Source organism: Salinimicrobium profundisediminis, from assembly GCF_026241755.1.
GTDB lineage: Bacteria > Bacteroidota > Bacteroidia > Flavobacteriales > Flavobacteriaceae > Salinimicrobium > Salinimicrobium profundisediminis.
On sequence record NZ_JAPJDA010000001.1, the window covers coordinates 115,344 to 173,014 of the forward strand.

General features: G+C 41.4%; 32 protein-coding genes and 1 pseudogene (1 of these 33 only partly in view). 10 read left to right on the forward strand and 23 right to left on the reverse strand.

Annotation, left to right across the window (positions count from 1 at the left end; all coding sequences use genetic code 11):
• From OQ279_RS00485 to OQ279_RS00510, 6 genes are all read left to right on the forward strand, one after another.
• Nucleotides 1–546, forward strand: partial view of a SusC/RagA family TonB-linked outer membrane protein gene (locus OQ279_RS00485; protein WP_266067786.1) — the 3' portion only. 2,574 nt of this gene lie to the left of the window's left edge; 546 of the gene's 3,120 nt are visible here — the last part of the coding sequence; its start codon lies off the left edge, out of view; its stop codon occupies nt 544–546.
• Between the two features lie 7 nt (nt 547–553).
• Entirely contained in the window at nt 554–2,095 is a 1,542-nt protein-coding gene (locus tag OQ279_RS00490) for a RagB/SusD family nutrient uptake outer membrane protein (protein WP_266067787.1), read from the forward strand.
• A gap of 23 nt (nt 2,096–2,118) precedes the next feature.
• On the forward strand, nt 2,119–3,189 hold the full coding sequence (locus OQ279_RS00495; protein ID WP_266067788.1) for a hypothetical protein: 1,071 nt from the start codon (nt 2,119–2,121) through the stop codon (nt 3,187–3,189).
• A 107-nt stretch (nt 3,190–3,296) separates the two neighbouring features.
• Entirely contained in the window at nt 3,297–5,780 is a 2,484-nt protein-coding gene (locus tag OQ279_RS00500; protein WP_266067789.1) for a glycan-binding surface protein, read from the forward strand.
• Between the two features lie 69 nt (nt 5,781–5,849).
• Nucleotides 5,850–7,055: a glycoside hydrolase family 27 protein gene (locus OQ279_RS00505; protein WP_266067790.1), complete on the forward strand. Its 1,206-nt coding sequence runs from the start codon at nt 5,850–5,852 to the stop codon at nt 7,053–7,055.
• A gap of 92 nt (nt 7,056–7,147) precedes the next feature.
• A complete protein-coding gene (locus OQ279_RS00510) occupies nt 7,148–9,931 on the forward strand; it encodes a DUF8487 domain-containing protein (protein ID WP_266067791.1) in 2,784 nt (927 codons plus the stop codon).
• Between the two features lie 22 nt (nt 9,932–9,953).
• On the opposite strand, the pseudogene OQ279_RS00520 reads toward OQ279_RS00510, so the two are convergent.
• A pseudogene (locus OQ279_RS00520) lies at nt 9,954–11,986 on the reverse strand (retaining alpha-galactosidase).
• Nucleotides 11,987–12,010: 24 nt separating this feature from the next.
• A complete protein-coding gene (locus tag OQ279_RS00525) occupies nt 12,011–13,390 on the reverse strand; it encodes an AGE family epimerase/isomerase (protein ID WP_266067793.1) in 1,380 nt (459 codons plus the stop codon).
• A gap of 140 nt (nt 13,391–13,530) precedes the next feature.
• Here OQ279_RS00525 and OQ279_RS00530 point away from each other — a divergent pair, with 140 nt between their 5' ends.
• From OQ279_RS00530 to OQ279_RS00545, 4 genes are all read left to right on the forward strand, one after another.
• On the forward strand, nt 13,531–16,017 hold the full coding sequence (locus tag OQ279_RS00530) for a glycoside hydrolase family 9 protein (protein ID WP_266067794.1): 2,487 nt from the start codon (nt 13,531–13,533) through the stop codon (nt 16,015–16,017).
• 78 nt (nt 16,018–16,095) lie between these two features.
• Nucleotides 16,096–18,078 (forward strand): glycoside hydrolase, encoded by a 1,983-nt coding sequence (locus tag OQ279_RS00535; RefSeq protein WP_266067795.1) that lies wholly within the window; start codon nt 16,096–16,098, stop codon nt 18,076–18,078.
• 388 nt (nt 18,079–18,466) lie between these two features.
• Nucleotides 18,467–19,948 (forward strand): vanadium-dependent haloperoxidase, encoded by a 1,482-nt coding sequence (locus tag OQ279_RS00540; protein ID WP_266067796.1) that lies wholly within the window; start codon nt 18,467–18,469, stop codon nt 19,946–19,948.
• Nucleotides 19,949–20,259: 311 nt separating this feature from the next.
• On the forward strand, nt 20,260–22,803 hold the full coding sequence (locus OQ279_RS00545; protein ID WP_266067797.1) for a cellulase N-terminal Ig-like domain-containing protein: 2,544 nt from the start codon (nt 20,260–20,262) through the stop codon (nt 22,801–22,803).
• A 144-nt stretch (nt 22,804–22,947) separates the two neighbouring features.
• Here the strand turns inward: OQ279_RS00545 and OQ279_RS00550 are convergent, their stop codons facing one another.
• The 21 genes from OQ279_RS00550 to OQ279_RS00650 all read right to left on the reverse strand — a co-directional run bounded on the left by OQ279_RS00550 (nt 22,948) and on the right by OQ279_RS00650 (nt 57,660).
• Nucleotides 22,948–23,898, reverse strand: a complete 951-nt coding sequence (locus tag OQ279_RS00550) for an alpha/beta hydrolase (protein WP_266067798.1) — start codon at nt 23,896–23,898, stop codon at nt 22,948–22,950.
• Between the two features lie 129 nt (nt 23,899–24,027).
• Nucleotides 24,028–25,647 carry a sodium:solute symporter gene (locus tag OQ279_RS00555; protein ID WP_266067799.1) on the reverse strand — a complete coding sequence of 540 codons (1,620 nt, stop codon included), beginning with the start codon at nt 25,645–25,647 and terminating at the stop codon, nt 24,028–24,030.
• Nucleotide 25,648: 1 nt separating this feature from the next.
• Nucleotides 25,649–26,824, reverse strand: coding sequence for an aldose epimerase family protein (locus OQ279_RS00560; RefSeq protein WP_266067800.1), 1,176 nt, complete (start codon nt 26,822–26,824; stop codon nt 25,649–25,651).
• A gap of 17 nt (nt 26,825–26,841) precedes the next feature.
• Nucleotides 26,842–28,350: an L-arabinose isomerase gene (gene araA, locus OQ279_RS00565; protein ID WP_266067801.1), complete on the reverse strand. Its 1,509-nt coding sequence runs from the start codon at nt 28,348–28,350 to the stop codon at nt 26,842–26,844.
• Nucleotides 28,351–28,431: 81 nt separating this feature from the next.
• Entirely contained in the window at nt 28,432–29,136 is a 705-nt protein-coding gene (locus tag OQ279_RS00570) for an L-ribulose-5-phosphate 4-epimerase (RefSeq protein WP_266067802.1), read from the reverse strand.
• Nucleotides 29,133–30,818, reverse strand: a complete 1,686-nt coding sequence (locus OQ279_RS00575; protein WP_266067803.1) for a ribulokinase — start codon at nt 30,816–30,818, stop codon at nt 29,133–29,135. Before OQ279_RS00575 ends, OQ279_RS00570 begins: the two co-directional genes overlap by 4 nt.
• Before the next feature lie 165 nt (nt 30,819–30,983).
• Nucleotides 30,984–33,386, reverse strand: a complete 2,403-nt coding sequence (locus OQ279_RS00580; RefSeq protein ID WP_266067804.1) for a glycoside hydrolase family 127 protein — start codon at nt 33,384–33,386, stop codon at nt 30,984–30,986.
• A gap of 25 nt (nt 33,387–33,411) precedes the next feature.
• On the reverse strand, nt 33,412–34,956 hold the full coding sequence (locus tag OQ279_RS00585) for an alpha-N-arabinofuranosidase (RefSeq protein WP_266067805.1): 1,545 nt from the start codon (nt 34,954–34,956) through the stop codon (nt 33,412–33,414).
• Between the two features lie 170 nt (nt 34,957–35,126).
• The gene (locus tag OQ279_RS00590; protein WP_266067806.1) at nt 35,127–37,490 is read right to left on the reverse strand and encodes a glycoside hydrolase family 31 protein; all 2,364 of its coding nucleotides are present in this window, start codon (nt 37,488–37,490) and stop codon (nt 35,127–35,129) included.
• Nucleotides 37,491–37,610: 120 nt separating this feature from the next.
• Nucleotides 37,611–39,317 (reverse strand): glycoside hydrolase family 43 protein, encoded by a 1,707-nt coding sequence (locus tag OQ279_RS00595; protein WP_266067807.1) that lies wholly within the window; start codon nt 39,315–39,317, stop codon nt 37,611–37,613.
• Between the two features lie 44 nt (nt 39,318–39,361).
• Nucleotides 39,362–40,723: a glycoside hydrolase family 43 protein gene (locus OQ279_RS00600; RefSeq protein ID WP_266067808.1), complete on the reverse strand. Its 1,362-nt coding sequence runs from the start codon at nt 40,721–40,723 to the stop codon at nt 39,362–39,364.
• 45 nt (nt 40,724–40,768) lie between these two features.
• Nucleotides 40,769–42,733, reverse strand: a complete 1,965-nt coding sequence (locus tag OQ279_RS00605; RefSeq protein ID WP_266067809.1) for a glycoside hydrolase family 97 protein — start codon at nt 42,731–42,733, stop codon at nt 40,769–40,771.
• 83 nt (nt 42,734–42,816) lie between these two features.
• On the reverse strand, nt 42,817–43,776 hold the full coding sequence (locus tag OQ279_RS00610) for a glycoside hydrolase family 43 protein (protein ID WP_266067810.1): 960 nt from the start codon (nt 43,774–43,776) through the stop codon (nt 42,817–42,819).
• Between the two features lie 71 nt (nt 43,777–43,847).
• Nucleotides 43,848–45,014 carry an alpha/beta hydrolase gene (locus OQ279_RS00615; protein ID WP_266067811.1) on the reverse strand — a complete coding sequence of 389 codons (1,167 nt, stop codon included), beginning with the start codon at nt 45,012–45,014 and terminating at the stop codon, nt 43,848–43,850.
• 36 nt (nt 45,015–45,050) lie between these two features.
• Nucleotides 45,051–47,747, reverse strand: coding sequence for an alpha/beta hydrolase-fold protein (locus tag OQ279_RS00620; protein WP_266067812.1), 2,697 nt, complete (start codon nt 47,745–47,747; stop codon nt 45,051–45,053).
• A gap of 11 nt (nt 47,748–47,758) precedes the next feature.
• Complete coding sequence (locus OQ279_RS00625; RefSeq protein WP_266067813.1) at nt 47,759–50,260, reverse strand: glycoside hydrolase family 95 protein; 2,502 nt, start codon at nt 50,258–50,260, stop codon at nt 47,759–47,761.
• A 5-nt stretch (nt 50,261–50,265) separates the two neighbouring features.
• On the reverse strand, nt 50,266–51,534 hold the full coding sequence (locus OQ279_RS00630) for a family 43 glycosylhydrolase (RefSeq protein WP_266067814.1): 1,269 nt from the start codon (nt 51,532–51,534) through the stop codon (nt 50,266–50,268).
• A gap of 91 nt (nt 51,535–51,625) precedes the next feature.
• On the reverse strand, nt 51,626–53,188 hold the full coding sequence (locus OQ279_RS00635) for a glycoside hydrolase family 43 protein (RefSeq protein ID WP_266067815.1): 1,563 nt from the start codon (nt 53,186–53,188) through the stop codon (nt 51,626–51,628).
• 5 nt (nt 53,189–53,193) lie between these two features.
• Entirely contained in the window at nt 53,194–54,519 is a 1,326-nt protein-coding gene (locus OQ279_RS00640; protein WP_266067816.1) for a glucuronyl esterase domain-containing protein, read from the reverse strand.
• Between the two features lie 31 nt (nt 54,520–54,550).
• Nucleotides 54,551–56,485, reverse strand: a complete 1,935-nt coding sequence (locus OQ279_RS00645) for a glycoside hydrolase family 97 protein (protein ID WP_266067817.1) — start codon at nt 56,483–56,485, stop codon at nt 54,551–54,553.
• A 23-nt stretch (nt 56,486–56,508) separates the two neighbouring features.
• Nucleotides 56,509–57,660: an endo-1,4-beta-xylanase gene (locus tag OQ279_RS00650; protein WP_266067818.1), complete on the reverse strand. Its 1,152-nt coding sequence runs from the start codon at nt 57,658–57,660 to the stop codon at nt 56,509–56,511.
• Nucleotides 57,661–57,671 lie beyond the last annotated feature (11 nt).

Consider the following 57,671-nt stretch of genomic DNA (forward strand, 5'->3'; position numbering starts at 1 on the left):
ATTAATAGTGAAGACCGAACTGTTATTGGTAACCCTCATCCCGATTTCACTTTTGGTTTCCAGAACAACTTCAGCTATAAGAATTTTGAATTAGGAGTTTTCCTTCAGGGATCCTATGGTAATGACGTCTTTAGTGGTGTAAAACGAACCCTTACAGCAGGAAGCAGTTACTATGTTAACCAGGATCCAATCGTTCTTGATTACTGGTCAGTAGCAAACCCAGATGGGCAGCAACCTCGTCTTGTAAGGGGTAGTGAATCAAACCCAAACATCATCATGTCTGACAGGTATATTGAAGATGGTTCTTATATAAGAATTCAAAATGTAACTTTAGGTTACACACTTGAAAGAGAGACTGCTAAAAAGTTTGGTATGGATAACCTGAAGGTGTACGGAAGTATCCAGAACCTTTACACTTTTGACAATTACTACGGCTACGATCCGGAAGTTGGAACATATAACCAAAATACTCTCTTGATGGGAGTTGATAACGGTCGTTATCCTTCCCCAAGAACATTTACGCTTGGAATAAATGTTGAATTATAATATTGATATGATGAAGAAATTATTTAGAACCAAAAAAGTACTCGTGCTGGCAGGACTCACTACAGCACTGATTCTGAGCTCCTGTTCCGACGATTTTCTGGACAGGACCCCAGAAGATGCCTATAACGTTGATGATTTTTATCAAACCGAAGCTGAAGTAGAAGCTGCAGCCAATCACCTCTATTCCCGACCCTGGTTTTCATTTATAAGTAATGTTTCATGGGGCATAGGAGAGTTGGCCTCGGGTAACGCCCGTACCTGGGATGCCCGAAATTCAGAATTTCAAACTTTCGCTATTACCGGAGAACATGGAACATTGACACAGGCATGGGAAAGTCTCTATGCAGTTATTGCTCAATCTAACTCGGTGATCAATACGCTTCCTGAAAAGGTAAGCCCAGAGGTTCCTGAAAATGTTGTCAATAACTCTATTGCAGAAGCCAAAATGATTCGTGCTACAGCATATTTTTATCTCGTTCGCATCTTTGGAACAGTGCCTATTCTTGAAGATAACACCAAATATGTACTTGAACCCGTAGTTCCAAGAAATCGTGTAGAGGATATTTATGAATTTATAAAGCGTGACCTTGAATTTGCTGTGGAAAATCTACATGATAGAACCCAGACTTCACAGTACCAAACCGGGAGAGTAGACAGCAACTCAGCCAAGGCTATGTTAGCTAAAATTCATCTTTATCAGGAGAATTGGTCTATGGCTTATCAACTTGCAAACGAAGTGATCAACTCGGGCGCCTTCAGCCTTATGGAAGATTACAATGATCTATTCCTCGTACAGAATGATAATAATGTAGAATCTGTGTTTGCTTTACAATGGACAGATTCTGGAGTGTATTCAGAAGGAAATTCCCTTCAGTCTTTTTATGGTTCTTCAGGCATCTCTGGATTTGCCGATGGCTGGTCTGCTTTAGGTCCTTCCATAAGCCTGCAAGACGCCTACGAAGATAATGACGCGCGCTATTATGGTACTATCATGGCTCCCGGTGCAGTATATCCAAATATCAATGGCGGTTACACAGTTCCCGACAACATCGACTTTCAGGGAACTAATGTAGGAATCAAAAAGTATGTGGTGGGCAAAGTTGGTGGAGGAATGATGAGTTATCCCAACAACACTTATATCATTCGTTATGCTGAGGTACTCCTAATTAAAGCTGAAGCAGCAATAATGGGTGGAGGTCCTGTCGATGAAGGTCTCAAAGCCCTTAATAAGGTACGGGAAAGAGCAGAACTTGAAGCTCTTGAGTCTTACACTCGTGAAGATGTTTTCCAGGAAAGAAGAATTGAGCTTGCTCTTGAGGGAGAATTTTGGTACGACGTAATTAGAAGAGGACCAGAGTTTTCAATTCCATTCCTTGCAGCACAGGAAAAAGGGACTTTTGATGATTCTACTACTCCTCCTACTATTTTTTCAGAGAAGTTCACTCCAACCATGGATGACCTGTTATTTCCTTACCCCAGTAACGAAATTCAAAACAACCCGGCATTATTAGAACCGCCGGTACCCTTTGACTTTGGTGATGAAAACTAATTCTAAAGCTTAAAACAAAAACTATGAAATTTAGTAGTAACACAAAATTCCCCCTTCTTTTACTTCTCCTGGTAATATGCTCTTTTACTTCCTGTGAAAGCGACTTTGACGTCGAGGAGATAAAGGGTGGAAGTGAACCTCCGGTGATCACAAGTGTAAGTGAAGCTAGAGAAGATAATCCTGTTACACAGGGAGTACTTGAGAACACCTATATCATTAGAGGTAAGAATTTTTCTTCCCTTACCGAAATATGGTTTAATGGCGTAAGAGCCAGCTTTAACCCTGCACTAACCCAGGATGATCTTACATTCACTTCTGTACCAAGAAATGCTCCTTATGTAGGGCAGGAAAATACCCTGAGACTTGTAAATCTTCACGGGGAGACCACTTATGATTTCTCGCTTCTCACTATTGAAGATTTTACTGAAGCTACCACCACTGAGGGTATAAAAACCGTAACACTCATTGGAGGTGATTTTTCTGAAACCAGTAAAGTTACTTTTGTTTCGGGTACTGCCGAAGATGGAAACCTTGTAGAAAGTGAAGCAGAAATCCTTTCTGTTTCTGAAACCCAGGTAACAGTTAAAGTACCAGACGGAATAGAACAGGCATACATTTACCTGGAAACTGCCAGAGGAGCAGTAGCACAATCAGAGTCTTATGGCTTTAGTTACTCCATTTTCATTGATGCGCTTAACCCCGATTGGGAAATGAGCCAATGGGGCGGAACTTTTGATGTAGAGAATACCGATCCGGCACTTGGGCAGTACTCTATTGCCAGTTATCGTGAAGGATGGTCTGGTTTAACCTTTTTATCTACAACGAACATCCCTTACTCCGATTATCAGGCGCTCACTGTTTCTTTGTATGGAACAGTAGAAGGCCAACTGGTGAATATCGCTCTAAATGATTTTGCAGCTTCTGTGCAGGTAAAATTGATCAAGGGACAATGGACTAAATATGTTATTCCTCTTAGAGACTGGTATCCAACAGGTGGTGCTCCTGCACTTATTACCAGAATTGATTTCCAGGAAGCAACTAACACAGCCCTGCCACAGTACATCTTTTATGTAGATGACTTTGGATTTCTGTAAACCTAAATAAAAAGGAATAGACAATGGGACCGGAAGGAGGTTTAGCGAGCTACTTTCCAATCTTCAAAAACCAAAATTCCGGTTCCATTTAATCAAACCATAATCAGATGAAAAAAGTAAAAATAAACTCTCTTTTAATTTTACTGGCAGTAGTGGGCTTCGTTTCCTGTGAGAAGGAAGATGACCTCTATCCACAGTTGGGGGATGATCCTCGCAACCTCAGTGAAATTATTTCCTCCACTCCTAACCTATCTTCTTTCTACGGAGCTATGGGGGAAGTGGAAACGAATATTGATTCTATTCTTAGACAAACTACAACTTATACCGTATTTGCTCCACAAGACGCCGCTTTCTCCAGTGTAGACTCTGAAGTTACTCAAAACCTCGTGCTAAATCATATGATAAGCACACTAACGGCTGACTTTAGCCATAACCTATCTACAGGATATGCACCCACAATGGCTACAGGTCCCGAAGGTGAATTTCTTGATCTCTTTATAAACACAGAAGGAGGAATTTCTCTCAATGGCATGGCTACAGTCCAGCCCGGCACATCAGATGTTGGTGCTACCAACGGAGTGCTGCATGTAATTGATGGAGTTTTAGTTCCTCCTACAGTAGCCGATCACGCAGAAGCAAATCCAAATTTTTCAATGTTGGCAGCTGCCATAGAAAGAGCAGGATTAACCGAAACGCTCTCCATTAGAGACACCGAAAATGAATCCTATCCTATCACCTTTTTCGCTCCCACAAATGCAGCCTTTGAAAACTTGATTAGCCGGCTCAACGGAGCTTTTGGATGGGCCACTTTAGAAGATGTACCGGTTGAAACGCTTCAGGAAATCCTGATGTATCATGTGGTACCAGGGGACAATACACTTTCTGCACTGGTTCCGGGTTCTGAATTTATCGCTATGGATGGAAACAGCTTTGCTGTAGACGATAATTCAATAATTTCTGATGCCAGTTATGATACCGCGAATATTGTCCTTACAGATGTACAGGCCGTAAACGGAGTAATGCACGGAATCGATAAGGTTTTGTTACCTGAAAATGTTTTCCAAAGCATTTTGGGTGCAACCCTGGATATCAAAGCCCGGGCTGAAGACAAAGGTTACTCTTCCTTCCTTGCTGCTGCAGAAAAAGCAGGATTATCCACAATGCTGGCAGAAGATGAGCTAACGGCATTTATACCTAACAACGATGCTTTTACTGCGCTTTTTGCTGTCATTGAAAATTTTGAAAGCCTGGAAGATTTTGACACTCCGGAAGAAATAGCACTTCTAAAAGGTCTTTTAGAATATCATTTACATTCCGGTGTTATCATGTCCAGTCAACTTAAAGACGGACTGAGTATTTCTACTCTACATAAAGATAATTTCACCGTAGATCTTTCAGGAGATAATCCACGATTACAACCCACCTATGAGGATGCTATTCCATCAACCATAGTGATGATTAATATTGGAGCTACCAATGGAGTTATTCATGAGATCAATAGGTTACTTGTACCAAACGAACTGGTGAAGGCACTTGGCTTCCCTTCAGATGAAGGCGGGGTATGTCCTGTTGGTGATCCTGAGCTGGTATTCTTTGACTGGGATGACAAAGGTATTTACTGGGGTAACGTAGCAGCCGAAAATGATGCTTCTATAAGCCTTGATGGCAGCAGTTATGGCAGGGCTAATTTCCAGACAGGCGGAACAGGATGGCAGGATCTTTTCTGGAGAAATGGCGGTACCCTTAATGGAGGCGCTATTGTTGGAGATGATCTTCAGGGTTACTCTCTAAAGTTCGAAATTAATGTTATTGAACCTATCAACGACGGAATGTTTAGAATCAGGTTCAAGGATTCAGACGGGGTGGATGCCATCTATAACTGGCAGCCCTGGGAAGAAACAGGTGAACCTTTTAGTACAGATGGATGGGAGACTATTGAGATTCCGCTTTCCGTGCTGGGGGTACCAGATTTTAGTCTCATAGATGCTGAATTCGGAATGGCTTTCGAAGGTGCAGATGTACTGCTAAACTTTGCCATAGACAATGTTCGTTTTGACACTCCGGGAGGATGCGGAAGCGGACCAGACCCTGTTGCAGATACCGATGCTGTTTTCTTTGACTGGGATAATAAAGGTAAATACTGGGGAGCTGTTGAGCCCGAAGATAATCCTGCTGTTTCTTTAGACGGAAGCAAGTACGGAAGAATCAACCAGCAAACAGGATCAGACGCATGGTTTGAGCTGTTCTGGAGAAACGATGACACTTTCTACGGAGCAGATATGGTTGGTTCCAATGTGGATGATTATGTATTGAAATTCGACCTAGCCACCTTTGAACCTATCAATGACGGTATGTTCAAAATTAGGTTTAATGCCTCTACGGGAGTAGACGCATTTTACAACTGGCAGCCGTGGGAAGAAACAGGAGAAGCTTTTGATACTCAAGGAAACTGGGTAACGGTAACGATTCCTGTTTCAGCGTTAGGACAACCAGATTTTGGTCTTGTAGATGCCGAATTTGGAATGGCTTTCCAGGGTGCCGATATCCTTCTCAATTTCGCCATTGATAATGTAAGATTTGAAAAAAAATAAATAAAATGAATTAGCCTTAAAATATTCCCTGTTCGATCTTCGGCAGGGAATATTTTTAAATTATAAAGCATGAAAAATAACATCATATTACTCCTATTTCTCACGATTAGCCTGAATACATTTGCACAAAAATTTGACGGGCTCGCAGAAACGCCTCCTATGGGCTGGAACAGCTGGAACACATTTGCCACAGATATCAATGAACAACTTGTAAAAGATATTGCCGATAAATTTGTGGAGTTGGGTCTAAAGGATGCCGGTTATGAATACATCGTTCTAGATGATGGTTGGATGACCAGGGAAAGGGATGAAAATGGAGACCTCGTTCCAGACCCAGAAAAATTTCCAAATGGTATGAAAGCCGTGGCAGATTATGTACACTCCAAAGGGCTTAAGTTCGGTTTGTATGGTGATGCCGGCACTAAAACCTGTGCCGGATATCCTGGAAATCGAGGATATGAATATCAGGATGCCAAAAAATATGCTGAATGGGGTGTGGACTTTTTAAAGTATGACTGGTGCAGCACCGGGAAGCAAAATGCTGAAGCTTCCTACACAACCATGCGTGATGCTCTTTATAAAGCAGGAAGGCCGGTAGTGCTTAGCATTTGTGAATGGGGAGATAATGAGCCATGGAAATGGGCTCAGGATATTGGCCACCTTTGGCGGGTTACAGGAGATATTATTAACTGCTGGGATTGTGAAGTAGGTCATGGCACCTGGTCTTCATGGGGTATATGGCCCATCATAAATATGCGCAGCAATATCCGGAAGGCAGCAGGTCCCGGGCAATGGAATGACTATGACATGATGGAAGTAGGAAATGGATTTACTGATGCCGAAAACCGATCTCATTTTGCAATGTGGAGTATGCTCACTTCTCCTTTAGTTATGGGGAACGATCTTAGAACAGCTTCAAAAGAAACTGTGAAGACGCTTGCCAATAAAGAAGTAATTGCAGTAAATCAGGATAAATTGGGGATACCAGCTTTACGCTTCACCAATGAAGGAGACTTTGAAATTTGGGTAAAACCCCTTGCAGACGATGAATGGGCCATGGTGATTGTAAATATGGCAGATGCACCCAGAACTATTGATTTCGACTGGAATAAACATCAAATAGGTGACGATTTACATAACAGGCAGCTGGATATAAAAAACAAAAAGTATAAGATTCGAGACCTTTACAACCACAATGATATTGGTGATACCAGTAAAAATTTAAAAGCCACAATAGACTCTCATGATGTTCTCATGGTACGACTAAGAAAATAAGTCCATCAAAAAGAGGTGTCAAAAAAGGTATTTTTGACACCTCTTTTATTTTATCCCTGTTCAATTGCACAGCTCATCTTTAGTTAACACCAATGAAATTCTTATATCTCATTTCTTTTCTGATTCTATTATCCTGTGACGAAAAACAAAAGGATTACAGGGCTCTGCAAAATTTAGAAGGAGAATGGCAGTTTGCACTGGATAGTGCAAACCTTGGGATTGATGAAAAATGGTATTTAACCAATTTTGATAATTCAGTTCAATTACCGGGGACAACAGATTCAAATGAGAAAGGAATACGCAACAAAGACACTACAACAGCACATTTAAACAGGCTTTACAGATATGAAGGGGCTGCCTGGTATAGAAAAAAGATCACTGTACCTGAAGAATTTCAAGGCAAACATATCAACTTATTCCTTGAACGAACCAAAACCTCAAAAATATGGATCGACAGTACACTGTTGGGAGGTTCGCAGCTGTTACAATCCCCGCAGGTCTTTGACGCTTCACAGTACCTGTCTCCGGGAGAACATTATATAACAATAAGGGTAGATAACTCCCTTGATCTTACGCCGTACGGGAATGTACATATCTATTCAGATGACAGTCAGACCAACTGGAACGGGATTTTAGGAGATATTTACCTCGAAGCCTCATCAAAAACCCGTCTTTCCAATATTCGGGTATATCCTGATGTTGCAGATCAAAAAATCAAAATACTTCTGGAGGTAGACAATCCGATGCTACATGAAGAGCTGGAAGTGGTACTTAAAATCGAAAAGAAATTCCGTGGAAAAACAAAGGAGTTACCAGCCCGAAAAATTACAGTTAAACCGGAGCCAAGAATAGAATTGGAGTACGTCTTTGAGGAACCGGCAGATCTGTGGGATGAGTACGAACAACCCCTCTATCACTTAACCGCTATAGTCTCTGGCGGCGAAGAAAAGGATGCTCTAAAAGTTCCTTTTGGTATGCGGGAGTTCAAAACTCAAGGCACCCAATTTGTTATCAATGGGCGAACTACCTTCCTGCGAGGAAAACATGATGCCGCTGTGTTTCCGTTAACTGGTTATGCACCAATGAACGTTGAGGATTGGAAAAGGGTGTACAGGATTGCAAAAAAGTACGGGATCAATCATTACCGGTTCCATTCCTACACGCCCCCCAAAGCTGCTTTTACTGCAGCCGATGAGGAAGGAATTTATTTACAGGTAGAACTACCATTTTGGGGAGGTTTAGAATCCGATTCAGTTGCCGAAATGCAGAGAAAAGAAGGACTCGCATTGCTTAAGGCCTACGCTAATCATCCCTCATTTGTACTTTTTCCCCCGGGAAACGAGATTTGGAGCGGCCATGAGAATGTTGAAAAGAACATGCTGGACTTAAAAAAACATGATGATCGACCATTATATACTATGGGTTCTAATAACAATATAGGTTATGTGGCACCACGTGATTACTCTGAATTCTACGTAGGTTCCAGAACCCCTTCAAATGGTGACACCATTCTCACACATACCAGACTCACCCATGCCTTTGCCGATTCAAATGATGGAGGTATTCTCAATACCCAAAAACCTTTGACGCAGGTTGATTATTCTTATGCTGTTAATCAGCTGGACATTCCGCTTATAAGCCATGAAATAGGGCAGTATCAAATCTATCCCGATTATGATGAAATAAATAAATATACCGGAGTTTTAAAGGCGTGGAACCTTGAAAAATTTCGGGAAAGTCTGAAAGAATCCGGAATGGAGGGTATGGACAGTATTTTTCAGAAAGCTTCCGGCGCCTGGTCTGCCATTTGTTACAAAGCTGAAATGGAAGCAGCCCTGAAGACTGAAGGCATGGCCGGCTTCCAATTACTTGACCTGCAGGATTTCCCTGGTCAGGGCACAGCTATGGTAGGCATCCTGGATTCTTTTATGGACAGCAAGGGAGTAATAACGCCAGAAACCTGGAGACAGTCCTGTAATGATGTAGTTGTTTTACTGAAATTCCCAAAGTTCACCTGGACCAGTGGTGAAATTTTTCAAGCTGAAGCAGTCGTTGTAAATTATTCTAATACCATTATCAACAGCGACCTGGACTGGAAGTTAAAAAGATCAAATGGAACACCTCTTGAAAAAGGAACATTTAAGAATCTAAAAATGGTAAATGGGGGACTCTTTTCCGTAGGGGTTATAGAGGTAGATCTTTCTTCAATAGATAAATCTGAGAGACTGGATCTTGAGGTGGAAATCGCTAATACCACATATACTAATTCTTACCCGCTATGGGTATACCCTTCAGCTAATCAGATAGATGTTCCAGAAGAAATCATTGTTTCAGAAAAATTGGATCTGCAGACCATTGATGTATTAAAAAATGGTGGTAAAGTGCTATTATTTCCCAAGACGGAAGATGTAAAGGAACAAAGTGTTTCGGGACATTTCCCACCAGAATTTTGGAATTACGGTATGTTTAAAAGTATTAGCGAACGCATAGGTAAACCTGTCTCTCCAGGCACTCTTGGAATTTTAACTAAACCTGAGCATCCGCTATTCAACTCTTTCCCAACAGATTTTCACACGAACTGGCAGTGGTTTTCTATATTGAAAGCCAGTAACTCATTGATCCTCGATAGCACAGAGAACAATTACTCACCCATCGCACAGGTCATTGATAATCTTGAAAGAAACTACAAACTCGGTTTGATCTTTGAATTTAAAGTAGGGAAAGGGAAACTGCTGGTATGTATGTCGCAGCTCAACAAGTTGAAGGGAATCCCTGAAGCTGATCAACTTTACACCTCTATTCTTCGATATATGAGTAGCGATATTTTTAATCCTGCTTATAAGATCAATACTGAAAAATTGGTTGAAATATTGTAGAAATAGATAATTAATAAGTTTTCTACTCTTGTTCTACAGGATAGATCTTTGCAGCCCAGCCACCTCCGGGTGCCATGTGAATTTTGAAATGTTCCCCAGTAGAAAGCTTTGATACTTCCCGAACATAATCTGTGGCTTCCCTGTCTGCATTTATGCCGTCTTTGAAAATTACCGCCTCATAATCTCCCTCTGGTAAAACGACAGATCAAGCTCAAGATCACGTGCATCCCAGTTGGTGATTGCACCAATATACCATATATCTCCTTTCCTTCGACCTATTGCTGCATACTCCCCCACTCTACCATCTAATGCAACAGTTTCATCGAATGTAGTGGGCACAGAAGCAATAAACTCCATGCTTTCAGATTCCTTTTTGTAGTTGGTGGGATTATCGGCAAGCATATTAAACGGGGCTTCATAAAGTACATATAGTGCGAGCTGGTGCACCCGTGTACCCTGGCTCATTGGTGCAGAATGCACAGCCCTAAAGTTTGCCTTATTAGCATTTTTCATAGCTCCGGGAGTATAGTCCATAGGACCTGCTAACATTCTTATAAATGGGATCCTCGTATCATAAAGTGGAAAATCAGTTTCAGACCATTTTGCATTCTCCAGCCCCCGCACACCTTCAAAGTTTACCACATTAGGATAGGTACGTTGCAGCCCGGTAGGTTTGTAAGAACCGTGAAAATCCAACATCAACTTATGATCTGCAGCCTTTTCAGCAAGATTGTAATAAAAATCTACCATTTTTTGATCATCCCTGTTCATGAAATCTACTTTGAGTCCCTTCACTCCCATTTCAGAATAAGTAGCCAGGGCTTTATCCATATTCTGCGCAAGCGGCAGATATCCCGACCATAGCCAGACACCTACATCTTTATTTCCGGCATATTCAATAATTTCTTTAAGATCTATCTCAGGAATTGTGTTGAGAATTTCTCCTTTTGGTGCCCATCCTTCATCCAGAAGGATATTCTCAATGTTTTGTTCAGCAGCAAAATCGGTGTAGTATTTATAAGTTTCCGTATTTATTCCGGCACGAAAATCCACTCCTGAAATATTCCAGTCATTCCACCAGTCCCATGCTACTTTTCCGGGTTCAATCCAGGAAGTATCATCTATTCGTGGCGCAGCAGCAAGCTTGTAGATCATATCATTATTGAGAAGTTCTTTATCTTCATCACTTATGATCACAACACGCCACGGAAATTTTCTTTTGCCTGAAGTTTTAGCAATATAGTCTGCCCGTTTCGTTACAAAAGATTGTAAACCATTATGTCCTCCCTGTTCTTCTTCTAAGGGATAACCGGCAAATTCTCCTGTTAAAGAATTTCGTTTTTTTCCAGCCTTTAAGAACATTCCGGGATAACTTTCCAAATCGGCTTCGGTAATTGCAGCTTTCATTCCATTTGGTAATTCAACTAATACTGGAGCAAAAGCCACCGTGTCTTTAACTACCTCAGATAAAGGAATATGCTGATAATTATTTTCAAAAGAGATCTGGTAAACATCATATTCGGGATTATTGGCGTAAGGTATATACACCATATGATCACCTGAAAAATTGAAGTTCACCTCTTCAGAAACAACAGTGATATTTTTTTTCCTACTGGTGGTGAAGCGGTACGCCACACCTGAATTATAAACTCTAAAGATCAAGCCATAATTACTGCGGAATTTTAATGTAAGTTCATTGTATTTGTCTTCAACAACATCTTTTTTATAATTGATGGCTTCGATTGTAGTATTTATTTCCTTCTTTTCTGAATTGATTAGTTTCGGGTTCACTCCCAGTACTTCATCTTTCAACTGAAGTGCAATAGCTGAAGAAGAAATAACCTGCTGCGAACGATTCGTAACGGCCCAGGTAATACTGTCGTCAACATCTACCTTTACTTCAATTTCTGAATCAGGCGAAAGCAGTGTGAAGTTTTTGCCTTGTTGTGCAAAAAGATTACTACTTACTGCAAAAAAGACAGTAATAAATGAATATTTAAGGAAGTTCGTTACTGTTGAAGCTGAAAGACGAAAAATATTACTGGTAGAAATCATATATCTTAATTAATTAAATCCAAATTATTTTAGGTTGCCGGGGTATGGCAACGGCTTTTCTTCCCTCAATATCTTTATAACATTCTGCAGGGCCCGGAAATCATGATAAGTTGCTTTCCAGACATGCCCTTTCAAATCTTCCTTTGCTTCGGGATCTTTATCCAGCCCCCACTCATACCAGCCCCCAAATTCATCATCTATAATATATTTTTTAATGTAACCCCACTGCTTTTCAAAATAGTCTCTGTAATTCCTTTCATCTTCAGGAAAATACCGACTCATAATTAACAGAGTATTCAAGCCTTCTGCCTGTGCCCACCAGTTCTTCCTGGAATTCAAAATGCTTATTTGATCTTCTCCCTTAAAATAATATCCTCCGTCATAAAAGCCTCCGGTTTCCTGATCCCACCCATTGCGGAGAGAATGATCTACCATTTTTTTCCCTTTTTGGAGAGTTAGCGAATCGTTATCCATTCCAAGAGCATGAGAAGCTTCCAGCATCAGGTAAGCGGTCTCTACATCATGGCCAAAAGAAACATGATCCAGATAATAATGCTTATTTACTTCCTCCCTTGATCTATCCTGAAAACTCACCGGCTTCCAGTTTGGCTCAAAGAACAGGTTCATATATCCTTTTTCAGTAATGATCGTATCCCGAACAAGGATCAGCATCTCCTCCAGGCGCTCCCTGAGTAACTCATCGGGCCAAACCTCATAAAGGGTAGTGAAAGCTTCAAGAATATGGATAGAACTATTTTGATCCTTGTATCCTACATCAGATGTAGACGGCCATTCCGGAGTTCTTGCTATGGGTTTCCCATCAGTCCCCAGAACATTGAAGTAGCCTTTATGAACAGGATCGTAAGCCATCGCTTCTAACCAATAAAAAGTATTTATAGCAAGTTCCAAAGCCATTTGATTTCCGGAAGCACGATAATATTCTGCTAAACCGTAAATGGCAAAGGCATTTCCATAGGCTGTTTTTTCCTGTCCCGGTTGTAAAACAGGTTCGCCATCTTTGGTTACAAAATTATAAAAACCACCATGCACATAGTCCCACATCTCATCCTGCAAAAATTGAAACCCGTGTTCTGCATTGTTTAGATACATTTGTTTTTCAGGATAGATATCTCCAGCTATTGCATTGGTCCAGATGTGCCTTGCCTGGGTAACGATCATCTTATCCTGCTTTTTCCCTAGCTTAAAGTCCCGGGTAATTTGGCTATAATATCCCCCATTATCATGATCTAAAGACAGAGGGTACCATTTATTAAGAAGCTGCTCTTTTGCAGCAATTTCAAAATCCTCAACCAATATCTCGTCATCTGCACCTTCAGGATCCTGTGTACTAACGCAGGCGGTAAAAATTAAAGCGGAAAGAAGAGAATAACCAAAGACTCTCATGGAAGATCGATTTTGAAACCTAAAGATAAAATATTAGCTTGAATCCTGCGCCTGCTGAAAGAATACTATCTGAAAACGACAAAAAAGTATTAAGTCAAAAATTCATTAAAGGGCTATTTTTAAGGTTCAAATTCCATCCTATGAAGACCTACCTACAGTTTCTCCCGTTCCTGTTCTTTTTTAGTGCGTTTGCCCAGCAAAGCCAGGACACAACTAATACTTTCCGAATAAATGATCAGGAATATCTTGAAAGGCGGGGTGCAAATGTCATGCTGGCTCATGATTTTTATCCTGAAAGTCACCAGGGAGGTGTCGGACTTATCCAAAACGGAATTCGGGTGGCCACCAACGGAGATCTTCGACTGGAGCCTGCACCGGGGCAATGGCAACCGGTTCCAAAAGTGGGCGAGAGACAGGTAGACCGTCAAAAAGGGGAAATTAGCGTTCGCATGAGCTACCCAGATCCGTCGAAAGACAGAGTGGGTTTTAACCCTATTATATATCCGGAGCTTGACATGTCTTACACCCTAAAAGTGCTTCCGGAAGGAAAATCTTTCAGAATAGTAGTTGATCTTGATGAGCCGCTGCCCGAAGAATGGATTGGAAAAGTAGGGATGAATATTGAACTTTTCCCCGGAATTCTCTTCGGAAAATCTTACTACATGGGAGATGAATTCGGGATCTTTAACCGGCAGGCTAACGGCCCCGGGTTTTATACTAAAGAGGGTGAATACCGCCTGAAACCAATGGCCACCGGAAAGGAACTTACAGTAGCTCCCGAAGACGCTAAACAAACTTTAACCATTCGTAATCTTAAAAACAATGACCTGGAACTTCTGGACGGCCGGGCCATACACAGCAACGGCTGGTTTATCGTGCGTTCCCTGGTCCCTGCTGGCGCTACCAAAAATGCAATCGAATGGCTGGTAACTCCGAACGTTCTTGAAAAATTTACCTATGACCCTGTAGTGCAGGTTTCACAGGTAGGATATCATCCTGCCCAGGAAAAAATTGCGGTTGTGGAAACCGATAAGAATGACACTAATATAAAAGACATCAAACTTCTGAAGGTAAAAACCGATGGAGGTTTCACTGAAGTCATTTCCCAAAAACCTCAATTATGGGGAGACTTTATGAGATACAGGTATTATCAACTGGATTTTACCAGTGTGACCGATCCCGGAATGTATGTGGTGGAATACGGAGATTACACCACTGAACCTTTCCAAATTAATAAGGACATTTTCAAGAGGGACGTATGGCAGCCAACTCTCGAATATTTCCTGCCAGTTCAAATGTGCCACATGAGGGTGAACGACCGGTACAAGGTTTGGCACGGGCTGTGCCACATGGACGATGCCCGCATGGCGCCAGTAGACCACAATCATTTTGATGGCTATATTCAGGGCACCGAAACGCTCACCACATACGAACCAGGAGAGCATGTCCCTGGCTTAAACCAGGGAGGCTGGCATGACGCGGGAGATTACGATCTTAGAGTAGAATCTCAGGCAGCTACTGTTCAGGGTTTATCTCACATTTATGAAATATTCCAGGTAGATTACGATAACACCAGCATAGACCAGGAGACGCGGATCGTTGAGATCCTGCAACCCGATGGAAAACCGGATATTCTTCAGCAAATAGAACACGGACTGCTTTCCATTGTCAAGGGCTACGAGTCGCTAGACAGGTTTTACCGCGGAATTATTGTGCCCACCAAGCGGCAGTATATCCTGTTAGGTGATCCAGTAACCCACAGTGACAATGTTCCCTTCTCCAATAAACCTGAAGATAAAGATATTCCGATAGGACTTGAAGGAGCCCCCGATGATCGTTGGGTATTTACAGAAAATAACCCCCGCAGGGAACTGCAGGCTGCCGCAGGCCTTGCTGCTGCAGCGAGGGTAATGAAAGATTATAACCCCGATCTTGCACAGCGTAGCCTCAAAATTTCTGAAGAAATCTGGAATGTTATAAAACCTGATAATGAGCTTCAAAAAGTGATGCTTGCAGTAGAACTTTTGATAACTACAAAAGAGAAAAAGTATGCTGATTTTCTGGTTACAAACACAAATCTTATTGCTGAAAATATTTCACAAACCGGTTGGGTAGTTGGGCCTGCTCTTCCTTTTATCAATAATAAAAATTTCAAAGAGAAAGTAAGAGCCGCTGTAAAAGGTCATTTGCAAACCGTGCAGGAACAGGAAAAGAAAACGCCTTATGGAATGCCCTATGAACCCGATATTTGGGGAGCAGGTTGGGGAATTCAGGATTTTGGGGTAAAACAATACTTTTTCCACACCAGTTATCCTGATATTTTCCCTGCGAAGTACATGCTGAGTGCCATGAACTTTGTTTTAGGGGTCCATCCCGGCGTGAACACTTCTTCCTTTGCCTCAGGCGTGGGATCCAGATCATTAACTCAGGCGTACGGCGTAAACAGAGGAGATTTTTCACATATTCCCGGCGGAATTGGCTCGGGAACAGCCTTAATTCGCCCCGATTTTCCTGAATTGCTCGAGTGGCCTTTCCTATGGCAGCAAACAGAATACGTTTTGGGAGGCGGAACCACAGATTATCTCTTCCTGATCCTCGCTGCAGATAAATTATTGAATGAAAAATAATACCTGTCAAAAATGGCATTTTTGACACCCCACTTCAGGCATTATTCAGGGGGTGGAAGAAAATAATCATAACCAAATATGAGGAAATTCAGATTTGACTACAACCTTCAAAAATACCTCTTCAGGAGCTTAGCGTTTTCCGCAGTCACATTGCTTTCCTGGACTGCAAGTGCCCAGGCAGAATTTACCACCTGGGGGAATATGACAGGGATTCGCGTGGATAACCAGTTGATGGAATTTAACAGCAGTCTTGCGGTAGAAAATCAGTGGGGCGAGACATGGCGCACGCGAAAAGAGGGACAGGAGATAGATTTTAAAAGAGAGGGCCCACAAAAGGTCTTTTCCTACCAGATGAAAAATCTCAAATGGACACAGGCTATTGAAACCCTGGGAGACGCAAAGGCAGAGGTAGAAGTAACTTTTGTTTCTCCTAAAGATACTTTGCTCAATGCGGCTTATTTTACCATTGATCTACCTAAAGAGTTTGGTCCCGAAACGACTTTCAGCTTTGTTAATTCTGGAAAAGTGGGAATGCAAGATCTTCAAACCGGCGCTACCAAAGCAGATTATAAAGCTCCGGCGCAGGGTATGACCATTGAATCCCCTACCCGAAAATTGGTGCTAACCTTTGCCAAACCGGCCGAAGTGATCATCAACAGGGAAGAAACAGCAATAGGCAACATCAGACTGAATTTTGTCCTGGCTTCAGGTGAAATAAAAGCTAAGGATATCCATAGAAACACCTTTATTATTACAGCTTCCGGGGAGATAGACAGAAGTCCGGTAGTAATAAAAGTCTTTCCTGAGCAGGAAGGGAAAGCCTTTGACGGAATTGGAGGGAACTTCAGACTTCAAAATGCAGCTACAGATCCGCAGGTAATAGACTTTACTTTGAAAAATCTGAATGTGACCTGGGGAAGAGTGGAAATGCCCTGGCAATACTGGCATCAGAATGAAAATGAAGATCCGGCAGCACAGGCTCGAAAAGGGCAAATCCACCCTAAAGTAAAGGCAGCCATGGAAATGGCACAGAAGCTTGATCAAATGAATATTCCGGTAATGCTTGCCGCCTGGTTTCCGCCGGACTGGGCTATTATTGGGAAACGATTTAAGGGAAAACATCCTGACGGAAGTATGGGTAACAAGCTGGATCTCACTAAGAGCGATAAGATCTACCGTTCCCTTGTGTCATACATAAAATACCTCAAGGAAGAATACGGAGTGGAAACCGTAATGTTCTCCTTTAACGAATCAGATCTTGGTATTGATGTTCAGCAAACAGATGTGGAACATAATCAACTGATCAAAACAATGGGCTCGCTCCTACGGGCTGAAGGCCTGCAGACAGAATTTTTATTAGGCGATACCGCAGATGCCAACGGCTGGGATTTCACTACCCTTGCCTCAACAGATCCCGAAAGCCTCCCGTACATTGGCGGAGTTTCCTTTCATTCCTGGAGAGGATACACAGAGCAGAACCTTCTAAAATGGAAGGACATTTCTAACAGGGTTGACGAACCTTTATTTATTGGAGAAGGAAGCATTGATGCCGGTGCATGGAGATATCCTCAGATCTTTGAAGAACCTACCTATGCTTTGGAAGAAATAGATGTTTACATCAAAATGATGAATATCGCCCAACCAATTTCAATTTTACAATGGCAGCTAACGGCAGATTATTCGGTAATGTCCGGTGGAGGAATTTTCGGTAATCATGAGGACGAGTTGTATCCCACGCAGCGCTTCTTCAATTTGAAGCAACTCAGTAATACTCCCGAGGGTCTTTTTTATCTTCCGGTAAAAGTAGATAAGGAAGGGATCAGGGCAGCTGCGCTTGGGGACGAATCCAAAGGAAGTTATGTCATTCACCTGGTAAATAAAGGCGCTACACGAAATGTGAAACTAACAGGACTACCAAAAGGTCTTAAAACTATGAACCTGCACATTACTAATCTGGATTCTTCTTTTAAGAAACTCAAGAATGTAAAGGTGCAGAATGGAACTGCTGAATTCAGCCTCGAAGGCGCGAGTTTTGTTTCGCTTTTTAGTAACAAAAAATAATGTCACTTTGCAATATTAGAAATTGTATTCAAACATGAAAAGTTTCACTCTGCCCTTACTCTTGTTGATTCTTGGCTTCTATCCTTTAACAGGAGAGACTCAAACCAGATAACCCCTTCGGAAGATCCTCCGCAACTAAGTCGGGATATCTATGGTCATTTTTCTGAACTTCAGAATGGAAAACGGTCAGAAAAAATTATTGTAAAATCGGATATTGAAATAGAATGTCTTCAGGAAATTTTCTGTTTCGGGTACAATGGAATTTTTCAGCTGAACATGAAAGCAGGTAGAACTATTTTGTCTCATTCTAAGATTAACTTTTTAGTCCGCTCTTTAGGATTTTACTAAAAAAAAGGTTAAAATAGCTCGATATTAATCATCTAAGAAAATGAAAAAGGCAATTTTACTTTCGCTAACCATCTTTATTAGTTATAATGCTACTTCGGCAGATATCATTGGCAATAAAGAAATTTGCTCCATTCAAAAAGATTCTTCAAAGGCTGGTCAAAATGTTGCTTACCAATGGGGGAACATGGCTCTAACTGCCACCGCAAATGACACCGAAAAATTCAATCCCCGGCCTACAGTTACTTCCCGGTATTTAGGATTGATATTTACTTCAGTTTTTGACGCCTGGTCGAGATATGATGATAAGGCCATTCCGGTCTATTTGACTGGTGCTGAAAGAAAGCCCAGTAATGAGCGTAACCTCAAGAATAAGGAAATCGCTATAAGTTATGCAGCTTACAGGGCCATGAGTGAGTACTATTATTCAGATGTGAAGCTGTTCACCAATTTCATGCGGGAATTGGGTCTGGATCCAAATAACAATTCTTTAGATCCTACTACCCCAGAGGGTATTGGAAATTTGGCTGCAAAAGCGGTCATTGAAGCCAGAAAAGGAGATGGCTCTAACCAATATGGAGAAGAAACCGGCTCAAACGGGAGGGCTTATTTTGATTATGTCAATTACAAACCCGTGAATTCTCCAGATGAAAACGTTGACCTCAACAGGTGGCAGCCCAAGTACTTTTCAGATGGTAAAGATGGAAAGTTTGCTCCGGGATGTTTAACACCTTTCTGGAATAAAGTCAAACCTATTGCCTTACAATCGGCCGACCAGTTTCGCCCCGGTCCTCCACCATTAATAGGTTCAGAACAATTGGAAAAAGAGGTGAAAGAGGTGATTGATTTGCAGGCAAACCTCACAGATCACGATAAAGCATTAGTAGAGTTTATGAGGGATGGGCCACAATCTGTTCAGCAGGCGGGGCATTGGCTAAAGTTTGCTCAGGAGGTTTCCCTTCGGGATAATAATAGCCTTGATGAGGATGTAAAAATGTATTTCTATGTTCAGGTGGTCGCGATGGATGCTTTTATTGCTTCCTGGGATGCAAAAATGTTCTATGATTCTGCCAGGCCAAATGCGTTGGTACATCATTATTACAAAGATCAAAAGATAAAAGCCTGGGGCGGACCAGATAAGGGTTTTACTGAATTAAACGGCACCGAATGGAGACCCTATTCTCCCGACACTTTTTTATGCCCTCCTTTTCCTTCCTATGTTTCGGGTCATAGCACTATTAGCGGAGGCTGTGCTGAAGCTCTAAAACTGTGGACAGGAAGTGATGAGTTTGGATCTGAAGCCACACTGGTTGCAGGCGCGATGACGGAACCTGAGCATTTAGGAGATACTGTCACTTTAAAATTCCCAACTTTTACTGAAACTGCTGAAATGGCAGGAATTTCAAGGGTTATGGGAGGATATCATATCCAGTCAGATAATATAGCTGGATTGGAACTGGGAAGAGATGTGGCCCGGGAAGCCTGGAAATTCTACAAAAAACACATTGGTGAAGTTGTATATTAAAAACAAGAGGTTTACAAACCGGAACTTCTCTTTTCAAAAATAAGATTTGCTAAATTTTGCTGTCGTTAGAGCATTAATTTGATTCAATGCTCTTATTGAGCACGTGATTTTTTTAATAGATGTTAATTTAGTCAGATGGTTAAATCTCAGGATTAATATTTAGATTCCTCACGCGCAAAATAGCGCATTCTTTTAAAAGGCTAAATCCCTGTATAATTGCAATTTAGCACTACATAAAAATAGTGGAAAAAAAGATTTGTGTTATATTTACACTTCACCTGCCAATTCAGTGCAAATTTATTTAAATCGAGATGAGTAGAATAAAAATTTTATCGGCTGTAGTGCTACTATTAATGGCATCCACTATGACATGGAGCCAGACATTAAAACTTAATGACCTGGAGTATTTTGAGACACAAGGGGTCAATGTTCTTGTTTACAATAACCTTTTTACAGGAGGGTTTAATGATGAAAAAACTGCCGGAATTGAGCTCATTCATCATGGCGTAAGAACAGCTCAAGGTGGAGCAGTGAGGCTTTCCAATACTCCTGAGCAGTGGGACCTCGTTCCCAGTATACCTACGCGGAAGGTAAACCGTGCTTCTAATAGTATTGAGTCTGTTCTTAGCTATGATGATTTTGATTTTGAATCTAGAGTAGTGGTTACTGCTAAGGGTAAAGGTGTGGAAATTTCGGTTTACCTGGACAAACCAGTTCCTAAAGAGCTTGAAGGAAGCGTCGGGTTCAATCTAGAGTTTCTTCCCTCGCAATACTGGGCTAAAACCTACTTAATGGATGAGCGTATCAACCGTTTTCCCCGTTACGTGGTTGGTAACACTGTTACAAGACCAAATTCGGAAAAGCTCAAACAGTATAAAGGTTATGAAACTTACGACGACAGAGGTACCGGAGAATTCATCGATGTGCTGCCTCTTGAAACAGGGCGCACCTTACTTCTTGCTCCCGATGAACCCGAACGCATGGTAAAGATCACTTCGCAGGATGCCGATCTAATGCTTTTTGACGGCCGGGTACTTGCTCAAAACGGCTGGTTTGTGGTTCGGAGTTTGCTACCGGCAGGAAAAACCGGTAAAGTTTTAACCTGGACAGTAGAACCAAACGCCATTGACAAGTGGGTAAGAGACCCGAATATAGGTTTTTCACAGGTTGGATATCTACCCTCCCAGCAAAAAGTTTCAGTCATTGAACTCGACAAAAAAGCTAAACCGCTTGAGAAAGCATCTGTTCATAAAATAGATGAGAACGGCAAAACTACCGAAGTATTTAATGGCAAAATAGAACCATGGGGTGACTACTATAAATATCACTATGTGAAATTCGATTTTTCTTCAGTTAACACTCCGGGTATTTATTATATCCAATATGGAGACACTAAAACAAACAACTTTATAATTAACAAAAGCGTTTATGATAAAATTACTGACGCCACCAGCGACATTTGGATTCCAATACACATGAACCATATGTTCGTAAAGGAAGGATACAGGGTTTGGCACGGGGAACCTTTTAAAGATGGATATCTCCAGGCTCCGCCAAATACCGATCATTTTGACCTTCATGATCAGGGACCAACAACCGATACCGAATATGAAGCCCTCGAATTGATCCCGGGACTGAACGTAGGTGGTTTTTTTGACGCAGGAGATTTTGATATCGAGACGCACTCCAATATTAGCGTGGTGCAGAACTTTGTACAGACCTGGGAATCTTTTAAACCCTTACGCGACCAGACTTTTGTTGATCAGGAAGCAAGGCATGTTGTTCTTCATCGCCCAGATGGAACACCGGACATCTTACAATTCATCGAGCATGGCACCCTGAACCTTGTGGCGCAGGCTGAAATTATTGGACACATGGCGCAGACCCTTTCCAATTCGGTACTCTATAATTACCATCACCTCGGTGACGCCGCCTCATTAACAGACGGACTTCCATACAATGCCGAACTTGGCCCTTACGAAATAGCTGCTGACGGTGAGTCGAGCGGAGTTAAAGATGATATGTGGGCTTTTACTAGCCGCAATCCAAGTCTGGATCTTAGGGCCGCAACTGTGTTTGCTGCAGCAAGCCGGGCACTAAAAGGATATAATGACGATCTTTCAGAAAGAGCACTATTTCAGTCCAAGAGGCTGCTGAAGGAAGCAACAGAATTGCTTGCCAAACAGCCACAGGACAGTACGGGTAGGGAGTGGGCATCTGTAGCAGATATTTCAACTAATCTTCAGCTTTATATCTCAACAGGAGAGCAACAATATAAAGATAAATTTCAGGAGCTTTTGTGGCCTGCCCTAGACCGGAATGTTAGTTTTGTAATACTGACTGCATTACACGGGATACCGCACATGGAAGCATCTTATAAGGAAAAGCTACGACCATATGTGGTGAAATACAATGAATATATTGCCGGGCTTGAAGACGATAACCCATACGGAGTACCTATTGGTCTTGGTAACTGGGCAGGGAGTGGATTCATAGTAAATTTTGGTACTACCATTAGTTTTGCCAATGAACATTTCCCGGATATTATCGATGACAAGCATGCGTATAAAGCGACGGACTGGTTATTTGGCAACCATCCCTATCACAATTATTCTTTAGTGGCAACAGTGGGTGCAGCACGTCCCAAGGAAGTATTCTATGGCAATAACAGAGCAGACTTTTCATTCATACCCGGCAATGTTGCTCCGGGTATTTTATTTAGAAAACCAGACCATTTTGAAAACTATGACGACTGGCCATTCCTGTGGGGACAAAACGAGGGTACGATTGGCGGAAACACCAGTTATTTAATCTTTGGGTCAGCTTTTAAAAATCTGGTAATAGACAAAGATTAGATATATAAGTCTATTCAAAAACTGATAAACACCTTATAATAATTAAGCGCAAGCAGTAAGTTTTAAATGTAACTTACAACTTGCGCTTTTTCTTTTAGTTAGCAACATCTTTTAAAAAGATATTGACTTCTGGTTTGCCTCTCTTTAATCTTCAGCTCCTGCTTTGAGAAATTTATTTACTTCAAGCCAGTAAATAAAAGCATCAAACCAGCGATTGCTCGTGCGGTCAGGATTTCCAAGGCCGAATCCATGCCCTCCGTTCTGGTAGAGATGGAATTCAACAGGTATTCCGGCTTTATGCCAGGACTCAATCAAGCCAAACTCTCCATTAAAGAGAAAATCATCAGCAGCAATTACGTTGAACATTGGAGGAGCATTTTCCGGCACCTCCACTTCGTTCAAACCACCATAAACAGGCCCAATGAAAGCAAGATCCATAGTTTTTGAATTTAATGTAGAATGCATTGTAAGACCTGCACCGGCCGAGAAGCCAATCATTCCTATATTGGTAGTATCCACACCCCATTCTTCAGCACGTTCAACGATCATGGCATAAGCCGCCTCGGCATCTTCAAGTTGATTGTCCAGGTTCCATCGCGGACGCTCAGGTCGTGCTGCGGGTTCCCCATCTCCTGAAGCTTCCGCAGGAGGTGTCATAGGGCGATTCATCCAGGCACTAAAGTCATCAAGAGATTCGGGAGTTGGGTTCAGCCGGTATTTTAAGACAAAGGCGGCGATTCCTTTTTCGGCAAGGGCTTCAGCAACTTCCCAGCCTTCATTTCCCATAGAAAGCCATCTAAATCCGCCTCCGGGAGCCACAATAACTGTGGTACCTGTAGCTTTATCTGGATCGGGTAAAAAAGGGGTAAGCGTTGCAGTAGTAATATTTCGCGCCATAGGATCGCCCCATTGTCGAAACCATGTTTCCTGAGCAGGCTGATCTTCCACACCCCCGGTTCCTAACGGAATGGCATTTGGTTCTTTGGGATTTTCCATTGGGTAAATTGTACCATCCTGGGCCCATCCCGATGCTGTAAAGACAAAGACAAATGTCCACATGGCAGACCTGAGAAATTTAATTGGTGAATAAGTCATAATTATTGGTTTTAAGGTTAATAATCTAAAATCTATATTATGGTTGTTATTATTCAGTTTCACCTGTCATTTAACTTTCACCTGGCTTAAATTTCTCAGTCCACTTCACTTTTCCTTGAAACATGAAAATTATTCCCCGCTAAAGAATATCATTACTGCAGCCACTATTATTAGAATGATAACAGATACAACAATGTCCTTCCAGTTGTAACTATTCTTATTGTTCTTTTTCTCTTCCTCAGATATCGTTTGAAAAGTGAGATTATCTGTCTTCTCTTCAGGTGGAGCAGCAGTTAGATGACTCACCACTACGATTAGGATAATACAGAAGAGGAAAAACCATGCTCCAAAGGAAAGGAAATTACTTCCTCCCAAAACGTACAGGTAACCGTCTGGATCAAGTGAGTCTTTCATGATCTCAAGAACAATGCGTATCGCACCAACAATAAGGCCCGTTATTAAAGTTACAAAAGCTCCGGTTGCATTAATTCTCTTGTAGAAAATTCCAAGGAGAAAAACTGCGGTAATGGGAGGAGCAATATAAGATTGTACACTTTGTAGATATTCATACAGCACACCAGAAATGTTAGCCATAATTGGTATCCAGATAATTCCGATAATTACAATTACAACGGTAGCTATCTGGCCTGTTCTTACCAGTTTCTTCTCTGGGGTATTAGGCCTAAGCTTCTTGTAAATATCCACAGTGAAAAGCGTGGAACAGGAGTTAAATACCGATGCAAGAGAACTCATTAGTGCTGCCAGCAATCCTGCAGCGACCAATCCTCTTAAACCAGATGGTAACAGGTTACTCATTAAAACAGGAAAAGCCTGGTCTGGGCTATCCCAGTGAAGTTCTCCTCTCATTTTAAGAGTAAGTGCAATAATCCCGGGAATAAGAAATAAAAATACCGGCAGTAGTTTTAAAAGTGCCCCGAAGATCGTTCCTCTCCTACCCTCTTTAATATTCCGGGCAGTAAGAGCTCTTTGAACGATATATTGATCTGTACACCAATACCAAATCCCAACAATTGTACTTGTGATCAACAATGAAGGCCATGGGAAATCAGGATCTGTAGCAGGGCGCCACATATTAAAATATTCGGGACCTACAGTGTCTACCATACTCCCCCAACCTCCAACTTTATCGAGACCGATAAAGGTTAAAGCTGCTGCTCCAAGAACAAGAATGATAGCCTGCAGGGTCTCAGTGTAAACAACGGCTCTCATGCCGCCAAGTACTGTGTAAATACCCGTAAGGATTACAGTAGAAAGGGCTCCTGTCCAAAAATCTATTCCCAATAGCGCCGAAACCACAATTCCTCCTGCATAAATAGTTACAGAAATTTTAGTAAGAACGTATGCTATAATTGAAAAAATAGACAGCACCCAACGAGACCTTGCATCAAATCTTTTTTCAAGAAATTCGGGCATTGTGAACACCCCGCTTCGGGCATAGAAAGGGAGGAATACCCAACCAAGAATAAGTACCACCCAGGCCTGGATCTCATAGATCAACATGGGAAGTTTATTTCCGGCACCGGCCCCTGCCAATCCCACTACGTGTTCAGAACCTATGTTTGATGCAAAAATGGAAGCCCCAACAACAAACCAACCCACATTCCTTCCTGCTAAAAAGTAATCCTCTGTATTAGATTGTTTCTTTTGAATTACCCATACGGCAATCCCCAAAAGAATAGCAAAATAAATACCGATCGAAATCCAGTCAAAAGTATCTAATGTCTGCATATTATTTTACTGAAAATTTAAAGGAAGTTTTTGAAGTATATGTATCTCCCGGTTCAAGGATTACCGACGGAAAATTTTCCTGATTTGGCGAATCTGGATAGTGTTGTGTTTCCAGACAAAAGCCACTCCTTTTTTCATAATTCCCTTCCCCATACTGAAGCGGTAAAGTTCCATCCAGGAAGTTTCCTGAGTAAAACTGGATTCCGGGTTCGGTGGTGTGTACCTCCATAAAACGACCACTTGCCGGATGGTATGCAGAAGCAGCAAAACGCATCCCGCTATCCTGCTCATTCAGTACCCAGTTGTGATCATAACCTCCGGCTCTTTGAAGCTGCTCATTGCTTGCTTCTATATCTTTTCCTGCTTCTTTCGGCTCTCTAAAATCAAAAGCTGTGTTTGCAACATCCTGTAGTTCTCCTGTAGGGATTAAATTTTCAGTAACAGGTAAATACTGGTCTGCATTGATCTTGATTTCATGATCAAGAATAGATTCAGAAAAATCTCCTGATAGGTTGAAATACGCATGTTGAGTTAAATTAACCACCGTTTTTTTATCGGTAGTTGCTTCATAGTCCACATCGAGAGAATTATCATCATTCAAAGTATAGGTAACAATAGTCTCAAGCTTACCAGGGTAGCCTTCTTCCATATCCTCACTCACGTAAGACAGCTTAAGCATCCTGGGACCCGCCTCTTCTACGGTCCATATTACTTTATCAAAGCCTTTTTCCCCACCGTGTAAATGATTTTGTCCGTCATTTTGTGCAAGTGTGTATTCCTCACCATCAAGGGAGAACTTTCCATTTGCGATCCTGTTACCAAAGCGGCCAATTAAAGCTCCAAAAAAGGGATTATCTTCAAGATATTGTTCCAGCGAATTAAATCCCAGTACAACATCTTCATAATTTCCTTCTGCATCTGGCGCCGTTAGAGAAGTGATTCGCCCCCCATAGGTGATGATATTCACTTCCATTCCGTTTTCATTCCTAAGGGTGTATTGTTCAACCTGCTCACCATCGGGTGTTGTGCCAAAATCCTCTTTCAAAACTTCCTGATCTACCTTAGTAGCATCTTCATCTAAAGTTTGAGTTTCTTTATTTTCATTTTTGCACTGCACGAATGCAAGGGCTAATATCAATAACCCACAGTTTAAAAAACTTCTTTTTACAGTATTCATAATGAGTTGGTTTGGTTCTACATCCCGTGTTGAAACAGGTGATAATAAACTTCGTTAGCGTTGATTTTATCTTTGAATTCCCGAACATTTGTTTTTTCATCTATCACCAGTAATTCAATGCCGGCGATGTCGGCAAAATCTTCCAGAAATTCTGTAGTCAGCGCCTGAGTGTAAACAGTATGATGAGCGCCCCCGGCAAGTATCCAGGAGGTTGCAGCAATGTCTAGATCTGGTTTTGGATCCCAAAGCACCCGTGCGACAGGTAAATTTGGCAGGTCTGCTTCAGGTTTTACGGCCTCCACTTCATTTACTATTAATCTGAATCTATTACCTAAATCGATCAAGGAAGCATTGAGTGCAGGGCCTTCAGGGGAATTGAATACCAGCCTAACCGGATCTTCTTTCCCTCCAATTCCCAGCGGATGTACTTCACATGAAGGTTTAGCATCGGCAATAGTGGGACAGATCTCGAGCATATGCGACCCCAGAACATAAGATTTCTGCGGACTAAAATGATAGGTATAATCTTCCATAAAAGATGTTCCGCCCTCAAGACCTTGGGTCATTACTTTCATGGCTCGCAGAAGCGCAGCTGTTTTCCAGTCTCCCTCGGCTCCAAAACCGTAACCATCGGCCATTAAACGTTGTACGGCAATTCCCGGTAATTGTTTCAGTTCTCCGAGATTTTCAAAAGTATCGGTAAAAGCTTTAAAACCGCCTTCTTCTAGAAATGAACGAAGGCCAAGTTCAATTTTTGCAGCTTCCTTTAACGAGTCTCTTTTCTCACCATTCTTCTGAAGTTTTTCTGAAAGATTATATGAAGATTCATACTCCTCCAGCAACTTGTCTACATCTGCGTCTGAAACCTTGTTGATATGCGCCACAACTTCCGAAGAATCATAGCCATTTACAGACATTCCAAATTTCATCTGGGCTGCCACTTTATCTCCTTCAGTTACAGCAACCTCGCGCATATTGTCACCAATTCGAGCCACTTTAAGGTTCTGCAGCTCGTCCCAACCCAGCACCACTCTGCACCAATTGCCAATCTTTTGCTGTACGCGCTCTTCCTGCCAGTGACCTACGATCACCTTTCTCTTTTTGCGCATTCTGGACATCATAAAACCGAATTCCCGGTCTCCGTGTGCAGACTGGTTCAGGTTCATGAAATCCATATCGATCTTTCCCCAGGGAATCTCGGCGTTGAATTGTGTATGAAGGTGGCAAATAGGTTTCTTGAGAATACTAAGGCCTCTAATCCACATTTTGGCGGGGGAAAAAGTGTGCATCCAGGTGATGATACCAATACATTTTTTCTCGCTGTTGGCCAGCTGGAGAAGGTCTGTGATCTCATCGGGCGTCTTTACCGTCTCTTTGTGGACAATTTTTAATGGGATCTTATTTGATCCATTAAACCCATCAACTATGGCTGCGGAATTCTTTGCGACCTGGTTAAGAGTTTCTTCCCCGTAAAGGTGCTGACTCCCGGTTACAAACCAAATTTCCTTTTCTTCTGTACTGATCATTTATTCTGAATTAGGGGTTTTTTATATTTCATTAAAAAGACCTCACAGGTTTTAAAAACCTGTGAGGTCTGATTCGTTTAATTATTTCTGACCGTAATAGGCATTTTTGCCATGTTTACGTTCGTAGTGTTTTTTAATAAGTGAATCCTTTAGCCTGGGGGCTTCGGGATTTATCTGAAGGGTCAAAAATGCCATTTTTGACACCTCTTCCAAAACCTTGCTGTTGTACACCGCTTTGGCTGCATTCTTGCCCCAGGTAAATGGTCCGTGGTTTCCTATAAGCACCATTTGAACTTCTTCATAAGACAGGTTTTTATCCCTGAAGCAGTCCAGGATCTGTATCCCGGTATTGTGTTCATAATTCCCTTCAATGAGATCATCCCGCATTGGCGGAGCACAGGGAATATCGGTGGTTAGATGGTCGGCGTGAGTAGTTCCAAAGATTGGAACATCTCTTTGCGCCTGCGCCCATGCTACCGAGTAGGTTGCGTGGGTGTGTGCCACTCCGCCAATTTCCTTCCAGTTCTTATATAAGAAAGCGTGAGTTTTAGTGTCTGAAGAAGGCCTCATTTCCCCCTCAAGGACATTGTTATCAAAATCGAGGATCACAATATCTTCAGGTTTTAGATCTTCATAGGGCACGCCGCTGGGTTTAATCGCAAAAACACCTTTTTCGCGGTCTACGGCACTCACATTTCCGAAGGTATAGATCACGAGATTCAATGCATTGAGCTGCATATTGGCCTCATAACATTCCTGTTTCAATTCCTGATAAATAGAACTCATTGTTGGTTTATTTTTCTGGTTGCACTTTTTTCGGCAAAGGCGCCCAATTCTTTGTACTCCTGCATTAATTGGGCATAGATTTTCACCTCCTCTTTCTTCGGAAGATATTCTGCTTCAAAATCACTGCCCAGGGTTTTACTGGCTTCGATCACGTTTGGATAAAGACCTGCAGCAACAGCTGCATAAATGGCCGCCCCAAGGGCAGGTGCTTCATCTGAAGCTGCTACTTTAATAGGCATATTTAGCACATTTGCCAGGGTTTGCATGATAAAAGGGGATTTTCGGGCCACTCCTCCAATTCCTATCACGCTATTGATCTTCACACCTTCTTCTTCAAAACGGTTCACGATCTCTTTAGAACCAAAGCAAATTGCATTGATCAAAGCTTTAAAAATATGGGGGGCTTTAGATCCTAAAGACAGGTTGGAAATGGCACTTTTCAACTCCTGATTGGCATCGGGGGTTCTTCGGCCGTTGATCCAATCCAGGGCGATTGGCAGGCTCTCAAAAATGTCAATTTTCTCTGCCTCTTCAGAAAGTTTCCTGATGAAGTTCTTTTCGGCTTCTGCCTTTAGTTGCTCTTTTTGTTCTTCAGAAAGTATATCCGAATTATAAATAAGATTATCCAGGGGCCAGGAAAGTACATCCTTGAACCACGCCAGCACATCTCCAAAAGCGGACTGCCCTGCTTCGAGACCTATCATCTGCGGAATTACCGAACCGTCTACCTGCCCACAAATTCCTTTTACAGTTTTATCTCCAACGTTTTCTTTGGAAGATATAATAATGTCGCAGGTGGAGGTTCCCATTACCCGAACTAAAGTGTGTTTATCGATCTTAGCACCTACAGCGCCAGAGTGTGCATCAAAAACCCCTACTGCAATAACACAATCTGTACTTAATCCTAATTTTTGAGCCCATTTGGCACTTAAGTTCCCGGCAACCTCATCGGAGGTGTAGGTCTCGTTGTATAATCTTCCGCGAAGCTCACCTAAATAAGGGTCCAGCCTGTTGAGGAAATCTTCGGAAGGAAGTCCGCCCCAGCTTTCGTGCCACATAGCTTTATGCCCGGCAGCACAGCGGCTTCGTTTGAATGACTGCAAATCCTGATCTTCAATGAGCATAAAGGTCATAAGATCACAATGCTCCATCCAGGAATAAGCTGCATTTTTAACCTTTTCATCTTCCCTGATGACGTGGGTGATCTTCGCCCAAAACCATTCGGAGGAATAAATTCCTCCTTCGTATTTGGTATAATTCTCTCCTCCCCAATTCTCTGCCAGCTCATTGATCTCATTAGCTTCCTTAATGGCAGTATGGTCTTTCCACAACACCATCATAGCATTGGGGTTCTCTTCAAAACCCTGCACAAGTGCCAATGGAGTTCCTTCTTTAGTAACTGCAATTGGGGATGAGCCAGTGGTGTCTATGCAGATCCCTTTTACAGCCTGGCCATCAATTCCACTTTTTTCTACAACTCCTTTAATGGTTTTTTCAAGACCTTCAATATGATCTAAAGGGTGTTGCCGGAATTGATTTATCGCTGCGTTACAGTATTTCTGCTCCTTCCATCGTGGGTAATAATAAGTATCTGAGGCCAGTTCCTTCCCGTTTTCGGAGTCCACCAAAACAGCTCTCACCGAGTCGGTTCCATAATCAAGGCCTATAACATAATTCTTCATCTTAATAGTAATTGCTTAAAACAGATACTCAAATATAAGTTTCTTTTTGATTAAGTGTCATTAAAACACTTATAAATAATTAACAAAATTTTAAATTTAACAATCTTGCCAGAAAAATCTTCGTACTCCCGACTTAAAAACTCTATTAATATTCTACTTTTCGGGTTAGTCCTGTTCTTTATCCTTTAATAATCTAACATCGTAAATTCCTGCAGTACGAGAACCTGGGACTGCTTCAAATCTCAGCTTTAAGATACCATCGCTATTTTTTACCACTCCGGCAGGAAGTTTATAATCCTTTTCAAAGAACCTGTTTCCCTCCAGGCCATAAAAACTTTCTTCGGAAATGAGTTCGTCATTAATGAAGATTTTAAAATTGCGCCCTTCATCTCCTCCAAAGTAAGTGATCCTAAGTTTTCGTGCCTGTTTCTCCTTATCGACCAGGTTATAACTGAACCAGCCTTCTGCATCTCTCCAGTGCCTATCCCGATGCGTGCCGATGTTTGAATTCTGGCTTTCTATAAAATGATCGGCCTCCGGTTGTTGTTCGCCGGGAGCGACCCTGTCAATGGTTAAGGCCGCCAACATCTTTTCTTCCTCCTCCTTTTTCTCCAGTTCCTTCCTTATCTTCTCCACCCCTTCAGTAGTTTCCAGAGGAAGATAAATGGCATACCGGGAGTCATGGAGCTTGTAAAATGGTATGAACTCCAGGTCTTTAAATTGATTAGGATATAAAACCTCTGACGCCGAAAATGTCAGTTTTTTACCAGGCACTTTCTTCACCAGGGTTTCAACCTTTTCAGTTTCATCTGAAATAAAATAAGGCACTTCTGAAAGCGGAATGATCTCCCCGGCTGCAATATGACCTCCCCTACTATCATCGGCAAAAAGTCCATCCATATCCTGATCGCCTGTTTTAGCTGCCAATACAATGGGGCCGTATTTTAAAGCCTTGTAATCTGAACCATCGGGAAGTCTTTCAGAAGTAAGATGCATGGGCAACTTCACATCGACCCTGTCACCATCTTTCCATTTTCTTTTAATGCTGAAGTAATTCCCGGAAGTTGTATTCACCTCAAACGGTTTTCCATTTACTTCAACGTTGAACTCCCCCTGCGAAATCCAGCGTGGATATCTTATTTTTAAGTTTAATTCCTTAGGATCTTTAGTCTCGATGAGAAATGATGTGGACTCTTCTTCAGGAAAATTGGTTCTCTGAGTTAATGAAAAATCCTTCTCCTCCCAATTGAGAGTAGAAGGAATAAATAGATTCACATAAAGCTCATTTTCAGAATAGGCATATATGAATTCATTGTACTTGCCATGGTTTTCAATACCAGAGCCTACGCAACACCAGAAACTGGTTTCCGGCTGAGAATACACCCGGTAGTGTCCCGGACGCATAGGGGTGAAATAGACAAACCCTCCTTTTTCGGGATGTTGAGACGACAAAATGTGATTATACAGACCTTCCTCGTAATAATCTAAATATTTCTCCAAACCTTCTGCCTGGAAGAGCTTTTTGCTCAATTTGAGCATGTTGTAAGTATTACAGGTTTCGGGTCCCTGTACGTCGGTAATCATTGAAGCAAAATCGGTAGTTGGATGAAAATGTTCCCTTACACTATTCCCTCCAATAGCAACAGAGCGCTCTTCTACAACATTCTCCCAAAAATATTTAGCGGCCTCATGGTAATTTTCATCACCTGATATTGCAGCAACTGTTTCGAACCCAATAACCTTGGGGATCTGCGTGTTTGCATGCATCCCGTTTAAGACATCATTCTCCTGACTTAAAGGATCAAGCAATGCCTTCTGAGAAAATTGCCTGGCCAGTTCCAGGTATTTTTCCTCCCCTGTCAATTTAGCCACATCTGCAAAGACCTCATTTAATCCACCATGTTCGGAGATAAGAAGGGACTGGATCTGTTCATTTGAAAGGTTTGCAGTAAGATCGATCATCCAGTCGGTAAAATCGATGAGCATTTCCTTAGCCAAAGGATTTCCTGTATGTTGATATGCATCGAGTAATCCTGCGTAGGTTTTATGGATGTTATAAAGAGGCACCCACCTGTTATTCAGACTAAAACTAGCCGGCTTGAGTTCACCAGATCTTATTTCTGCCCATAACTCTTTACTTCCCGGAACACCTCCAATATAACCGGTGCCGTAAGCGTCCTGCGCACGTTTGAGTTCAGCAAGCATATATTCTAATCTTTCATATGCCTCTTCACTACCTGCAGATGCATACATTTGTGCCAGGGCAGTAAGATAATGGCCTCCAATGTGACCATCCAACCCGGAATTTTCCCAATTGGTATAGCTTGTAGTCTTTGGTTCCAAGCCCGCTTCCCGTAAAAAGGGCGCCAATAATTTATCTGGCTCCAATTCGAGAATGTAGTTGAGATCTGTAAGCATTGCCTGTTTAAAAGACCCTTCTCCCAGCTCTACGTCCTGAAGCTTAAAAAATTTAATGTCGCTCTTACTTTGAGCCCAGACATTAGGTCCAAAAGCAAAAGCTATTAGAAGCAAATTGAAAAGAATGTGGTGCTTGTGATCTTTAATCATCAACGCAGGTTTTTAGATTGTTAAATTATTTTTTTGAGGAAAGCACTACAACTGAGAAAGGAGGTAAGACCATTGATAGTTTGCCATTTTTCAGGTTGAAATCTTTAAAATCCTTAATAGTAATTTTATCAGGGTCATCAAAAGTATTATGATCCTGGATTTTTCCTGATCGAAGGATTTGTCCCTGCATTTTCTTCACATCCATACCTTCCAGATCAATTTCAACCTTATGTTCCTTTTGGGCATCTATATTGACGAGAGAAATGTTCGTGCTTCCCGCCTCACTTTTAGAAGCCGAAACAGAAATGGCCGGTAAAGATTCCCCGTTGAAAGTGTACTCAGGAGAATCAAAAGCCACCGGAAGCAACTTAGCATCGTGGTGCACTGTATACATTTTGAAAACATGATAAGTGGGGGTAAGGATCATTTTCTCCCCTTCGGTAAGTATTTGTGCCTGCAAAACATTCACAGTCTGGGCGATATTGGCCATTTTTACCCTCTCACTATGATTATTGAAGATATTCAAAGTTGCCCCTGCAATCATTGCATCTCGCATGGTGTTCTGCTGATAAAGGAATCCCGGATTGGTACCTTCTTCTACTTCGTACCAGCCACCCCACTCGTCTACTGCTAAGTCTATTTCATTTTCAGGATCATATTTTTCCATAACCTCTATATGCCCGGCCACAAACTCATCCATTTTAAGAGCTTCCTTCATACTCTTAAAATAGATATCTTCAGTATAATTTGTGGAAGGTCCTTTCGCTTTCCAATCAATTACAGCATAATGATGCAATCCTACTGCTTCAATAAGGGATTTTGGCACCTCCCGCATTAAGACCTCGGTCCAATGATAATCATCACCTGTGGCCCCTGCTGCAATTCTATAAAGATTTTCATTATTTTCTGAGGCGTTCATAAAAGTAGCGTACTGCTTATATATATTAGCGTAATATTCAGCGGTCATATTACCGCCGCAGCCCCACATCTCATTTCCAATTCCCCAAAATTTCACATTCCAGGGTTCTTCCCTTCCGTTTTCCTTTCTCAGTTTAGCCATAGGGCTACCTGCAGGATGGTTGGTATACTGTACCCAGTCGGCGAAATCCTTTACTGTTCCGCTACCAACATTTCCTGATATAAAAGGCTCGGCTCCCAATTCTTCACACAGATTTAAAAAGTTATGGGTTCCAAAGCTGTTGTCTTCGGTTACCCCACCCCACCAGGAGTTTACCATGGTTGGCCTTTCTTCTTGTGGACCAATTCCATCCTTCCACTGATAAGTATCTGCAAAACAGCCACCGGGCCACCTGAGGTTCGGGATTTGGATTTCCTTTAGGGCTTTAATAATATCTGTCCTAACTCCTTCTTTATTTGGAATTGCGCTGGTGTCCCCAACATAAAATCCGTCGTAGATAGAGCGACCGAGATGTTCAGCAAAATGACCATAAATGTGCTTGCTGATCTTTGGGGCATTTTGGTCTTCACGTACGGTAATCTTCGTTTCCTGTGCAAATACCACCGACTGGCACATAAAAAGAAAAATAAATAGGCTACTAATTTTTTTCATGATTTACTGTTTAATTTTTTACTACTCAAAAGTCACTTCTCAAATATTTCAGAGCTGAATTAATATGTCTTTATCCCAAAATTTCCAATCAAATTTATTGGAGTATATATCTCATATAAGCTTCTCTTCAGGTGTACTACATTTTATTTTTGTACACAACACATTGAGCTTTAAAGATCCACCTGAAGTTTTTCACCATGATACTTAATATTTTTTGAGGTAGATCCCTGTTTTTCTCCCACCAATTTAATATTAAAAACTCTCTCCTTCAGCATGCCCTCAAATTCACCTTTACGGGGATGAATTATTAACTGTTTTTGTTCATCCTTCCATTCAAACTTTATTTCAGAATAGGCACCATCTTCATAATTGTAATTATCATTTTCATCCTCATATAATATAAATTCACCATTTGCGCCCGGATATACTTTAACTTCCAGATTATTCCAGTCATGTTGAGTAGCATATTGCACTTTTGGTCCTATAGGAAGGATGGAACCTGCACGAACATATAGTGGCATAACATCTATTGGTGTTTCCTTTTCGATACGTTTTCCTCCATTGAACTTTCTTTCGTCCCAGTAGTCGTACCAAATGGCACCAGCAGGAAGGTAAATGTCCTTTGACTTCACTTCTCCAAAATTTTCTGATTTGTTTACTGTGTACATGGATCTCGTGACCGGGGCTACAAGAATGGATTTTCCAAACATATATTGATCGTTTAAATCATGCACCTTACTGTCACCAAGAAAATCCATTACTAAAGCCCGCATCATACTTGAATTATTATGAGTAATATCCCAGGCAGAAGAATAAATGTAAGGCAGTAGGCTATAACGCAGGTTTATAAACTTTTCTAATGCATCGTAGATGTCATCCCCCTTTTTTCCAAACTGATAGATCTCTCTTGGTGCATCTGCACCATGGGAACGCATCATTGGAGTAAAGGCTGCAAACTGGAGCCACCGGGCATATAATTCCCGATATTCAGGATCCTCGAGCTTGTCCTTGAATTTACTAAGGAAGAAACCTCCAATATCAGTATTCCAATAAGGTATTCCTGTAAGTGAAAAGTTTAAGCCGGCCGGAATTTGTTCCCCCAGGGCATCCCATGAAGCAGTAACATCTCCAGACCATGTGTTGGCCCCATACCGCTGTTGTCCGGCGAAAGCTGAACGTGTCAAAATAAAAACTCTTTTATCTGAAGTTTCTTGTCTCTGATTTTTATAAACTCCTCCCACACTTAACACGGGATAAGCATTACGAACCTTTCTAAAAGAGCCTAAATGAGTCTGAATATCCAGATCCTCAGGTTTAAATTCAAGATGATCGGGCTCTGTTGAATCCATCCACCATCCATCGATTCCCAGGGAATAAAGACCCTTCCTTAAATATTTCCAGTAAATATCTCTTGCCTCTGGATTGTAAGCATCATACACCCTTACGCCAGATGGATAATTCATATCTGGTGGCCATGTATCTTTTCCTGATAAAGGCCAGGTTTGAAATTCAAGAAGATCATTACCTGCTTTTAAATCTTTATAGGGTTGGGTCTCAGGACCAAAAGATGACCATATGGAAATAATGATATGAGCATTAAGATCATGAATTTGATCAATCATCTTCTGTGGCTCAGGAAAATTGGGATTTAAAAATTCCATAGCATTCCAATGATAGTTGTCTCCCCAATACTGCCAGTCCTGGATAATACCATCTAAAGGAACATTTAATTCCCGATATTTTTTGACTACCCCAACTGTTTCTTCCTGGCTCTTATATCGTTCTTTACTCTGCCAATACCCGAATGTCCATAATGGAAACATAGGCACTTCTCCCGTAAGATGTCGCATATTTGCGATTACCCCATCAGAATTTCCTCCGTCCATAAAATAGTAGTCAATCCCATCTCCAACCTCGGATTCAAATTGGGTCCTTTCAATATTATCCCTGAAAGTAGTAGGTGAATAATTATCCCAGAACAACCCATATCCTTTAACCGATTGAAAAAAAGGCACGAAATCCCAGGTGTTACCCTGTATCATTTTAACTTCCTGATTTCTCTGTGACATTTTTCCATTCTGAAGGATTCCAAGTCCGTATATAGCTTCCTCTGGATCTAACTTAAAAGATTGTGAAACGCTGTAAGTATCCTCCCCGGCATCATTGAATTTCACGAATGAGGCACTAATCTCCTGCAGGAGCACCCGCCCCCCTAATCTTTTAAAGGTAATATTCCCATTTCTAAGATCTAGTAGCACCTCAAGATCTTTTGAGCTTAAAGAAACATAATCACCCTTTTCCCTTGTATTGAAGCTTACATCTTCCGGATCCATAATTACTGAAAGACTTTCTTTTTTATAGGAAGATCCCTCAGGGTATTTAATTACCCGAACCAAGTCGGGCTTAAAAAATTGTATCTCAACCTCAATCGAGTCAATAGTTGCAGATATCCCACCTTCAGTTTCTTGAAATGATTGCGCTACAACTCCCCAACATGCCAGGAGACCAATAAAAAAACTAGAACAGATCTTCATATCTAAATTTAATTACTTTAAAATGCACTGAGCAACCTTGCCCTGTGAGAAACTTGTAGCGCAATATTCTAATAATTGAAGGCTAATACTGCGAAGCAATATCTTATTACATTTTTATTATTACTCAGGTATTGCATCATTAGCAGATGTTGCATACAAGCCTAATAATGCCCCGGTAAAACCTCCGGCAACATTAGTGGACAGAATATCTCCGGACACAGTACCACCTAAATTCTGAAAATCTTCTCCTTTCAAAGCATAACTGAACTGATAGTCATCTTCTTCTGCTTCTACTCTCAGCTGAACCTCATCTTTATATTCAATTTCCTTACTGGCCAGTATTTTGGAAGAACCTTTTTCAGTCCTCTCCAACACTAAATAATATTTGTTGTCTTTCCTGGTTACACCAAATACATAATTAAATTTTTCACTTTGAACAGCTGTGATACCGGCTAAATCTTTTTCAGACTTTGGCTTGTAACTCATAGTAGCAGTAAAGGAAAAATCTTTGTGCTGTTGACGATGAAAAAGTGTAGAGGTAGGTTTAACTTCCTTTATATTGGTTTCAAAAGGGTTAATTTGAAGACCTTTTTTGGTGAACTTAATGAAATCTTCACGAGGCCCTCTTAATCCAACCCAACGGTAATCTAATTTATCAGAACTAAAATCCTCGGTATAAGTAAAGTTTCCATTAGGGAAATAATCACCTTCTCCGGTTTTATTTTCAACACCTTCGGGCATTTTAAGTTTTGGTTCCATGGGAACAAGACCATTTATAAAAACAGGAAACTTTCCAGACCAGTCTACCGGTAAAATAAAAGTTTCTCTTCCGGTATTTACCCTACCTTTTTCATTTGGGCGTATTGCTAAAAATACCCCCCAGTATTCACCGTCGGGTCCTTCAACCAAATCGGCATGTCCAGCCCAGTCTACTTTGTAATCCCGGTTTTGCGAAAGATATCTTTGTGTTAGGATTGGATTTGAGGGTGCAGGCTCATAAGGTCCCATTGGCTTATCACTTACAAATATCACCTCACTATGCCAACCTCCTGTACCACCTTCGGCACACATTAGATAATAAAGACCATCTTTTTTATAGATATGAGGAGCTTCAATCCAGATGGGTTTATCTGCAAGATCGACTCCTCCATCTACAATTATCTTATCAGTTCCCTCAATCACCTGATCTTTTTCCAGATCATATTCCCAAATTTTAATCACGCGATGCCCCTGGTATAGTTCTTCTCCCTGGTTTGGAGCATCATTATGGACTACATAGGCCTTCCCGTCGTCATCAAAAAAGATCGCCGGATCTATACCCTGAAAGTTCAATTTGTACGGATCGCTCCAACCTTGCATAGGATCTTTGGTTTTAACCACAATGTTTCCAAAACCACCGGCAAACTGGGTGGTGATCATATAAAACGTATCATTGTGAGGGTTATACCGAATATCCGGAGCATAAATTCCCGCACTTATACCTGTATCAAATACTTTTAACTGTGTTTTTCTATCCAGAACGTGGCCAATTTGCGTCCAGTTCACCAGGTCATTTGAATGGAAGATTGGCACCCCCGGAAAAACAGCAAAGGATGAGGAAACTAAATAGTAATCATCTCCTTTTCGGGCAATTGCCGGATCTGGATACATTCCCTGTAAAATAGGATTATAGAATTCATCCTCCTCCAAAGGATTCTCATTATACACATCATCATTCCCTTCATAAACCGCTTTGGAAAATACAGGTACATTTTTCTGCGCACTACAGCCGGTAAAGACAAAAAGGGCTAAGAGAATGGTGATTAAGAACGGTTGATTTTTTTTCATTTTAAATATTTTTATTGTTATTTCCTTACGTATCTATTCTTAATTTATTTTTCAAATTTCCAGTAATCAAAAAAGAGGATCTCACTTTGAGCCTTTCCCCGGAACACAAAATAAATATCATGGATCCCGGTTACTTCTTCCACATCTACAGTCACCAATTCCCACCTATCACTACCTCCGGTTAATGGAACTTCAAGACTTCCAATGAGTGGTCCGTCTACTGCGCCAATTCTCACCTCCATACTTACATTGCCGTTGTGAGTTGTTCCCACCCTGGCTGTAAATTGAGAAGCACCCTGCTCTCTAAAATCTACTTTTTTAACGCTAGAAAAGGCATTGTTGCGAGTGGACACAATAAAGTTCCCAACAATATCATTCTCTCTTGATTTTAAGCCTTCGGACCAGGCAATGGTCTCTGCTTCATTTTTTATGTAAGGGTTCAAGGGTTTTAGGGGTTCCTCTATACCTTTTGTCATTTGTAATTGCTGGATCGATCCGTCTTCATTGAATTTCAATTCCTCCACGGCTACAGAACGGGTAAAGCCACCTCCTCCGGGGAGGGCTCCATTGTGATAAAAAAAATAGGTTTTACCTTTATAGTCAATGACTCCGGGGTGATTTGTGAAGGCGCCTCCTTCCCGTGGCATCACCACTCCCTGATATTTATAGGGACCTGTGATACTGTTGCTTGTAGAATAGCCAATATGCTCGGGTAGAGGTCCGGCGGCAAAAAACAGGTAGTAGATATTGTTCCTTTTGTATAACCACGGACCTTCTTCATAAGTAGTGGGTCGTTGAGGATTTTCTTCACCCTCCCGTTTTCCAAATGCTTCAATTGTATTAGGGATCTTTTTAATTTCTCCATCATAGTTAATCATATCTTCATTAAGCTTTACATAATAGCATTCAGGATTTCCCCAGAAAAGATAAGCCTGACCATCGTCGTCAATAAATACAGAGGGATCTATATCTGCATTGCTATTGCTGATCAAGGGTTTTCCCAAAGGATCCAGGAATGGGCCGTACGGACTATCGGCTACCGCTACACCAATTCCATTCCTTCCATTCCTGGCAGTTATAGGCACGTATATATAAAACTTACCATGCCTCTCTTTGGCCTGGGGTGCCCAGGCATTCTGTTTAGCCCAGTCAAAATCATCATAGGCCAGTATCGTCCCATGGTCTGTCCAATTCACCATATCTTCTGTAGTGTATAACCGCCAATCATTCATAGTGAACCAGGTAGACCCGGCTTCATCGTGGGAGGTATATAAATATACTTTCCCATTATAGACCATAGGAGCAGGATCTGCAGTATAATTGGTCTGAACAATGGGGTTTTGAGAAATTCCATGATAATAAACCAATAACAGGATGAGACTCAAAACTGTTCTATTTGCAATCATAATTCTTAAATGTTTTATTTAAAATAAATTTAAATTCATCACCCCCTATTTTTCTATGGGAGACAAATATCCTGCAAACCCACCACGGCGCAAGAGTTCTACTTTTATGGAACTGGTTTTATCTACTACCTGGTGACTGATAGAAAATTCTTTATCATGATCTCCATCTGCAAATAAGCTTAGCCTGTACTTTTTATTTTCAGGTAAAAAATTAAAATTTAAAACCTGGTTCTTTACCTTTTCTTCTCCATTGATTCCGGCTATGTACCAGGTGTCCTCTTTTTTACGGGCCATGGTTACTCCCTGTCCGGGATACCCATCCAATAATTGTGTATCATCCCAGGTGACCGGTAAATCCATTAGAAAAGTTATGATTGCAGTCGGGAGGGAATTATATCCTTCTGGTCTGTCGGCCATGTGTTGCAAGGCAGATTCAAAAAGCACTCCCAGGGCCAATTCATGTCCATAAGAAGTTATATGAGGATATTGAGAGTTAGTGAAAGTTACCGGAGTGTAATCCATAGAACCAACAACATTTCTTGTGAACGGCAGGATAGTATTATGTACCGGAGCTTCATAAGTGAAATCGGGCACGTTGTTGTACCATTCGGCACCACGAACTCCTTCATAGGTCATGAGATGAGGATAAGTCCTGCCCCAGCCCCGTGGTACGAGGCTCCCATGAAATAAAACCATCATTTCAAAATCTGCTGCATCTTCCAGAATATCCATATAATAGTTGATCATATCCTGTTTTTCACTTTCAAAAAAATCAACCTTTACCCCAACAATTCCCATCTTTTTAAGTTTGGCAAACTCCTCCACCCTGTTTTCATGAGTCAACATCCTGTCTTTTGGCGTGGCTTCTACCCAGGTATGATCACCACCCGAATTATACCATATTAAAGGTTTTACTCCCTTTGAATGTATATATTCCAGGGCATCATCTAAGTCGCCGCCATTCTCCATAGCATCCCACTCCCAATCAAGTAAGGTATAAGGCCAATTCATTTCTACTGCCAAATCGGTGAATTTGCGCACCACCTGGTAATCTTTTGTTCCATGGTTATTAGACCAATAATTCCAGGATACCAGTCCGGGTTTTATCCATTCAGTATTTTCGACTAAAGATGGTGTAGAAACATCGTCTACAAGCGTTGAGGAAACAATATCATCCAGTCCGCCAATTATTATAAGTCTCCATGGAGATTTCCAGGGCAGGTTTATTGTAGGTTGGGATTCTCCCTGTTCTCTGCCATTCCAGGCGTCAGGAAATGTGAGCTTGTACTTAGAAGGTTCTTCATAATTAGTTAGTTTCGTCCCTGCATAGCTCCTCATTAAGTCAGCTTCATGAATTAAATAAAAGTAAGTGCTGTCTGGCGCCTGAAAAAGAGCAGGATAAGCCCAGTCTTTCTGCTCCCTTGCATCTTTCATTTCCCGGTAATAACCTTCATTCGCCGGATTGAATTTTTGAAGCCAGCGCCTGGAACTGTCGGGAATAGTATAGGCGGTCATTTCATCTTCTATTACAAATGAAGCTTGCTGCTTTTCAGGAAATTCATAGCGAAAAACCAGGCCGTCGTTATAGGCCCGAAGGATCAAATTCATTTTTGTTCTATCAGGCCGCTCGAAGAAAACAACTACTTCGTTAGCCGAGTTGGCTCGATGTAACCTTTTACCGTGTAGGGTAACATAATCATCATTAATTTGCTTTTTCCTCCCGGATCTTAAAAATTTCAGATCCTTTGAAAAATCCTGATCACTACGTACTAACCCTAAATCAATTTTAGGAATTACTGTTTTAACCTCCCCATTTGTCTCATAGTTAACTTCAAGATACCATTCCCCCAACTCCGCCTGCTCCTCATTCCACAACCTCACAATTACTTGTTCGTTTGGGGAGCTTAAGCTAAGTTTCTGGGAAAACGCACTTGAAGCCAGGAGCATCAAAGAAAGCAGAAAACTGGTTTTAATGACTTCTCCCCTTCTATTTATTTTCTTCTCTATCATTCAGGGTATTTAAAATTAGAGTTTTGTTTTATTGACACAATACGGCTGATAATGAAAATCATTTCTTCGGAAGAAAATTAAATCTATTCTATAGCTTCTACTCCTTCTTCAGTTTGTTCTACTTTCTGAATAGTACCGTCTTCATTGTAATGCATATAGTCTACCGCAACAGAGCGGCGGTAACTTCCACCTGTTGGCAACACTCCGTTATGGTAAAAGAAATAGTCTTTCCCTTTGTACTCAATAATCCCCGGATGAATGGTGAAACTATTCGGAGCGCTATCTGCTAATATTCCCTGATACTCCCAGGGGCCTACCGGACTATCTGAGGTTGCATATTCAATTCTTTCCCGCTCTTCTCCCTTGCTCGCATAGACCAAATAATAAATTCCTTTTCTTTTGTAGACCCACGGGCCTTCTATGAAATTCTTGGGATTATCATATTGAATAGGTCCATCTAGTTCGACCATATTATCTTTTAATTTAACAGTTTTAAGACTGCCATTACCCCAGTACAAATACGCCTGGCCATCATCATCTACAAAGACTGAAGGATCTATATCATCCCACCCATGCGGATTGTCGGTAGTCATTTCATTGTAAATCAATGCCTCTCCTTTGGCATCTTTAAACGGTCCTAATGGAGAATCGGCTACTGCTACCCCTATTGCTGCACCACCGTTACTCCTGCCGTCCTTTTTATGGAAGGTGGATACATAGAAGTAAAACTTCCCGTCCCTTTCTTCAACCTCGGCTGCATAGGCATCACCTGTTGCCCAGGAAAAATCTTTAGGAGATAATTTAGGGCCATGATTGGTCCAGTTCTTCATGTCTGTAGTAGAAAACACCAACCAGTCTTTCATTTCATAATTGGTTGAAGCTACAGATGCTGTATCATGACTGGTATACAGGTATAAAGTCTCATTATGTACAATTGGTGCCGGATCTGCCGTAAAAGGGGATTTTATAATTGGGTTTTGGGAAAAGCCTGAACCTATTGCCAAAATAAACCCGAAGCCTGTTAATATTTTTTGAATTTTCATAGTATAAATTTTTACCGTTAAACTTTTTTGATCAATTACTGCCTATCTATTGATTATTAAATATTTATGATCTAATTATTTTTAAATAACAACTGAGTGTATTGATATAAACTTCTTCTCCAGGTCAACCATTCATGCCCGGTTTCAGGTGACGAATAAAAAATATAATCGATATCCTGTCTGTCAAGCATATCTCGAAAACCGTTTACTGTTTTAAAGAATATTTCAGCTTCTTTAGTTCCTAAACTCAGGAAAAGTACCTGAAGTTTTTGCTCCATTTCCTCTGCATTACTAAAAGCACCATTTAGAAAGGTACCTGCATCCACTTCTTTATCTCCGGGAAAATTTGCTGTTCCACTAAACCCTCCGTAGTAGGCAAACTGGTCGAGATTATTCATTATAATGCTCATGGTTTGGCTGGCACCCATGGAAAGACCGGCTATAGCTCTGTGTTCACGATTGGGAATTGTTCTGAATTTCCCGTCAATTTGAGGAATGACTTCCTTTATTAGAACATCTTCAAAAGATGAACGGGGACGGTTTCCTCCAGCTTTTTCCAGATCTTCCGGTCTGTACGCATAGCCATTATCCATTACTATGATCATGGGTTCTGCATCTCCTGAAGCAATAAGGTTATCAAGAATTAAATTGGCATGTCCCTGAGAGGACCACCCGGTTTCATCTTCATAACTACCGTGCTGAAGATAAAGTACCGGATATCTCTTATCCAAATTTTCAAAATATCCGGGAGGGGTGTAGACAAAATTACGTCTCCACTGTCTTGTGATTTCAGAGAAATAAAGATTCTTAGAAACAGTCCCATGGGGAACATCTTTTAATGCATAAAATTCTTTATCCTTTGCAGGGATTTCGATCCCGCTGCCCCATCGACCCGCACCATAGTAATATTTCGATCCCGGGTCTGGCACCGAAGCACCATCTATATTTAGCTGGTAATAGTGAAAGCCTTCATCCTGTGGAGCCGATTCTCCTATCCATATCCCCTCTTCATTTTTTTCAAGGTCATACTTCACACCACCAATATCCAGCTGTACATTATTCGCTTCGGAAGCTTCTATCTTCACCCTAACCCGTCCTTCTGAATTAACTTTGGGAAATTCCTTCCCGGGTTGGTTTACCACAGAAGGTTCGAAATCCTCCACAATTTTCTCTTCCGATTGTGCAAAACTAAAGACACTGGAAAGGATAAAAGTAAACAGCAATAATTGATGTCTCATAATTACAAGATTTTGTGTTCCACAATTGCTCCTCTATTACTTAGCCTGGTTTTTAAACAGCACAGGTGCAAATCTATACAGGTCATTTCTCCACACCGGCCAGGTATGGCCACCGGGATATTCACTGTAGATATAGTTTATTCCCATATCATCAAATCTCTGCATCATAAGCTTGTTGTTCTTAAATGCTATATCTTCTTTGCCTCCCATAGATAACCAGAATACCCTAAGTTCATTATTGATCTTTTCTGAATTCTCACTCATATACTCATATTGTCCCTTAGCTATCTCATTGTCATTCGCAAACCATCCTGAACTGAACACTCCTAAATAGGAAAACATCTCTGTATTCTGTACTCCTGCATAGAGCGTTTGAAGACCTCCCATGGATAAACCGGCAAGGGCCCTGTTGTCTGCATTTCCTTTAACCCGATATTTATTTTCAACAAAGGGGATCAAGCCTTCTTTTAATTCCCTTTGAAACATTCGGAGGCCATTTTCACTAAACCCTGAACCAGGCATATTCCCGTCGGGCATGATCACCAGCATAGGTTCTGCTTTGTCTTCAGCAATAAGATTGTCGAGAATAATATTTGTCCTTCCCTGTTGAACCCAACCTCTTTCATCTTCTCCACCGCCATGATAAATATAAAGTGCCGGGTAATTTGTATTGGTATTTTGGTCATATCCAGGTGGAGTGTATACATAGAACGTCCTCCAGCTATTTAGAACCGGAGAAAAATACTGTTCCATTCTCACATCTCCGTGCGGGACATTTTTCATTTTATAATAACCATCTCCTTTAAAAGGAACTTCTATTCCGCTGGCCATTCTTCCCATTCCGAAAAACGTCTCACTATTAGGATCGGCTACTGATACACCATCAACTATAAGAGAATAATAATGAAAGCCTTCGCTCAAAGAATCGGTGGTAACTTCCCAAACACCTTCACTGTCCTTCCCCATATCATATTTACGACCTAAATCCAGTTTTACATCCCTTGCCTCAGGAGCTTTAAGACGAAAAACGGCACGACCATCAGGTAAAATTTGGGGATATTTTGAATTCCTCACATTTGTTGAGGCAGGGGTACCCAGCAAGCTGTATTCATTGAATTTTGATTCATCTACCGGCTTAAACAGGAGTTTGGAAAACATATATAGCCCGTTCTTCCAGACTTTAAAATCATGGCCTCCTGGTTCTAAATAATAAATATGCGGCACATCCTGTTTGACCAAATACTCATGCGTTCGCTGACTGAAAGGCAACAGGTTGTCATCGTCCCCACAGGAAATCCATAAAAGATTAAGTTTTTCCATAGCTTTTTGGGGCTGCGGAACTAATTCTTCCGGACTCTTAGTATTTGGCGCTGCGGAAAACGCCCCTACCCAGGAAAATGTATCCAGGTTGCCAAGACCAAAATTCAAAGTTTGACCTCCACCCATAGAAAGTCCGGCAATTGCCCTTTTTTGCCTGTTTTTGATCACCGGATAATTCTTTTCTATAAAGGGAATAAGATCATTCAGCAGGTCTTTTTCAAAATTTGCGAACGCAGCGACTTTTGTACTGTCAAAAATATTCCCCACGGCGCGATCGTCTTTCATCGCCCTTCCGTTTGGCATTACCACGATCATTGGTTCTGCCTTACCATCGGCATATAAATTGTCCAGGATCACCTGTGGATTGCCACCTCTAAGCCATTCCTTCTCATCTCCACCAATCCCATGTAAAAGATACAGAACCGGATATTTTTTATTTTTGGAAAATTTTGGCGGAGTGTAGACCAGAGCCTTTCGGTTAGTCCCTACTGTTTTTGATTTGTAGGTAATAGTATCGATCTTTCCGCGTGAGATGTTTTCTCTTCTTTGGTCAAAACCAGCAGGAGCTTCTTTTTCCAAACCTTTAAACCCCTGGGCTTCCAACATTTTCTTGCCATACCGTCTTCCAAGTTTCCGGTAACCTTCCGGTGTGAAGTGAAGATGATCATCCATCCCGTTACAACCTTCTGAAGAAACTACATAACTATTAGGAATAACTTCGGGTAACTTCGCAATGATCTCATTCATGCTGGCACATACACCCCCTTCTTCCTTACTCACCATTTCTCCGGCAAGCAGGGGCACCTTTGCAGGATCAAGGTTTAGATCCTGCATAAGATTATCATAAACCTTCTTTACCTTTTGAGGCCATAACGTGTCTCCTGTATTTGATTCCCCCTGATGCAGTAAAATGCCTTTTATTACCCCGTCCTGTTGTGCTATTTTGGCCATTTCTACCACCCGGCCATAAGGATTACCGTCATATTGCCTCACGGTATTTTTTAGCCAGTCAGGTGCAGATTCAACATACGATTCATAATTATCCTTGTCAAAAAGTTCTATTTTAGTGCCTCCTACAGAAACATTTACCACTCCGACTTTAATGTCATCCGGTAAATTTTCGATCATTTCCCTTCCGAAGTAATCGGTTGGGGTTAAGCCTGTGTTACATCTGGTAAGAGGTGGTTTAGCTGTGTACCACTCCCCTTTTTTTCGTCCTAATTCGGGGCAATCTACCGCCTGCAGCACCTTAAACCTATCGCTCAGAGCAACAGTGTCCTGGGGTTCAAACCTTGCATGTCCTTCCATATTTGACTGACCAAAGGCCAGGTAAATATGGAAATCAGAATCCTGCGCATAAGTCTGAAACATTGCAAGAAAGCATCCAATACAGAGAAGAATTTTAATTTTCATCTTTAAAAAGGTTATTTATCAGCATCAATTTTAATTATATACTTTCCTCCTTTCGAGGTGGCAAGATCATATTCATAAACTTTCATCAGGGTAGGTTTCTGCACATCAATATTTTGTGCAGTAATGGGATCTTTTATTTCTGAAACCTGATAGTAAGGATTGGAATTATTACCGGTAACATCTTTTAATCCTTCGCCAGACAATGGATGATAAGAGCGAATCCTGAAATTGCCACCCAGGATGGATTGTACGACCATAGTTTTTGGCTTGTTATTCTCCCATTCAAGATCTACTTCAAAACCTCCACGAGCTCTTAAACCTGAAACTTTTCCTTTGCTCCAGTCTGCAGGTAATGCAGGCAGAATATGAATGGCGCCATCATGGCTTTGCATCAGCATTTCGGCAATCCCGGCGGTGCAACCAAAATTTCCATCTATTTGAAATGGAGGATGCGCATCAAAAAGGTTGGGATAAGTACCGCCCTTTTCGCTATGACCTTCCTGCATTGAAGGGGTTAGCTGGTCTTTTATCAATTTGAGTGCGTGATCCCCGTCAAGTAATCTCGCCCAAAGATTCACCTTCCAGCCCATAGACCAACCGGTAGACTCATCTCCCCGGGCCACTAAAGAAGTTTTTGCAGCTTCAAATAACTCCGGATTGCGGTATGGGGAAATTTGGTTTGACGGATAGAGTCCGTATAAATGAGAAACGTGCCTGTGATCGCTATTAGGATCATCCCAGTCTTTTATCCATTCCTGCAGTTGCCCCCAACTTCCAATTTGCATTGGTGGCAATAGCTGAAGTTTTTCATTTAATTCGGCTATGAAAGCTTCATCATCTCCAAGTATTTTCGCCGCTTTTGCTGTTCTTGAAAAAAGGTCAAAGATGAGTTGATTATCCATTGTGGCTCCATAAGACAATGAGGATTCTGGATGTGCGGTTGGTGCGTGTTCCGGGGAAATGGAAGGAGAGACCACCAGCCAGTTGTTATCCGGCTCCCTGATCATAAAATCGAGGTAGAATTTAGAAGCCTCTTTTACTATAGGGTACACAGATCTCAGGAATTCTTTATCTCCTGAAAAATCATATTTATCGAATAAATGCTGGGACAGCCAGACTCCTCCCATTGGCCACATTCCCCAGTAGGAACCGTCTATTGCACCCGTCATTCGCCAAATGTCTGTATTATGATGCATCACCCAGCCTTCTGCGCCGTACATATCTTTGGCAGTCTTTCTTCCGACTTCTGAAAGCTCTTTCACCATTTGGATCAATGGCTCGTGAAATTCCGGCAGGTTCGTGATCTCGGCCGGCCAGTAATTCATTTCCGTATTAATATTTACCGTGTATTTACTGTCCCAGGCAGGAGTTAACTGGTCATTCCAAATCCCCTGCAAATTGGCGGGCTGAGTTCCCGGCCGGGAGGAGGTAATTAAAAGATAACGCCCAAACTGAAAATACAGGGAAACAAGGGCTGGATCATTTCCGGTTTTGAAATTTATGATCCTCTCATTGGTGGGTAACTTCGCAGCTTCCGTTTCACCAAGATCCAGTGATACCCGATTGAAATAGGTTTGATAATCTTGCAGGTGAGTTTTGTATATCTCTGCTGATTTCTTTTTTTCTATTGCTGAAAGATATTCCTCTGCTTTTGCTTCTTCATTAATATTTAGAACCTTGTAATTTTTAAAATTAGAAGCGATGGAAATATATAGTGTAGCACTATTCGCATTCTGAATGTTCAGAGCTTCATTTTCTGAAGTTATTTTTCCGCTTTCAGTCTGAATTTTAGAGATCGCCAGGAATTCAACTTTGCCTTCTATTCCTTCAAAATCGCTAGTTTTACCGTGTAGTTTTAATGTCCCATTTTCAGTTGAAACTTCAGCACCTCCGGGGCGATCCATCGTAGCTGTGAAATTTAATGTTCCAGGTTTATCTGCCGTAATTTCTACCACGATCACCTGATCGGGATGGGAAGCGAAAACTTTTGTTTCATAACCTACACCTCCAACTCTATAGCGAGTTGTGGTAACCGCAGTTTCCAAATCCAGTTCCCGGTAATATTCAGTGTAATTTTGATGATTCGGAAAAGATAATTTCAGGTTCCCTGCGGTTTGATAAGGCATTCCGTGGGAAGTTTTACTAATGAATTGCTGATTGACAAGCTCCTGGGCTTCTGCGCTTTTTCCTTCAAACAGAAGTTTTTGCACTTCGGGTAAATATGCTTTGGCTTCAGGATTATCATTCCGGTTAGGTTGTCCTGCCCAGATAGTATTTTCATTTAACTGAATAATCTCTTCTTGAGGATCTCCGTAAACCATTGCCCCCAATCGCCCATTTCCTACGGGAAGTGCCTCTACCCATTTTTCAGCAGGCTTATCATACCAGAGTTTCAATTGGGAATCCTGGCTCCGGGATTGAAATGGTGAGATCAAAAACAGTATTCCCAGGAATACGGAAAATCCAATACTGGAATAACTATTTGTTGAAATTTTGATCTTACCAATTCCCATATCTTCTATTTTTCAAATTGAACCCAGTCTACCTCAACTCCGGCACCGCTTTTCAGTTGTACTATCAAATCCTGAACATCCGTTATTTCAGGTTTAACCGGAGCTGAAAGAACCGCCCAATTTCCACCTTTTTGGATGGTAACTTCAGCAATCTCCTTATCGTTCTCACCGGCTAGTTTCGGCGCAATAGTGGCGCCCGTTAAAGATCTTGCCCTTATTTTGACATTTTTGGGACCTTCAGCACCAAAATCAACCCGGTTATATTTCACCCAAGCATCAGGTTTATTTAATACCACTTTCCAACCCTGGAAAGGATCAAGCCGGTCTAAAAACACCGAAGCAGCTCCATAGTTGCTTTTCGCGCTATAGCGGTCGATCTGAATTTTAGAAGTACCGGAGGTAATTCCTACTCCGCGTTTGGTTGGAATCACTTTTTTGATGTTTCCATTCTCTTCAAAGAACAAACTATCAGCGCGAATGGAACGGTTTTTATCGAAATCGGGTGAAAGATCATTATCGTGATAGAATAAGTACCACTGATCTTTATAATTTACGATGGAATGATGATTGGTCCAGGTACCCGAAACCGATTCATCCATAATGACACCCTGATGGGTAAAAGGCCCCATTGGATTATCGGAAGTGCCATATTCGAGCCTTTCAGTATTATTGGCAACGTGCGGATAGGTCATATAATAAATGGCATTTCTTTCGAAAACAAAAGGTCCTTCAATATGCCCTTTTTGAGGGATCTCCTCGAAGGTCTTTATTTCTGAATCCAGCTCCAGCATATTATCCTTCAGTTTTGCGCCATAAATTTTTCCGCGGGACCAATACAAATAAGCCTGCCCGTCTTTATCAATAAAAACATTAGGATCTATGCCTTCTACTCCTTGAATATGGTTTGGTTGTGGCTTATAAGGTCCTTCAGGTTTGTCGGCAACTGCCACACCGATTGAAAAGCCTTTTTCCCCATCTCCGGCGTCTTTGAGTCTGGTGGGAAAATAGAAGTAAAATTTGCCATTTTTGGATACCGCATCAGGCGCCCACATACTGTAAGCCTTAGGATCGGCCCAGGGAACATCTTTTTGATCCAGAATTTTTCCGTGGTCTGTCCATTCCGTAAGATCTTCCGAAGAAAACACGTGGTAATCGGCCATATTGAACCATTCGGCACGGCCTTCCCCTTTTGGTGGCACAATATCGTGGGAAGGAAATACGTATAGCTTCTCATTAAATACTCTTGCCGTAGGATCGGCAGTAAACTGATCCATAATCAGCGGATTTTGTGCAAAAGCATTTACTGACAAGAAAAATATAATCAGACTAAGAGCTATAGTTTTCGGCATTTTTGAATGTTTCATCTTAATTATTTTTTTCAGCTTCAATTTTAAAGTAATCGAAATCTACGTGACCACCTGCTTCTTTTGTGGCGTAGTTGAACAGCGCAAACCTGTAGCCCATAAAGTGCGGCAGGGTATATGACATTTTAAGCTCGTTGCCTATAGCTTTCCAGTTTTCGCCATCAAGGCTGTAGTAAAATTCTGCTGTATCTTTCCTGTCTTGAAAATCACCAACGGCCTTAAGGTAAAGCTCCTCCTGATTCAAAGGAATACTTTCCACCTCTACGGGTTCTTCGGAAGCTCCATTGACCATAATAATGTGCTTCTTGTTATTTAGCATTTTAGCCCCAACAAATCCGAAATTCTTCTGAAGTAGACCAAGCCCGGCATAATCTCCTTCCTTCATTCCGGAGAGATCAACTTTTGTAACTGCAGAACTCTTCGGACCAATGGTTCTTTGGGTAAGGGTGTTTCTGGTATTTAAAAATGAAGTATCTACCCTGTCTGTAGTTAACCTGAGAAAGCCTTCGCGGTCTTTAAGAGACCAGTAGCCATCCTGGGGATTATGGTTCCATTGCCACACCAGAGGCAAATCTCTGTCTCCTGATTTTCTGCTAAAATCATCTGAAGCCACAATTCCCGGGATCCATCCTTCATTTGCGGGTAGATCCAGGGTTTTAGGCACCTTGCCATTTTCACCTAATACAGGCCAGCCGTTTTCCCATTTTACAGGGACCAGGTAAGGAATGCGCCCCACTGCCCCGTAATCCCTAAATAAATAAGCAAACCAGTCACCTTCAGGCGTGTCGATCAAACCACCCTGTGCCACGCCTTTATCTTGAAAAGCGAGTTTCCCTTCATAAGATCCGGTAATTTTATCGGCCCGGTGAATGATCACCGTTCTCATTCCGTCTCTTGGCCAGGCGATATTGAACAAGTAATATTTTCCATTGGCCTTAAATAACTGAGATCCTTCGGCAGGTAAAATATAATTTGATCCAATAGGTTCAGTAGCGTTCTCAATAAGAACCCGCTCTGTACCTTCCTTCACTCCTGAAAGATCATCTTTAAGCTCTACTATATTTAGTTTACCTCCACCCCAAATGAGGTAAGTCTTTCCGTTGTCATCAAAAAATAAGGTGTTATCGTGAAGCGACGGGCTAAAAGAAATCTCTTCAAAAGTGCCATTTTCAATATCCTTTGTTTTGAAAATATAAGTTTTTCCTGTGGTGCTCGAAAAAGTGGAAACATAAAAATTCTCGTTATGGTAACGAAGGCTGCTTGCCCAGGATCCTCTCCCGTAGGCATTTTCTCCATTTTCCATATTCAGGGCATCAGAATCCCCCAAAGTATTGTAAGCGTAATTCACTATTTCCCAGTTCACCAAATCCCTGGATTTCATAATTGGCACCCCGGGATTCATATGCATCGTGGTGCTGCTCATATAATAGGTGTCACCAACCCTTATTATAGAAGCATCGGGAACATCGGCGTGGATGATAGGATTTTGAGCTTGCTGTTGTGCAACGACTGAATTTCCTATAAATAGACTTAAAATTATAATGAGGAGATTTCTCTTTTTCATATTCTTTATTTGAAATAGGGTTTGGCAAATTCTATAAAATATGGCCAGTTAGGGACTACAGTATGACCGCCTTCGTGTATTCTGAAAACGAGTTTACCTTCAGATAAAAACTCCCCAACTTGAGGAAATTCAGTTGTTGATAGCCCTTTTTCATCATAGATTTCATAAGCAGGGCTGGCGTAGACTCCGGCTAAAAACATCCCTTTGGCGTCTATCCAGTTTCCTTCAACTTTAGGATCTCCGCTACTGATAAAAACCGGTCGCGGCGCTGCAAGCGCAATCAAATGATGTGCATCTACCGGAAGATCTTTTGTTTCTAAAGGACCTCCGTATTTTATGAAATTCGGAGCAAACCAGTGATATTGGGAAGTAGAGACCAAATTCTCTACCTGTTCTCCAAAATTACGCCGCAGGATCTTTGTACCGCCTGCGCCGGCAGAACCTATGAATCCCACAGCGAAACGATCATCATAGGCCATAGTAACCATTGCAGCTTTCCCGTAGCGAGAAAGTCCTTCTATAGCCACATTTTCAGCATTGATTTTAGGATGATTTTCAAAATAATCAAGCGCACGGCCGGCACCCCACGCCCAGGCTTTAAGAGCGCCCCAGTCATCTAATTTTCTCGGCTCTCCTTTATTCACTAATCCGATAATTCCTTGTCGAAGTCCGGCGCCATTATCGGCCTGATAGCTTGTCGGGATCAGACTGGCATAGCCCCAATTCTGAGCCAGTAATTGTTCCTGCCAGGGTGTTTCCTGCTTGGGCTCAGGGAAAAAACCAGCCGGAAAATTCCAGTCGAATTTCAAGATTACCGGCACTTTTTTGTCTGTATTTTTAGGAAGGGTCAATGTCATCTCGATTTTAACCTCGATCTCTGGATAAGAAGAGTTATCTACCACTCCCAGAAGTTTCTCAACCTGCACCGGGTATTCACCAATTACTGAATATTTTCTGGAAACTACTTTCCAGTTTACAGCTGGGATATTTTTAGGGAATCTTCCATAGACTTCCGCATTAAAATCTTCTTTGATCTCCTGTCTCCGTTTTTCCCATTCAGAAACTGAAGTGACTTTAGATCCATCTTTAAGAACCAAAAGTTCGGGCAAGCTATAATCTACAACTTTAGATTCATCGCAATTTGCGGCATTAGGATCATTCGGATTTCCCGAAGGTCCGGGTCGCAAGGATGCTATTCCTAATTCCTTCAGCATCAGCTGATGGTCCTGCGCACTTAAACGATAAATACTGTCCCGCTCCTCCTGAGAAAACTGCGCCATCGATTGATTAACGCAGCCAAAAAAAACGATAATGACAAATAATTGTTTCATTTTAAATATTTTACAGGAGGAGAAACCTGTACTAATTTGTAATCACAAAGCCGCCCTGGGGTTGAATGGTTACTTCAAATTTTCCTCTTTTTTGTTTGATTTCTTTCTTTTCAGTTTTCCCTTTCTTAGAGTCATTAATAATATTGAATGTACTTCCTTTCAGTTCAGGAAGGGAAAAGCTCAGCTTTTTTGCTTCTTTTGACGCATTGATTCCAGCGATATACCATTGCTCCTTATGCCTTCTGGCTATTACGCTATACTCGCCCGGGTATCCTTCAATAAAAATGGTTTCATCCCAGGTGGTAGGAACGTTTTTCATAAAGTCCATGGCAAATTCCGGAGCGTCTTCTAGATTATTTGGTGTTAAAGCGAAGAATTGAACCGGCGTCTGAAATAAAACTGCAGTTGCCAGTTGAAAAGCATCAGAGGTTCTCCTAAAGTTTCCGCCGTCATTGGTTCGATTGTAGCGTTCGTTTAGAACAGTTCCGCCAAAATCCATACTTCCCACCGTATTCCTTATAAAAGGATGAATGGCAGCACTTCGGGCTTCCTGGTCATTTGCATACTGACTAAACATTAAATTTTCTGAAGCAAGAACAGCTTCAGTACTTATAAAATTAGGGTACATTACCTCCCAACCTCTTGGAATTGTGGCGCCGTGAAAGATCATCATTAACCCGTGATCATTGGCATCGGACATTATATCCTCGTAAAGCTGAATGGTCTCTTGTTTATCACCTCCCATAAAATCAACTTTCAGACCTTTTACCCCGCTTTCCTGCAACCACTGCATTTCCTTTTTACGGGTTATAGCCCGGTGCATTTTATTCCGTGGAGTCATAGGTGCGTCATTGGCAACGCCGTTGGAATTGTACCACAAAAAAACATCAACGTTCTTGCTATTGGCGTAATCAATGAGCTCTTCTATCCTGTCGTAGCCGATATTCTGGTCCCAAAGCGCATCAATCAAAATGTATTCATAACCCATTTTAGCAGCGAAATCTATGTAAGTCACCTGGTCATCATAATTCATACTTGCATCCTGCCACATAATCCAGCTCCATACACCGCGCCCGAAATTATAATCCTGTGAGGCTTCGTAAAGCGGCTTCACCACATCAAAAGGAATGGTGGTTTCCACAATTGGCTTTAAACTTTCACCAATTGTGATAGTTCTCCAGGGAGTGCTAAACGGAAGGGAAATTGCGGCTCCGGTTGATCCAAAATCATTATTTTCAGTACTATCGGGAAAAGCAATCGTATATTCCCCTTCAGCATTTGGATCGCTGAGATGAGCGCCCACGTAGGTGCCGTCCACTCCGGTTTCAGAAAGTAGCACCCAATGATCTTCGGTTTTAAATAAACCCGGAAAGGTATAACCAAGATTATTGGCAGAAGCTTTCGTAATCTCCTGATCTAAATAATAGCCCTCTTCGTAACTGGGTTTGGTACGCTGAAAACCTACCATAGATTTAGACTGAGGCGTAAGGAAACTTTTTGCCGTATTTGGAAAATTGAATCCGGTAAATTCTTTCGTCACCACGTGGGCTATGGTATCGCTGTATTTTTGAAGATGGTATCTAAACGCGATATCATTATTACTAACCTGGAAAATTACATCCATTTTTTGCCCTTTTTGAGTGGTAAAAGTGGCGGTTAGTTCCTGTGCGTTATAATTAATCTCTGAATCTTTAAGTTTTTTGGATTCATAACTCTTTTCTACGGAATTGGTTTTACTCCCTTCAAAACTTAAACCTTCAGAATAATCTGAAATATTTGTTTTTAGTCCCAGTCTGGATTTTTCCAGCACCACTTTATTATTGTAGAAAACAGAATAGGTTGGTACTCCAGCTTCCAGGTGTACTTCTAATCTTACAGCATCATCGGGACTCTGGATGGTTGCTTCCTGTGCAACAACAAACGGAAAAATGCTTAGCAGGCAGATAAATAAAAAGACTTTTTTCATTTCTAATTTCAAATTTTGTAGGGTTATTTTGCTGCAGCCAGTTCTATAAGTTCCTTCACAACAGGTTTTGGATTATTTTCACGATCGAATAGCAACGGATAATCGGTTCTTCCTCTCACCGGCCAGTTATTCTTCCAGGAATTCCCGTCATTCACTCCCCAAAGGGCAACCCTTTCAATTTTATCCTGATGTTTTAGGAACAGTTCAAAAAATTCTACATATCTCTTTGTGAATTGTTGCTCAACATCGGCTGGCAGACCATTAGGAAAGGGATTCATTTTATCTTCATACTCATAATTATCTGAGATTTCTGCGCCGGCATCACCCCAGGGTGACGGTAAGACACTAAGATCTAATTCAGTGATCATCACTTTCCCCAGGTTTCCATATGCTTCCAGACTTTTTTCAAATTCACGAATATCAGGATGGTTTAATCCAATATGTCCCTGCATTCCTATTCCATTTACGGTAATGCCCTCCTTTTCCAGCTTTTCTACCATTCTCACTACCCCGGCACGCTTTCCTGGCATTGCCATAGAATAATCATTGTAATAAAGCTGGGCTTCAGGATCGGCTTCGTGTGCAAATTCAAAGGCCAGTTTTATAAAATCTTCACCTAAAATTTGATAGAACTTGCTATTTCTATAATTCCCGTCATCTTCTATAGCCTCATTAACCACATCCCAGGAATGAATTCTGCCTTTATACCTGCCCACCACGGTATGAATATGATCTTTCATTCTTTGGGTAAGCACTTCCTTAGACACCGTATTTCCATCTTTATCGACAAAAAACCAGTCAGGAGCCTGGGAATGCCATATCAAGGTGTGCCCGTGGATATGCATATTATTTTCCTCGCCTATTTTCACAAATTCATCGGCAAGTTCAAAATTGAACTCCCCTTCTTTCGGTTGAATTCGTGCACTTTTCATAATATTTTCGGCAACAATAGAATTGAAATTCTCTGTCGCAACTTTAAGTTCTTCAGGCTGCCTTCCCATAATTTGCCAGGCATTGAGCGTAGTACCTATATAAAATTTATCTTCAAAAGCTCCTTTTAATGTTTTAACTTCAGTCTGATAAGATAAAGAATCTTTTTCCTGGCTTCTGCAATTAACAAATGTTAAACTAACACTTATAAAAAAAAGAAAAGTTAGTGCCCTGTTATTTTTCATAACGCTTGATA

Coding starts and splice junctions, on each gene's coding strand:
- OQ279_RS00625 (WP_266067813.1), bottom strand. CDS start 50,260: ATGGGAATTGGTAAGATCAAAATTTCAACAAATAGTTATTCCAGTATT.
- OQ279_RS00595 (WP_266067807.1), bottom strand. CDS start 39,317: ATGAAAAAAAATCAACCGTTCTTAATCACCATTCTCTTAGCCCTTTTT.
- OQ279_RS00620 (WP_266067812.1), bottom strand. CDS start 47,747: ATGAAAATTAAAATTCTTCTCTGTATTGGATGCTTTCTTGCAATGTTT.
- OQ279_RS00510 (WP_266067791.1), top strand. CDS start 7,148: ATGAAATTCTTATATCTCATTTCTTTTCTGATTCTATTATCCTGTGAC.
- OQ279_RS00545 (WP_266067797.1), top strand. CDS start 20,260: ATGAGTAGAATAAAAATTTTATCGGCTGTAGTGCTACTATTAATGGCA.
- OQ279_RS00590 (WP_266067806.1), bottom strand. CDS start 37,490: ATGAAGATCTGTTCTAGTTTTTTTATTGGTCTCCTGGCATGTTGGGGA.
- OQ279_RS00490 (WP_266067787.1), top strand. CDS start 554: ATGATGAAGAAATTATTTAGAACCAAAAAAGTACTCGTGCTGGCAGGA.
- OQ279_RS00560 (WP_266067800.1), bottom strand. CDS start 26,824: ATGAATACTGTAAAAAGAAGTTTTTTAAACTGTGGGTTATTGATATTA.
- OQ279_RS00650 (WP_266067818.1), bottom strand. CDS start 57,660: ATGAAAAATAACAGGGCACTAACTTTTCTTTTTTTTATAAGTGTTAGT.
- OQ279_RS00530 (WP_266067794.1), top strand. CDS start 13,531: ATGAAGACCTACCTACAGTTTCTCCCGTTCCTGTTCTTTTTTAGTGCG.
- OQ279_RS00645 (WP_266067817.1), bottom strand. CDS start 56,485: ATGAAAAAAGTCTTTTTATTTATCTGCCTGCTAAGCATTTTTCCGTTT.
- OQ279_RS00615 (WP_266067811.1), bottom strand. CDS start 45,014: ATGAGACATCAATTATTGCTGTTTACTTTTATCCTTTCCAGTGTCTTT.
- OQ279_RS00555 (WP_266067799.1), bottom strand. CDS start 25,647: ATGCAGACATTAGATACTTTTGACTGGATTTCGATCGGTATTTATTTT.
- OQ279_RS00580 (WP_266067804.1), bottom strand. CDS start 33,386: ATGATTAAAGATCACAAGCACCACATTCTTTTCAATTTGCTTCTAATA.
- OQ279_RS00500 (WP_266067789.1), top strand. CDS start 3,297: ATGAAAAAAGTAAAAATAAACTCTCTTTTAATTTTACTGGCAGTAGTG.
- OQ279_RS00575 (WP_266067803.1), bottom strand. CDS start 30,818: ATGAAGAATTATGTTATAGGCCTTGATTATGGAACCGACTCGGTGAGA.
- OQ279_RS00610 (WP_266067810.1), bottom strand. CDS start 43,776: ATGAAAATTCAAAAAATATTAACAGGCTTCGGGTTTATTTTGGCAATA.
- OQ279_RS00525 (WP_266067793.1), bottom strand. CDS start 13,390: ATGAGAGTCTTTGGTTATTCTCTTCTTTCCGCTTTAATTTTTACCGCC.
- OQ279_RS00640 (WP_266067816.1), bottom strand. CDS start 54,519: ATGAAACAATTATTTGTCATTATCGTTTTTTTTGGCTGCGTTAATCAA.
- OQ279_RS00505 (WP_266067790.1), top strand. CDS start 5,850: ATGAAAAATAACATCATATTACTCCTATTTCTCACGATTAGCCTGAAT.
- OQ279_RS00605 (WP_266067809.1), bottom strand. CDS start 42,733: ATGATAGAGAAGAAAATAAATAGAAGGGGAGAAGTCATTAAAACCAGT.
- OQ279_RS00550 (WP_266067798.1), bottom strand. CDS start 23,898: ATGACTTATTCACCAATTAAATTTCTCAGGTCTGCCATGTGGACATTT.
- OQ279_RS00535 (WP_266067795.1), top strand. CDS start 16,096: ATGAGGAAATTCAGATTTGACTACAACCTTCAAAAATACCTCTTCAGG.
- OQ279_RS00635 (WP_266067815.1), bottom strand. CDS start 53,188: ATGAAAAAGAGAAATCTCCTCATTATAATTTTAAGTCTATTTATAGGA.
- OQ279_RS00495 (WP_266067788.1), top strand. CDS start 2,119: ATGAAATTTAGTAGTAACACAAAATTCCCCCTTCTTTTACTTCTCCTG.
- OQ279_RS00585 (WP_266067805.1), bottom strand. CDS start 34,956: ATGAAAAAAATTAGTAGCCTATTTATTTTTCTTTTTATGTGCCAGTCG.
- OQ279_RS00570 (WP_266067802.1), bottom strand. CDS start 29,136: ATGAGTTCTATTTATCAGGAATTGAAACAGGAATGTTATGAGGCCAAT.
- araA (WP_266067801.1), bottom strand. CDS start 28,350: ATGATCAGTACAGAAGAAAAGGAAATTTGGTTTGTAACCGGGAGTCAG.
- OQ279_RS00540 (WP_266067796.1), top strand. CDS start 18,467: ATGAAAAAGGCAATTTTACTTTCGCTAACCATCTTTATTAGTTATAAT.
- OQ279_RS00600 (WP_266067808.1), bottom strand. CDS start 40,723: ATGATTGCAAATAGAACAGTTTTGAGTCTCATCCTGTTATTGGTTTAT.
- OQ279_RS00630 (WP_266067814.1), bottom strand. CDS start 51,534: ATGGATCAGTTTACTGCCGATCCTACGGCAAGAGTATTTAATGAGAAG.